Consider the following 55,629-nt stretch of genomic DNA (forward strand, 5'->3'; position numbering starts at 1 on the left):
CCTCGGCGCGGTTCAGGTGGAAGGTGGCGCGGGGATGCGCGAGCAGCGGCCGCAGCCGCGCCGCCTTCTCGGGGCTGGCGGGCACGATGCGCAGCGTGGCGCCGGTCAGGCAGGGGTCGCGGGCGATGCCGGCCAGCAGCTCGGCGGTCAGGTTGCCGTCGATGACCAGCGTGCCCCGCCAGGGTCGGGCGTGGTCGCCCAGCCGGCCGTCGCGCAGCGGCGCCAGGATCGCGCTGCCCGCGGCCTCGAGCGCGCGCGCATCGGCGATGGCGGCGACCAGCTCGTCCGGGCTTTCGATGGCAAGATAGCTGTCGGTCGGCAACCCGCCGTCGCGCCAGAGCCAGCGGGTCTCGACGCCGTGGCGCTGCGCCTCGGCGATCAGCGCCGCGCCCGGCGCGTCGCGGCCGACGGCGGACAGCATGGCCGGCCGCAGCCCGTGCCGGGCCAGGGCCAGCGCGACATTCAGCGCCACGCCGCCGGGCTGCCGGGTGATCCGGCCGGGAACGTCGCCGCCGGGGCCGAGCCGCAGGGCAGAATGGCCGATCATGTCCCAAAGCATCGCGCCAAGGCAGAGGATGCGGGGCGGTTCGGTCATCCGGGCTGGTCTCGGGCCGTTGCTCTTGCGGTCTGCGGGTCGCCGGCGCTTTGCGGGGATGGGGTGAGAGGCTGGACAACGACCCAAGCGGGACTCGTTACGGCTGCTTCCTTCCGGACCTGACCGGGTTGGCGAGGCGCCTGCCCGCGCCAACCTCTCGCCGCCTAGATAGGCGCAGGCGCGGCGGGATGCAAGCGCCTTGCCGGCTAGAGATGCAGGCGCAGGCGCAGGAAGCCGTCCGGGCCGATGCCGGCCGGTTCGACCGGGGTGCCGAGCGCGTCGAGATGGGCTGCGGCCGCCGGCCCGGTCTCGAACAGGACCGAGGTGCCGGGCAGGGGCCGGAAGCTCCAGCCGGTGCGGGCGTCCGGGGCCAGCACGCGGCGGCGCGCCACATAGCGGCGCAGCACCTCGCGGGTGCGCGAGGTGCTGTCCAGCAGCACCGGCCGCCCCGCCGCCACCGGCGCGAACAGCCCGCAATCGGAAAGGCGATAGCTGTTGGTCACCAGGATGAACTGCTGGTCGGCCGCCACCGGCTGGCGGCGATGGGTCATGGCGCCGATCCGGTGCGAATCGGCATGGGCCAACGCGCCGTCCGGGGCGTAGCGCGGCGGCAGGCTCAGGTCGATCTGCCAGTCGAGCCCGTCGATCACGTCGAAATTATAGGTGGGAAACTCGGGGTCGATCAGCGGCTGGTCGGGCTTTCCCGGCTGGACCTGCAGAAACAGGCTGGCCGAGCGTTCCAGCCATTCGCGCAGCTCGGCCCCGGTCAGGCGGATGGCGCAGATCCGGTTCGGGAACAGGTAGAGATCGGCGATATTGCGCAGCGTCAGCCGCCCCGCGGGCACGTCGGTGTAATGCTGCGGCCCGCCGCGGCCGCCGGCGCGGAAGGGCGCGGCGGCCGACAGGATCGGCAGATCCTGCCAGCGCGTGCCGCGCAGCGCCCGCCGCACATGCCAGCGCTGCGCCATGGCCACCAGCCGCAGGCCGGGATCCTCGCCGATCAGCGCGAAATAGCTGCTGAGCGGTCGTTCGGTGCGGCCGATGCGGCGGCGGAAATGCCGCAGGGTCTGGCGATGGGCGGAAAGGGCCGGGCCGCTGACGCTGGCGTGATCCTCCTCGGCCGCGACCGGCTCGGCGCGGCAGGTGAAATCGGCGATGCGCCAGCCGGTGCCGGCGCTTTCCAGCCGCAGGTCGATCAGCCCCAGATGCGAGCCCCAGAAGCCCGGCATCACCGCCGGCTTGCCGGCCAGCGTGCCGCGCCGGGCGTCGATCCCGGGCCCCTGCGGATGGGCGGCCGAGGGGAAGACCCGGTGCGTATGGCCGGCGATCACCAGGTCGATGCCGGGCAGGGCGGCCAGCGCGGTGGCGGCGTTCTCCATCATCGGCGCCGGCTGCAGTGCGCCGATGCCGCTATGCGACAGCGCCACGACCAGATCCGCACCCTGCTGGCGCAGCGCCTCGATGCCGGCCCGGGCCGCCTGCAGGATGTCGGCGACCCGGATCTCGGGGCGCAGGGTCGGCTCCCAATCCACGGTCTGCGGCGGCAGGAAACCCAGCACGCCGATCCGCAGCCGCCGGGCCGTGCCGCGGCTGTCGCGGACCTGCCGTTCCAGCAGCAGGTGTTGGCTGACCGGCAGCGGCCGGACCGGATGCAGGTTGGTGGCGGCAAAGGGGAACTCGGCCTCCTCCAGCGCCCGGCGCAGGAAGCCGGTGCCGAAGCTGAAATCGTGATTGCCCAGCGTTGCCGCGTCGTAGCGCAACGCGTTCATCGCCGCGATGGCCGGATGCGGGCCGATTCCCCCGCTCTCGGCCAGGTAATCGCCCATCGGGCTGCCCTGCAGGAAATCGCCATTGTCGAAAAGCAGGCAGTTCTCTGCCGTGCGGCGGGCTTGGGCGATCAGCGCGGCGGCACGGGACAGGCCGATATGCCCGGCGGGCCGATCCGCCAAATAATCATAGCCCAGCACATGCATGTGCAGATCCGTCGTCGCCATGATGCGAAGTGCAATCGAAACAGGATATTGCGAGGCGTCGGCTTGAAAATCTTTACGGCACATGCCGATTGCATGCTGTCATTAACGACAATATGCAACTATAGATTGCATCGCCCGGCGCGATCCCTCGGGGTATGTGGCGGCCTTGCATGCTGCGCTGCAACATGGGAAGAACCGGGCAGAGCCCTTCAGATCGTTTTTCATCGCCGGATTATCCATGAAATTCTCGACCCGACAGGACACCGACCTTTCCGCCGACGAGCTTTTTCGGGCGATGAGCAACTTCGCCAATATCGAGCGGTTGCTTGTGCGGCGCGGCGCCTCGGTGCGGCGGCTGGACGATCTGGCGCAACCCGGCGTCGGCATGCGCTGGCATGTCGGCTTCGACTGGCGCGGCCGTCAGCGGGAATTGCAGCTTGAACTGGCGCGGCTCGACCGGCCCGAGCTGATGGTGATCGAGGGCAGCTCGGACCAGTTCAACCTGACGCTTCGCATGACCGTGGTGGCGCTGACCCCCAGCAAGTCGCGGCTGATCTTCGAGGCCGAGGTGCAGCCCCGCGGCATGAAGGCGCGGCTGTTGCTGCAGACCGCCAAATTGGGCAAGGCGCAGCTTGACCGCAAGTTCGCCGGACGCATCGGCGATTTCGTCAACCGCATGTCCGCCGAGGCGATGGCCTGAAACTGAAACCGGGCCGCGCCGGTGGCGGCTCAGCCCTCGACCGGTTCCCGGCGGGCTTGCGCGGCGCGCAGCGGATCGGCCGGGTAGACGCCCAGGATGTTCAGGCTCGAGGTGAAATAATCCAGCTCTTCCAGCGCGCGGGCGACATGCGGATCCTCGGGATGGCCCTCGATATCGGCATAGAACTGCGTGGCGGTGAACACGCCGTCCACCATGTAGCTTTCCAGCTTGGTCATGTTGACGCCGTTGGTGGCGAAGCCGCCAAGCGCCTTGTAAAGCGCCGCCGGGATATTGCGGACCCGGAAGACGAAGCTGGTCATCATCGTCGCGCCGCCCTGGGGATTGGTGCGGCGGCTGAAATCGGGCTGCCGGGCCATGACCAGGAAGCGGGTGGTGTTGTTCTGCCGGTCCTCGATCCCCGAGGCGAGTTCCTCGAGCCCGTAGATCTCGCCCGCAAGCGGCGCGGCCAGCGCGGCCAGCGCCTTTTCGCCCCGCCGCGCCACCTCGAGCGCCGAGCCGGCGGTATCGGCGCCGACCAGGCCGTGGATGGCATGGCGGCGCAGGAAGCCGCGGCATTGGCCCAGCAGCACCGGATGGCTCATCGCCTCGCTGACCTCGGACAGCCGGGTGCCGGGCACCGCCAGCAGGCTGATGCGCACCCGCACGAAACCTTCGTCGATAATGTGCAGGCCGGTTTCCGGCAGCAGGTGGTGGATGTCCGCGACCCGGCCATAGGTCGAGTTCTCGACCGGCAGCATCGCCAGTTCCGCCCGGCCGCTGCGCACCGCCTCGATAGTGTCCTCGAAGGTGCGGCAGGGCAGGGCCTCCATCTGCGGGCGATAGGACCGGCAGGCCTGATGGCTATAGGCGCCGGGCTCGCCCTGGAACGCGATCACGTTCTGGACCGGGGATTCGCTCATCTCTCACACCTTCGCTTGCGGGGCGCGGCCGCCCGTGTCGGGGCGGTGACTCCGCCCGTTTTGTGTTATGGGGGCGACAACTATACCTTGAACCATCGGAACAAAAGCGCATAGATACGGCCAAATCCACGGATAGACCCAAGGGACCCGCAGACATGTTCGATACCATGACCGTCACCAAGGCAGCCGGGGCGTTGATCGGCTCGCTTCTGTTCCTTCTGCTGATGAGCTGGGCGGCATCGGGCATTTTTCACGTCGGTCCCGCCGGTCATGGCGCCGAGGGCGAGGAACATGCCCAGGCCTATACCATCCCGGTCGAGGATGCCGGCGGCGCCGAGGAAGAGGCTGCGGATGAGGGCCCCGATTTCGCCACCGTCCTGGCTTCGGCCGATGCCGCCGCGGGCGAGAAGGTCTTCGGCAAGTGCAAGGCCTGCCACAAGCTGGACGGCTCCGACGGCACCGGCCCGCATCTGAACGGCGTGGTCGGCCGCCCGGTGGCCAGCATCGGCGGCTTCAGCTATTCGGACGGCATGGTCGCGCATGGCGGCGACTGGACGCCCGAGGCGCTGCAGGAATTCCTGACCAACCCGAAATCCGTGGTCAAGGGCACCAAGATGGCTTTCGCCGGCCTGCCGAAGGTCGAGGATCGTGCCAACCTGATCGCCTATCTGGAAACCCAGAAGTAAGCCCCTGCCGGGTCGGAAGATGGCGGGCGTCCCCCTGGGGCGCCCTTTTTTCGTTGCGCCGCGCCGCCCGCCGCTCACGCAATTGCATGTTGAACCGTGGCGCGTGGCTGCTAGCCTGCAGGCCAGGCGCGGGTCGGGATGCAATCCGGCCCGGATCGAGACAGAACGAGGATCAGAAAGACCCGATGACGATGCCCTTCCTGCGACATGCCCCGCTGGCCCTGCTGCTTGCGCTGACGCCCGCCGCCGTCCTGGCCCAGCAGCAGCCGACCGGGCAGGCCCCGGAACAGGGCGCGGGCCAGGCGCAGAAGCCCGGCACCATCGTGTCGCACGGTATCGCGGTCTTCGGCGAGCCGGCGCTTCCGGCGGATTTCAAGCACTTGCGCTATGTGAACCCCGAAGCGCCGAAGGGCGGCGAGATCTCGGAATGGTTCAGCGGCGGCTTCGACAGCTACAACCCCTATACCCATCGCGGCCGCGCGGCGCTGCTGTCGAACGTCATGCTGGAGCCGCTGATGGAAAGCGTCGCCGACGAGATCGGCAGCGCCTATTGCCTGCTCTGCGAGACCATCGAATATCCCGAAAGCCGCGACTGGGTGATCTTCCACCTGCGCCCCGAGGCGAAATTCTCGGACGGCACGCCGCTGACCGCGCATGACGTGCTGTTTTCGTTCGAGCTGTTGCGCGACAAGGGGCTGTCCTCCTATCGCACCATCATCTCGAAGGTGGTCGCCAAGGCCGAGGTGATCGACGAGCACACGATCAAGTTCATCTTCCAGCCGCACTATCCGCGTCGCGACGTGATCCAGTCGGTCGGCGGCCAGATCGTCTTCTCGCGCGAGGATTTCCGCAAGAACAAGCGCGACGTCGAACAGTCGAGCGCCATTCCCTTCGTCGGCTCGGGCCCCTACATGTTCGACAAGGCCGAGATGGGCCGCTCGATCACCGTGCGGCGCAACCCGGACTATTGGGGCAACGACCTGCCGATCAACATCGGCCGGCACAATTTCGACCGCATCCGCGTCGAGTATTTCGGCGATTACGACAGCGCCTTCGAGGCTTTCAAGGCCGGGGTCTATACCTTCCGCAACGAGGCCAGCTCGATCCACTGGGCGACGCGCTACGATTTTCCCGCCGTGCAATCCGGCGTGGTGAAAAAGGAGGCGCTGCCGGACGGCACCATCGCCAACGGCCAGGGCTGGGTCTTCAACCTGCGCCGCCCCAAGTTCCAGGACATCCGCGTGCGCGAGGCGATCGGGCTGATGTTCAATTTCGAATGGTCGAACGAGACGCTGTTCTATGGGCTTTACCAGCGCGTGAACTCTGCTTGGGACAACAGCCCGCTGAAGGCCGAGGGCAAACCCAGCGAGGCCGAGCTTGCGCTGTTGAGGCCCCTGGCCGCGGACCTGCCCAAGGAGGTGCTGACCGAGGATGCCGTGGTCCAGCCGGTCTCGGGCAAGAACCAGCTTGATCGCGGTCACATGCGCCGCGCCGCCAAACTTCTGGACGAGGCGGGCTGGAAGCCGGGCGCGGACGGGCTGCGCCGCAATGCCAAGGGCGAGGTGCTGCGGGTCGAGTTCCTGAACGACAGCGCCACCTTCGACCGGGTCATCAACCCCTTCGTGCAGAACCTGCGCGCCATCGGCATCGACGCGGTGAACGCCCGCGTGGACGATGCCGAGATGACCAACCGCACCCGCAGCCATGATTTCGACATCGTGACCGACCATCTGGCGCAGAGCTATTTCATCAGCGGCGATACCGAGCAGACCTTCGGCTCGGAAAATGTCGGCGACGTGTTCAACCCGATGGGCCTGGCCAATCCGGCCATCGACGCGCTGGTCCAGCAGGGCATCGAGGCGACCACCCAGGAGGAGATGACCACCGTCGCCCATGCGCTGGACCGCAGCCTGCGCGCCCTGCGCTTCTGGGTGCCGCAATGGTACAAGGCCGAGCATACCGTTGCCTATTACGACATCTTCGGCCATCCCGAGACCTTGCCGCCCTATGCGCTGGGTGAGCTTGATTTCTGGTGGTATGACGCGGATAAGGCGGCAAAGCTGAAACAATCCGGCGCGCTGCGCTAGGGCCTTCGGGGCCGGTGCGGATCAAGGCGGAGCAAAGGGACGGATGGCAGCCTATATCCTGCGGCGCTTGCTGCTGATCATACCCACGCTGATCGGCATCATGCTGGTCAACTTCACGCTGACGCAATTCGTCCCCGGCGGCCCGATCGAGCAGATCATCGCCCGCGTCCAGGGCGAGGGCGACGCGCTGCGCAACATCACCGGCGGCGGCGGCGAGGCGGCGCAGAACACCGAATATGCCGGGGCACGCGGCATCCCGCCCGAGCTGCTGGACCAGCTGGAAGTCCAGATGGGCTTTGCCAAGATCGTCTGCACGCCCGCGCATGAGGGCGAGCCGGACCTGAAATCCCCCGATTGCGCCAAGGAAAAGATCGGCGCGGTCGAGCGTTTCCTGATCATGCTGGGCAATTACGTCCGCTTCGATTTCGGCACCAGCTTCTTCCGCTCGATCTCGGTGATCGACCTGGTGCTGGAAAAGATGCCGGTCTCGATCACGCTGGGGCTGTGGTCGACGCTGATCGCCTATCTGATCTCGATCCCGCTGGGCATCCGCAAGGCGGTCCGGAACGGCTCGGCCTTTGACACCTGGACCAGCGGCATCATCATCGTCGGCTATGCGATCCCGGCCTTCCTGTTCGCGGTGCTGCTGATGGTGCTGTTCGCCGGCGGCAGCTACTGGCAGATCTTCCCGCTGCGCGGGCTGACCTCGGACAACTGGGCCGATCTGAGCCTGTGGGGCAAGGTCAAGGACTATCTGTGGCACATCACCCTGCCGGTGCTGGCGACGACCATCTCCAGCTTCGCCACCCTGACGCTGCTGACCAAGAACAGCTTCCTGGACGAGATCAACAAGCAATATGTCATGACCGCCCGCGCCAAGGGCCTGACCGAGGGCCGCGTGCTTTACGGGCATGTGTTCCGCAACGCCATGCTGATCGTGATCGCCGGCTTCCCGTCGATGTTCCTGGGCGTGTTCTTCGGCGCCTCGATCCTGATCGAGACCATCTTCTCGCTTGACGGGCTGGGCCGGCTGGGCTTCGAGGCGGCGGTGCAGCGCGACTATCCGGTGATCTTCGGCACGCTTTATGTCTTCGGGCTGCTGGGTCTGCTGGTCGGCATCCTGTCGGACCTGATGTATGTGCTGGTCGATCCGCGCATCGACTTCGAGCGGAGGGCCGGCTGATGGCCATGACCGAGCTGACCCGCCGCCGATTGCGCAATTTCCGGCGCAACAAGCGCGCCTTCTGGTCGCTGATCGTCTTCACGGTGCTGTTCGTCGCCTCGCTGTTCGCGGAACTGATCGCCAACGACAAGCCGATCCTGGTCAGCTACCGGGGCGAGTTGCATGTCCCGGTCTATCGCTTCTATCCCGAGACCGCCTTCGGCGGCGATTTCGGCACCGAGGCGATCTATACCGATCCCGGCGTGCAATGCCTGATCCGCACCGGCGGACGGCCCGAATGCTGGGACGACCCCGAGACGACCGAGCGCGAGGCCCGCGAAACCGGCATGGTCGCCGGCGAGAAGGTCGAGCGCGGCTGGATGCTTTGGCCGCCGATCCCCTATCACTATCGCAGCATCAACAATGTCGGCACCGCCCCCAGCCCGCCGGACGGCGCGCATCTGCTCGGCACCGACGACACCTCGCGCGACGTGCTGGCGCGGGTGATCTACGGCTTCCGCCTGTCGATCCTGTTCACGCTGATCGTCACCGTGGTCGCCTCGCTTCTGGGAATCACCGCGGGCGCCGTGCAGGGCTATTTCGGCGGCCGCACCGATCTGGTGTTTCAGAGATTGCTTGAGATATGGGGCTCAACCCCTTCTCTTTACGTCATCATCATTCTGTTCGCGATTTTGGGGCGCAGCTTCTGGCTGCTGGTCTTCGTCTCGATCCTGTTCGGCTGGCCGGCGCTGGTCGGCGTGGTGCGGGCCGAGTTCCTGCGGGCGCGCAACTTCGAATATGTCCGCGCCGCCCGGGCGCTGGGGGTCAATGACCGCACCATCATGTTCCGCCACATCCTGCCCAATGCCATGGTGGCGACGCTGACCATGCTGCCCTTTGTCGTCACCGGCACCATCTCGTCGCTGGCGGCGCTGGATTATCTGGGCTACGGCCTGCCGACCTCGGCGCCGTCGCTGGGCGAGCTGGCCTTGCAGGCCAAGCAGAACCTGCAGGCGCCCTGGCTGGGCTTCACCGCCTTCTTCAGCTTCGCCATCATGCTGTCGCTGCTGGTGTTCATCTTCGAGGGCGTGCGCGACGCCTTCGACCCAAGAAAGACCTTCCGATGACGCCGGTTCTGGAAGTCAGTGACCTGCGGGTGGGGTTCCGGCAGGACGGGCAGCTTGTCCCCGCCGTCAAGGGCGTCAGCTTCACCGTCGGCAGGGGCGAGACGGTGGCGCTGGTCGGTGAATCCGGCTCGGGAAAATCGGTCACGGCGCTGTCGACCGTGCGGCTGCTGGGCGAGGCGGCCGAGGTCGCGGGCTCGGTCCGCTATGCCGGGCGCGAGTTGCTGGGCGCCTCCGAGCCCGAGCTGCGCCGGGTGCGCGGCAACGACATCAGCTTCATCTTCCAGGAGCCGATGACCTCGCTGAACCCGCTGCACACCCTGGAACGGCAGCTGGCGGAAAGCCTGGCGCTGCACCAGGGGCTGCGCGGCGCGGCGGCGCGGGCGCGGGTCGTCGAACTGCTGACCCGCGTCGGCATCCGCGACCCGGAAACCCGGCTTGCCGATTACCCGCATCAACTCTCGGGCGGCCAGCGCCAGCGGGTGATGATCGCCATGGCATTGGCCAATGGCCCCGAGCTGCTGATCGCCGACGAGCCGACCACGGCGCTGGACGTGACCATCCAGGCGCAGATCATGGAACTTCTGGCCGAGTTGAAGGCCGCCGAGGGCCTGTCGATGCTGTTCATCAGCCACGATCTCGGGCTGGTGCGCCGCATCGCCGACCGGGTCTGCGTGATGAAGGGCGGCGAGATCGTCGAGCAGGGCCCGGTCGAGCAGATCTTCGCCCATCCGCAGCACGACTATACCCGCATGCTGCTGGCGGCCGAGCCCAAGGGCCGGGCCGAGCCGCTGGCCGGCGACCCGCCCGAGGTGGTGGCGACCCGCGATCTCAAGGTCTGGTTTCCGATCCAGCGCGGCTTCCTGCGCCGCACCGTCGGCCACGTCAAGGCGGTGAACGGCGCCACGCTGTCGGTCCGCGCCGGCGAGACGCTGGGCATCGTCGGCGAATCCGGCAGCGGCAAGACCACGCTGGCGCTGGCGATCATGCGGCTGATCGAAAGCGACGGGCCGATCCTCTATATGGGCCGCGATATTTCCAGGGTACCGGGCCGGGCGCTGCGGTCCTTGCGCCGCGATATGCAGATCGTCTTTCAGGATCCCTATGGCAGCCTGTCGCCGCGCATGACGGTCGAGCAGATCATCGCCGAGGGCCTGGGCGTGCATGGCGTCGAGCCGGGCCGCGACCGCCGGCAGATGGTGGATGAAATCATGCGCGAGGTCGGGCTCGACCCGGCCACCATGCACCGCTATCCGCATGAATTCAGCGGCGGCCAGCGCCAGCGCATCGCCATCGCCCGCGCGATGATCCTGAACCCCAGGCTGGTGGTGCTGGACGAACCCACCTCGGCGCTGGACATGACCGTGCAGGTGCAGATCGTCGAGCTGCTGCGCCGGTTGCAGAAGAAGCATGGGCTGGCCTTCCTGTTCATTAGCCACGACCTGCGCGTCGTGCGCGCCATGTCGCACCAGATCATGGTCATGCGCGCCGGCGAGGTGGTCGAGCAGGGTGCGACAGAAGCGGTTTTCGACCGTCCGAAAAGCGACTACACTCGCCGCCTGATCCAGGCGGCCTTCCTGACGGCAGTGCGTGAAGATTCATCGGTAAGCCAATGAAAATCCTGTTTGTCCATCAGAACTTTCCGGGGCAGTTCCTGCATCTGGCGCCGGCGCTGGTGGCGCGCGGCCATGACGTCCTGGCGCTGACCGACGAAAAGAACGAACGTCCCTCGCCGGTCCGGGTGGTGCGCTACAAGGCGCCGGGCGAGCTGAATCTGCCGCCGATGCTGGGCCGGACCTATAGCGAGATGGCCGAGCGCGGCTGGCTGGCGGCGCGCGGCTGCCGGGCGCTGCGCGACCGGCACGGCTACACGCCCGACGTGATCTTCGGCCATAGCGGCTGGGGCGAGACGTTGTTCCTGCACGAGATCTGGCCCCAGGCGAAGCTGCTGGTCTATGCCGAGCTCATGTATCGCACCCGCGGCCATGATGTCGGTTTCGACCCCGAGATCAGCCCGGACAGCGACGAGGGGCGGGTCAGTACCGTCGCGCGCTCGGCGCATCTGATCCAGGGGCTGGTGCAGGCCGATGCCGGGCTGGCGCCGACCGAATACCAGGCCAATTCCTTCCCGCCCGAGCTGCGCGGCAAGCTGACGGTGATCCATGACGGCATCGACACGCTGAAGGTCTGTCCCAATCCGCAGGCCGAATTCCTGCTGCCCGACGGGCGCAGGTTTCGGCCCGGAGACGAGGTGTTGACCTATGTCTCACGCTCGCTGGAGCCGTATCGCGGTTTCCACCGCTTCATGCGCGCGCTGCCCGAGGTGCTGCGCGCGCGGCCGAACGCGCAGGTGGTGCTGATCGGCGGCGACGGGGTCAGCTATGGCAGCGCGCCCAAGGATGCGGCGAACTGGAAGGACAAGCTGCTGGCGGAGCTCGACGGCCGGCTGGACCTGGCGCGGGTGCATTTCATGGGTCGGGTGCCCTATCCGCAATATCTGGCGCTGCTGCAGGTCGCGAAAGTGCATTGCTACCTGACCTATCCCTTCGTGCTGAGCTGGTCGCTGACCGAAGCCATGGCGGCCGGCTGCTACATCGTCGGTTCGGATACCGAGCCGGTGCGCGAACTGGTCCGCGACGGCGAGAACGGTCGGCTGGTGCCGTTCTTCGACCAGCCGGCGCTGGAGACGGCGCTGATCCGCGGCCTGGCCGGCGATCCCGATGCCGCGCGACTGAAGGCGGCGGCGCGCGAAACCATCCTGCACGGCTATGACCTGCACCGGCACAGCCTGCCGCGGCTGATCGACTGGGTGGAAGGCTTCGCGCCCTAAAGCTCGATTTCGCTTGCCGGGTCGCGGTCGGGCAGCGGCTTTGGCGCGTCCGGCAGCGGGTTCAGGCGCGGGTCGTCTTCGGGCGCCGGGCGCAGCATGTCGCGCAGCGCGTCGCCCACCGGCGGGGGCGACGGCGCATCGGCGCGGCGGCGGATCAGGATGTCGCCGTTTTCCAGCCGCTCGGGCGCCTGGTAGTTGCGCACGTCGTCCATCAGCTTGCCGATGTCCTGCAGCACCGGCGCGACCGAGCCCAGCGTGTCGCCCAGGTCGCGGCCCAGCCGGTCCAGATGCGGCTCGGCCTCGTGCAGCAGGTTGCGCATGAAATTCTCGAGCCCGCCTTCCAGCGAGTCGGAATCCGGCGCCGGGATGTCCGATGGCGGCGGTTCGTCGGCAAGCGGCGGCTCGTAATCCTGCGCCATGGCGAGAAAGGCCGTCAGGGCGACACAGAGGGTTGCGGGGACAAGCAGATTGCGCATGGGCTGGTCCTTCGGCTGTTCGCAGGGAAACGGATGCCGGGCGGGCCGGGTTCCCTCAGGCCGGGCGGGCCTGATGCATGGTGCGGAAATTCTCCCAGGCTTCGTTCAGGGCGCGGGTGCGGGCCTCGGCCAGGCGGATGGCCTCGGGCGGCAGGCCGCGGGCGATGGCGCGGTCGGGATGGCTTTCGCGCACCAGATCGCGCCAGCGCCGCCGCGCCTCGGGCAGCGGCGTGTCGGGCGCGACGCCCAGCACCTCGCAGGAGGGGCAGCCCTGCCGGCGGTCGTGGCGGGCGCGGATCGCCGCCACCTGCTCGGCCGGCAGGCCGAAGATGCGCGCCACCTCGTCGATGAAGATGATCTCGGCCTCGTGCAGGTCGGTATCGGCGACGGCGATGATGAACAGCCCCTCGACCACGTCGGCCAGAACCGGGTCGCCCGGCGGGAACATCGCCGCGATGCGCCGCGCCCAGGCGTCGAAGCCCGCGACGTCCTGCCGCGCCAGGTCGAAGACCCGGGCGGCGTTCTTTTCCTCGGAGCGCGGGATGATGAAGACGCGGCGAAAGGCCGCCACCTCGGAGCGGGCCACGGCGCCGTCGGCCTTGGCGAGCTTGGCCCCCAGCGCGATCACGGCGATGGTGAAGGCCACGGACTTCTCGGGCGGGGTGGCCGGGCGGCGTGCGCCGACGATCGCCGCCAGCCGGTCGGCGATGCGTTGCCAGAAACTGCGCGGCTTGGGCAGTTCGGGGCAGGTCTTCTGCGGGTCCTTGATCGCGGCGTCCATGGCAGCAGCCTAGGCGGGGCGGGATGCCAAGTCCACTGACATTCCCGCCAGTTATGCGGCTTTACCTGCGGCTTTCCAGCGCCGCCTTCACGACCAGCACCACCAGCGCGATGACGGTCAGGGTCGAGGCGGCGGCAAAGGCGCCGGTGGTGTTGAGGTCGTTGAACATCAGCTCGATCTGCAGGGGCAGGGTGTTGGTCTGGCCGCGGATCGAGCCGGAAACCACCGACACGCCGCCGAACTCGCCCACGGCCCGCGCCGTGCACAGCACCGCGCCGTAAAGCAGCGCCCAGCGGATATTGGGCAGGGTGACGCGGGAAAACACCTGCCAGCCGCGCGCCCCCAGCGTGACCGCCGCCTGTTCCTGTTCCGAGCCCTGGGCCTGCATCAGCGGCAGCACCTCGCGCACCACGAAGGGGGCGGTGACGAACATGGTCACCAGCAGGATGCCGGGCAGGGCGAACATGACCTTCAGGTCATGCGCAGCCAGCCACGGGCCCAGCAGCCCTTGCCGGCCGTAAAGCAGCAGGTAGCAGATGCCGGCGATGATCGGCGAGATCGAGAACGGGATCTCGATCAGCACCATCAGCAGCTTGCGGCCCGGAAAGCGGAAACGGGCGATGGCCCAGGCGGCCGCGATGCCGAAGGCGATGTTGACCGGCACCACGATCACCGCGACCAGCGTCGTCAGCCAAATCGCATGCAGGACCAGCGGGTCGGTGATGTTGGCCAGATAGACCGCCCCGCCCTCGGCGAAGGCGCGCCAGAAGATGAAGGCCAGCGGCGCCACGACGAACACCGCCGTCAGCACGAAGGCGAGAGCGATCAGCAGCCGCGGCGCGGCGCGGCTTTGGCCGGGGGCGTGGGTCAGGGCGATGCTGCTCATCATCGGGCCTCCAGATGGCGGGCGGCGCGGAACTGGATCAGGTTCGAGACCACCAGCAGGACCAGCGCGAACATCAGCAGAACCAGCGCGATGGCGGCAGCGCCCTGGTAATCGTATTCTTCCAGCCGGATATAGGCCAGCAGCGCCGCGATCTCGGTCTTGAAGGGCAGGTTGCCGGCGATGAACACCACCGCGCCGAACTCGCCCAGGGATCGGGCGAAGGCCACGGTCGAGCCCGCCAGCCAGGCCGGCAGGATCGCCGGCAGCACCACGCGGCGGAAGATGGCGAAGGGCCGGGCGCCCAGCGTCATCGCCGCCTGTTCCAGCGCCGGGTCCAGATCCTCCAGCACCGGCTGGATGGCGCGCACCACGAAGGGGATCGAGGTGAAGGTCATCGCCAGGATCACGCCGCCCAGCGTATAGACCAGCTCGATTCCGGCACCGGTCAGCGGCGCGCCGAACCAGCCGTTCGCCGAATAAAGCGCGGTCAGCGAGATGCCGGCGACGGCGGTCGGCAGGGCGAAGGGAATGTCCATCAGCGCATCCAGGATGCGCTTGCCGGGAAAGTCGTAGCGCGTCAGCACCCAGGCCATCAAGAGCCCGTAGAAGGCGTTGAAGGCCGTGGCCGCGGCGGCGGCGGTCAGCGTCACCCGCAGCGCCGCCAGCGTGCGCGGCGCGGTGACGATGGCCCAGAACCGTGCCGGCCCGATCTCGGCGCCCTTCAGCATCAGCGCGATCACCGGGATCAGGATCACCAGCGCGACGTAAAGCAGCGTGGTGCCGAGGCTCAGCGAGAACCCCGGCAGCACGCGTTTCGCGCGGATCGGCGCTGTGGCGGTCATCGGTTGACGAAGACCGTGTCGAGGATGCCGCCCTCGGCCAGATGCTCGGCCGTGACCTTGTCCCAGCCGCCGAAGACCTCATCGACGGTCAAGAGCTTCACCTTGGGGAACTCGGCGGCGTATTTCGCCGTCACCGCCTCGTCGGTGGTGCGGAAATGGTTCTTGGCCAGCGTCTCCTGCGCTTCGGGCGAATAGAGCCAGGTGAGATACTCGGTCGAGACCTCGGTGGTGCCGTTCTTCTCGGCATTCTCGCTGACCACGGCGACCGGGAAGGCGGCGAACAGACTGGTCGCCGGCGTCACCGCCTCGAAGCCCTGGGCCTCGTACTGCTTGGCGATGGCCTTGGTCTCGGCCTCGAAGGTGATCAGCACGTCGCCGATATTGCGCTCGGCGAAGGTCTGGGTGGCGGCGCGGCCGCCGGTGTCGAAAACCGGCACATTGGCAAAGATCTTGCCGACGAATTCCTGCGCCTTCTCGGGCGTGCCGCCCGCTTGCGTCAGGGCATAGGCATAGGCGGCCAGATAGGTGTACCGGCCGTTGCCGCTGGTCTTGGGGTTCGGGAACACCGCCTGCACGTCGTCGCGGGCCAGGTCCGACCAGTCCTTGATGCCCTTGGGATTGCCCTTGCGCACCAGGAAGGCCGGCAGCGAGTAATAGGGCGAGGCACCGTTCGGCAGCGCTTCGCGCCAATTCTCGGCCACCAGGCCGTTCTGGGCCAGCACGTCCACGTCGGTTTCCTGGTTGAAGGTCACCACATCGGCCGGCAGCCCTTCGAGAATGGCGCGCGCCTGTTTCGACGAACCGGCATGGCTTTGGTCGATGGTCACGTCGCGGCCGGTCTTGTCCTTCCAATAGGTCTGGAATTCGGGATTAAGCGCCTCGAACAGCTCGCGGCCGATATCATAGCTGACATTCAGGATCTTGTCCTGGGCCAGCGCCGGGGTGGACCCCAGCAGAAGCGCCAGAGCGGCGACGTGAAGCTTGCGGATCATCATAGGCTTTTCTCCTTGCGGGGGAATTCGGCGGCGGCGGCCTGCGCGGATGCGGCGCGGGGGCCGGGAAAGATCGTGCCCGCCTCGGGGCGCAGATTGACGCGGGCGCCGGGGACCAGCCCCTGCGCCTCGGGCGCGCGGCGGGGCAGGTCGATGCCGAACTGGCCGGTGCCGTCGGTCAGGTCCAGCCGCAGCAGGGCGCCGTTGCTGGTGCGACGCGCCACCTGCCAGCGCCCGGAGGGATCGGCCAGCGGGGTGACGTCGGCGGGACGCAGGAACAGCGTCGCCGGCCCGTCGGGCAGGGCGCGGCGCGACAGGCGGCTGGGATCCAGCCCCTGCGCCTCGGCCCGGCCGGCCTGCAGCATCACCGGCAGTTCGATGGTCGCGCCCATGAAGCGGGCGACGAAGGGGCTGGCGGGGTGGTCGTGGATCTGGTCGGCATTGCCGATCTGCTCGATCCGCCCCTCGCCCATCACCACGACGCGGTCGGCCAGTTCGAAGGCTTCCTCCTGGTCATGGGTGACGAAGATCGTGGTCGAGCCGGTCTCGTCATGCACCTCGCGCAGCCAGGCGCGCAGGTCGCGGCGCACGGCGGCGTCCAGCGCCCCGAAAGGCTCGTCCAGCAGCAGCACCGTCGGCTCGATGGCCAGCGCGCGTCCCAGCGCGACGCGCTGGCGCTGCCCGCCCGAAAGCTGCGCCGGATAGCGGTCGCCCAGATGCGCGATCTGCAGGAATTCCAGCAATTGCCCGACCCTGGCCGCGATCACCGCCTTGCCGGGCCGCTGGGCGCGCGGGCGCACGGTCAGGCCGAAGGCGATGTTGTCGCGCACGCTCATATGCGGGAACAGCGCGTAATGCTGGAAGACGAAGCCGATGCGGCGGTCCTGCGCCGGCAGATGCAGCCAGTCGGCGCCATGCACCACCAGCCCGCCTGCATTCGGCCATTCCAGCCCGGCGATGATCTTCAGCAGCGTGGTCTTTCCCGAGCCCGAGGGTCCGAGCAGCGCCACCAGCTCGCCCGATTCAATGGTCAGGTCGATGCCGCGCAGCACTGCGGTGCCGTCGAAGCTCTTGGTCATGTGCTCGATGACGATGGACATGGGCGCCTCCGTTTCGGCAGCAGAGGTAACGGGCGGGTCCGGGCTCGGCAAGCCGGGCCCGCCCCGGGCGCCTGGACCGGCGACGAACGATTTCCCAAGGCTGGCCGGGCAGCGGACCGCTATTCGCTGCCCCCGGCCCTGGCGCGGAAAGCGTCCGGGCATGGGCGGGGCGGCGGGCGCATTCTTCCTTATTTTTCATGCCGCCCCGCCGCGCGGGGCTTCGCAATCCCGCAACCCGCTGCTAGGGTCCGGCGCGCAGCAGCAAAGGAATGGCGCGATGGATGGCGGGGATCTGGTGATCGGGCGGGAAAGCCCCCTGGGCGAGGATCTGGCGCTGCTGTTTCGCCGCCACACCGCCGACATGCATGCCGACACGCCGCCGGAATCGATCCACATGCTGCCGCGCGCCGCGCTGGAGGGGCCGGAGATCGCCTTCTTTGTGCTGCGCGAGGGCGGCGTGGCCCTGGGCATGGGCGCGGTCAAACGCATCGCCCCCGCTCATGGCGAGATCAAGTCCATGCATGTGTTGACCGAGGCGCGCGGCCGCGGCCATTCCCGCCGCATGCTTCAGGCGCTGATCGACCATGCCCGCGCCGAGGGCATGGCGCGGCTGAGCCTCGAGACCGGGGTGCAGCCGACCTTCATCGCCGCGCGCGGGCTTTACGCGCGGGCGGGTTTCGTCGAATGCCCGGCCTTTGGCGATTACCGGCCGGACCCGAACAGCGTCTTCATGACGATTGATCTGGGCGGTCCGGATTGAGCGGTTGATTCAGCCGCTGTCCTGCGCCATGACTGCCGCCATGCGGGCCCGTAGCTCAACTGGATAGAGCAGGGACCTTCTAAGTCCAAGGTTGAGGGTTCGAGCCCTTCCGGGCCCGCCAATCATATCAAGATCTTAGACCGAGTCATGGTCTTGTCGCTTAGGTCCGGCGAACCGAAACGGGCTTGCTGAACTCAGGCGAACCTGCTGCGGAACGAACGCGCGACGTGGGCAGCCGGTGCGGCGGGCGATCGGCGGGCTGCTGTGCCCGGGATAGGCGGCGGCTTCCTCAACGGGCGTTTCGATTTCGATGCTGAAACGGCCGGCTGCGCGGTGCAGCTCGTGCGGGGCGCCGGCCCTGCGGGTGACGCCTGCGGGAAAACCGCGCGGCGTCTTACCCGAACCTGGCATGGCCCGATGAAAACGGGGCCGGCAAAGCCGACCCCGGATGCCTTTCCACGATGGTTCCGGCCGCTATTCCACCAGCGGCTTGTGATGCTGGGCGTGGCGGACCGCCAGCTTGCGGCCCATGCGGCCCGAAGCCAGGATGCGTGCCCCGGCGGGCAGGTCTTCCTCGGCCCGGTCGCGCAGTTCGGGGAAGATCGCAAAGATTTCCTCGCGCGCCGCCCGGCCGACCGATTTCAGCGCCTCGGCCCCGGTATAGAGCGACTCGGTCTCGGCGCCTTCCGATAGCACGATCTCGTGCCGGTCGAAAAGGACGTGGAAATACTCCACCGCCTCGACATCCTCGGCGATGTCGATGCCGGGGATCTGCAGCAGCTGCTTGGCGGCAACCAGCACCTCGTCGGCACCGAACATCTTCCGGGCGATCTTCGAGCGCGCCAGGATGCGATGCTGCGGCGAGACCATGAGGTCGCGGTGGGGCAGGCCCCGCCCCAGCGCTCCGGCCGAGATGCGGATCGGACGCAGGTTCGGGCTGACCGCCAGCGACCGGCTGCCGAGCAGGCGCGAGCCGATCCAGCGCACCGGCTGCAGCCCGTGATCGCGGGTCACGACACGGATGCCGGGGGCGAGTTCCTCGACCGGGATGATGCCGTGCTCGGTCTCGATCAGCGTGCCGCGGGCGAAGCAGGGGAAGCAATGACGGTCGGTGAAGATGCCGTCATGGCACAGGTCATAGCAGCGCGGATTGCTGGGAAAGTCGACCGAGGCGATGGGACGCGAGGTCATCGCCGCGACCTCGGCCGCCGAGGCGCTTTCCGGCGGCGGCATCAGGAACGTGTTGCCGGCGGTATCCTGCATGATGCGGACCGGCAGGTTCAGCGTCTCGACGCTGCCATCGGGGTTGCGGAAGGTCACGGCGGTGTTGTGAACGATGAAGGTCGCATCCACCTTGTAGGCGGATTCGTTGCCGTCGCCATCCGCGTCGTGCCGGATGCTTTCCGACCGGAATCCCCAAGGCCCGTCATTGGTGTCGATCACGCCGTCGCGGTTGCGGTCGTCGGCGCTGACCTCGACCAGGCGCTTGGAGAGCGGCTGGTCCGACGAGCCGAAGTCCTGGCCGCCGAGGATCTTGCCCGCCTTCTCGGCGCCGGAAAAGAACTCGTTCGGATCCATATCGGGTAGCTTCCCGAGATAGATCATCTTTTCGCAGTCGGGGCCCGAGGGACCGCAATGGTCGCCTTGCCCGCCATGGTCACCGCCATGCTCGAAGGTCATCGTTAACACTTCCCATCAGATACGCGGCGATGCTGGCCGCGTAGTCGGTTGCCTTGCGGATCTGGCCTTTGGACAAGCGAAACCCTTCGCCAAAACGGCGTTTCCTGCCGAATGCGGCGGGACAGGCTTGTCAGGGGCTGCGACACGCAACATCGGGCCGGATGGCGCCGACACATATTTCTCTAAAATGAATGCTCATTATGACAAGCGCGGAAACTAAACCGATCAGTAGAAAATCACGACAATTCATACATGGTAACGGGATGGATGGGAGAATATCGGTGACTTTCAACGGGTTTTCCCAACCGCCTAGGCTGTCAATATGTCAAATAATATGCAAAATTCCTCAACTGCTCGGCTGGCTTGTGCCGCCAAGTCAACTTGGCTCAGCGTTTCTGAGTGGAATGGGCGGGAAAACCGCTGCCGCAGGGGTTGCCTGGCCGGCTGAGTGATTCCGTCAGAGAGCGCCCATCGCCCGGAGGCGCAGGACCGCCCATTCCCGAGCGTTTTTCACGGGGCGCAAAATTCAAACCCGAGCATTCGCATCGGAAATCCATCGCCGAGAAATTAACTCAAGTATATGTTTTTATTATATTATTCATTGACCACCCTGAAGCCGCCCGCTATAGCGGCCTTAGGGTTGCCAGCCAGCGGAAAGCCAGCCAGCAACCACGGACCCAGCCAGCCAGACAGGAGACATCGAATGGCAAAGACCGCTTGCAACGCCTGCGCGTTCTATGAGGATCACGTCGCCAACTCCGCCAGCACGCTTTCGGATTCCGGTCTGTGCCGCGCCAATCCGCCCGTCACCCAGAAGGATGCGGATACCCGAGGCTATTGGCCTGTGGTCAAGTCGAACGACTGGTGCGGGCAGTTCGCCGTCAGTTTCGCGGCCGAGTGATCCACGGCGACCGGCGTTTCAAGGCAGCCCCCGGGCTGCCTTTCGCATTTTTGCAAGGCTGGCCCGCGCAGCCCGACTGCCCGCGCGGCTTCGCCTTAGGTTTCGGCCTTGGGCAGGTGATGCAGCAGCGATGAGCAGGCGCCCATGATATGGGCGTGGAGCAGGGCGCCGGCCTTTTCGACATCGCCCTCGCGGCAGGCGGCGAGGATCTGGCGATGCTCGCGATCCGCCGTGCCCTGGCCGTGCGACAGCGCCAGCTGGATGCGCAGGTAGCGCTCCAGCCGGTCGTTCACCGCGCGGATGGTGCCGACCAGGAACGGCCGCTGCGCGTCCAGATACAGGCGACTGTGGAACCGCCAGTTCAGCGCCGACCATTGCGCCACATCGGTTTCCCGGGCGAAGGCGTCGCAGAAGGCCTCGGCCTCGGCGAAGGTCTCGGGGGTCATATGCGGCACCGACAGCCTGATGGCGGCCGATTCGAGAATGGCGCGGGTCTCGAAGATCTGGGCGATCTCGGGTTCCGAGACCGCGGTGACGATGGCGCCCTTGTTGCGCTGGAACTCGACCAGACCCTCGGCCTCGAGCCGCTTCAGCGCCTCGCGGACCGGGATCTTGCTGACGTTGAACATCCTGGCGACATCGTCCTGGCGGATCGGCTCGCCCTCGTCCAGCGTGCCGTCGGCGATGGAATCGCGGATGAATTTCAGGATGATGTCAGAGGCGCTGGGGGCCTTGCCGAGATTGGGAACCTCTGCAGGCTTGAATGGCATTCCGTGTTCCCCCGCGCTGTCCGATGTTCAGGATATGGTAGCCGATATGCCGCTGCAAGCGCCGCGCGGCTTGACAGGGCCGGACGGGGGCGGCAGTTTGCAGCCATCGTATACGAAATATAATCTTAATCCAGACGTTCGAGGAGGAGCAATGCGCCGCGCGAAACTCGTGCCTGTCCTGCCCTGCCATACCAAAGCCGAGGCCGGCGGTGTGAGCGTCGGCGGCATCGCCCTGCCGCCGGTCCGTGCGCGGTCGCGCCGGGTCGCGCCAGATCAGCCACAGCGGCATTTCGTGTTGACCGAAGCGCGCGGCGGCAGGCTTCGGCAGGTCGACCTGCTGGTGCCGCCGCGGGGTCCGCGGGCGCAGATGGGCTGGATCGTCATCAAGCCCGCCGACACCCCGGCCATCTCCGGCTCGAATGCGCTCTGCGTGGCAAGGGTGTTGCCGGCGCGGCCGGGCGGGCTGACCAAGGTCAAGGCCGAGTGCCGCGACGGCAGGGCCGGGCAATGATTGGCAACGCTGCCCCGCAGTTCCTGTCCTACGCGGCGGCGATCGGCCGGCTGGACTGGTCGGATGCGGTCGAGGCGCTGCGCCAGGGCCATGCTCTGCCAAGGGCGCAGATCCGCGACGTGTTCCTGGGCCCGCCGACCGGCACGATGATGAGCCGCTCGGCCTGGATCGAGGGGCTGGGCTACGGCGCCAAGACCTTCACCGTCTTCGACGGCAATGCGGCGCGCGGCCTGCCGACGGTGCAGGGCGCCATGCTGGTCTTTGACGAGGATGCCGGCGCGCTGCGCGCCATCGTCGACAGCCCGCTGGTGACCGAGGTCAAGACCGCCGCCGATTCCGTGCTGGGCGCCAGCCTGCTGGCCCGGCCGGACAGCCGGCACCTGCTGGTGGTCGGCGCGGGCACGGTCGCGACCAGCCTGGTCAAGGCCTATACGGCGGTGCTGCCGGGGATCGAGCGGGTCTCGGTCTGGTCGCGTCGTCCCGAACAGGCGCAGGGGCTGGTGGCCGGGCTGGACGACATCGGGGCCGAGCTGGTGGCGGTGCCGGATCTGCGGGCGGCGGTGGGCCAGGCCGACATCGTCTCCTCGGCCACCATGGCGCGGCAGCCGGTGATTCTGGGCGACTGGGTGCGGCCCGGCACCCATGTCGACCTGATCGGCGCCTTCAAGGCCGACATGCGCGAGGCCGACGACGCGCTGATGGCCCGCGCCGCGCTGTTCGTGGACAGCCGCGAAACCACGCTGGGCCATATCGGCGAGCTGATGCTGCCCATCGCCTCGGGCGCGATCACCGCCGAAAGCGTGCTGGGCGATCTCTACGACCTGGTGCGCCCCGACGCGCGCCGGCGGCGGTCCGGGGACGAGATCACCGTCTTCAAGAACGGCGGCGGCGCGCATCTCGACCTGATGATCGCATCCTATATCGCCCGGGCGATGGCGGGCTGAGCCCTCAGCCCAGGCGGAAATTCTGCTCGACCACCGCCTCCATCGAGACATGGCTCGAGGTGTTGCTGACATGTGGCAGCACCGAGATCTTCTCGGCCAGGATGCGCCGGAAATCCGCCATGTCGCGCGAGCGGACCTTCATCAGATAGTCGCAGCCGCCGGCGATCATGTAGCATTCCTCGATCTCGGGGATGGCGCGGATGGCGGCGTTGAACTGCTGCAGCGCGTGTTCGCGGGTGTCGGTCATATTGACCTCGACATAGGTCACATGCGTCAGCCCCAGCTTCAGCGGCGACAGGATGGCGCGGTAGCCGGTGATCAGACCGATTTCTTCCAGGTGCCGGATGCGCTGCGCCACCGGGGTCTTGGACAGACCGACCCGGCGCGCCAGCTCGGCGATGGGGATTCTTGCGTTCTCGGTCAGTTCCGCCAGGATCTTCCTGTCCAGGGCATCAAGATCCAGATTCATTCTGCAAACCGTCCCGAATTTGTTCCATCGGCCTAGCAGATGGGCGAATTTCAGGCGCACCGCCTGACAGCCATCTGGTATTCCTGTCCTATCGAATAAGGAGATCGGCATGACCCCTGTCAACCCCACCCCGCATCCGGACATGTTTTCCGCGCAGGCGAAATTCGCCGACGAGGCGGCGTTGCTGCAGGGGCTGGTCGCGCAGGCGGCGCTGGATCCCGGGGCCCGCGCCGCCATCAGCGCCCGGGCCGCGGACCTGGTGCGCCGCATCCGCGACGAGGCCAGGCCGACGATGATGGAGCATTTCCTGGCCGAATACGGGCTTTCGACGCGCGAGGGCGTGGCGCTGATGTGCCTGGCCGAGGCCATGCTGCGGGTGCCCGACCGCATGACCATCGACGCGCTGATCGAGGACAAGATTGCGCCCTCGGACTGGGGCAAGCATCTGGGCGAGGCGTCGTCCTCGCTGGTCAATGCCTCGACCTGGGCGCTGATGCTGACCGGCAAGGTGCTGGACGACGACCAGTCGGGCATCGCCGGCACCCTGCGCCGCGCCGTGCGCCGGCTGGGCGAGCCGGTGATCCGCACCGCCGTCGGCCGCGCCATGAAGGAGATGGGCCGGCAGTTCGTGCTGGGCCAGACCATCGAAGGCGCGCTGGAACGCGCCAGCAAGCGCGAGGCGCAGGGTTTCACCTATAGCTACGACATGCTGGGCGAGGCGGCGATGACCGGCGCGGACGCGGCGCGCTACGACCGCAGCTATGCCGACGCCATCGCCGCGATCGCCAAGGCCTGCACCAAAGGCTCGGTCGAGGACAATCCCGGCATCTCGATCAAGCTTTCCGCGCTGCATCCGCGCTACGAGGTGGCGCAGGAGGGGCGGGTCATGGCCGAACTGGTGCCGGTGGTGCTGAAGCTGGCGCGCCAGGCCAAGGCCGCCGGCATGGGCATGAACATCGACGCCGAGGAACAGGATCGGCTGGTGATCTCGCTGAAGGTGATCGAGGCGGTGCTGTCGGACCCCTCGCTGGCCGGCTGGGACGGCTTCGGCGTGGTGGTGCAGGCCTATGGCAAGCGCGCCGGGCAGGTGATCGACTGGCTTTACGCGCTGGCCGAGCGGCTGGACCGGCGCATCATGGTGCGGCTGGTCAAGGGCGCCTATTGGGACACCGAGATCAAGCGCGCCCAGGTCGAGGGCTTTCCGGGCTTTCCGCTGTTCACCAGCAAGGTCGCGACCGATGTCAGCTATATCGCCAATGCCCGCAAGCTGATCGGCTATGCCGACCGCATCTATCCGCAATTCGCCACCCATAACGCCCATACCGTCGCCGCGATCCTGGAGATGGTCGGCGACATCCGCTTCGAGTTCCAGCGCCTGCACGGCATGGGCGAGCGGCTGCACGACATCGTGCTGCGCGACCACAACTGCCGCTGCCGCATCTACGCGCCGGTCGGCGCGCATCGCGACCTCTTGGCCTATCTGGTCCGGCGATTGCTGGAGAACGGCGCCAACAGCAGCTTCGTGCACCAGATCGTGGATGAAACCGTCTCGGCCGAGGAGGTCGCCCGCGATCCGTTCGCTGCGCTGCAGACCGCCCAGCCGCCGCGCTCGCTGCTGGCGCCCGATGCACTGTTCGGGGCGGCACGCCGGAACTCGACCGGCTTCGACCTGAGCGACGCGGAAACGCTGGCGCGGATCCATGCCGCCCGCGAGGTGGCGATCCCGGATGCGATGCCGCTGACCGTCTCGGAGCCCACCGGCAAACGCCAGGACGTGATCAATCCCGCGACGGGCGAAAAGATCGCCGAGGTGCTGATGGTCGACGCCGGGACCGCCACCCGCGCCATCGACGACGCCCGGCCTTGGGAAGCCCCGGCGGCGGAACGCGCCGCTGTGCTGCGTCGTGCCGCCGATCTATATGAGGCGCATTACGGCCCGGTCTTCGGCATCCTGGCGCGCGAGGCCGGCAAGGCGCTGCCCGATGCGGTGGCCGAGCTGCGCGAGGCGGTGGATTTCCTGCGCTATTACGCCGCCGAGGGCGAAGCGGATGACGGGCCCCCGCGCGGCATTGTCGGCGCGATCAGCCCGTGGAACTTCCCGCTGGCGATCTTCACCGGCCAGATCGCGGCGGCGCTGATGGCCGGCAATGCCGTCATCGCCAAGCCCGCCGAGCCCACCCCGGTCATCGCCGCCTATGCCATCCGCCTGCTGCATCAGGCCGGGGTGCCGAAGGCGGCGCTGCAATTGCTGCCCGGCCGCGGCAGCGTGGTCGGCGCGGCGCTGACTTCGGATCCGCGCGTTGCCGGGCTGGTCTTCACCGGCTCGACCGAGACGGCACAGACCATCGCCCGCACCATGGCCGCGAACCTGGCGCCCGGCACGCCGCTGATCGCCGAAACCGGCGGGCTGAACGCCATGGTGGTCGATTCGACCGCCCTGCCGGAACAGGCGGTGCGCGACATCGTGAACTCGGCCTTCCGCTCGGCCGGCCAGCGCTGCTCGGCGCTGCGCTGCCTTTATGTGCAGGAGGACGTGGCGCCGCATCTGATCCAGATGATCAAGGGCGCCATGGACGAATTGCGGATGGGCGATCCCTGGGATCTGACCACCGATGTCGGCCCGGTCATCGACCCCGGCGCGCAGCGCGAGATCGGTGATTACATCGCCGCCGATGCGGGCCGCGTGCTGCACAAGCTGGCGGCGCCGTCGCGGGGCTTCTTCATCCCGCCGACCATGCTGAAAGTGTCAGGCATCGCCGATCTGGAGCGCGAGATCTTCGGCCCCGTCCTGCATGTCGCCACCTTCAGGGGCGACCAGCTGGACCAGGTGATCGCCGACATCAACGCCCGCGGCTTCGGCCTGACCTTCGGGCTGCACACCCGCATCGACAGCCGCGTGCAGGAGGTCTCGGACGCCATCCATGTCGGCAATATCTATGTGAACCGCAACCAGATCGGCGCGGTGGTCGGCAGCCAGCCCTTTGGCGGCGAGGGGCTGTCGGGCACCGGGCCCAAGGCCGGGGGGCCGCGCTATGTGCCGCGCTTCTTTGCGCCCGCCGCGCCTGCGGCCCCGGCCGGCGGCTGGCAGGGCCAGGCCGACGAGGCCCGGCTGCGCGGCGCGCTGGCCAGCGCGGCCCCGAAGAAGATCGAGGAGCGGCTGATGCCCGGCCCCACGGGCGAGCTGAACCGCCTGACTGCGCATAGCCGCCCGCCGCTGCTCTGCCTCGGCCCCAGCGCCGATACGGTCGCGGCGCAGGTAGCGGCGGTCGAGGCGCTTGGCGGGCAGGCCGTCGGCGCCGATGGCGCACTGCCCCCCGAGGCCCTGACCCGGCTGCCGCAGCTTTCCGCCGTGCTCTGGTGGGGGGACGAGGCGCGCGGCCGCGCCTATGCCCAGGCCCTGGCCGCGCGCGACGGCGAGATCGTGCAGCTGGTCACCGCCATGCCCGACCTGGCCCATGTCGCGCATGAGCGCCATCTTTGCGTCGACACCACCGCCGCCGGCGGCAATGCCGCGCTGCTGGCCGGCTGAGATTGCGCAGCGGGCCGGCCGCGGCCCCTGCTTCCCGAACCTGCCCCGAGGAGGCGTTTCATGAGCAATCAATCATTCCTGGCCGATGTGAACGAGATGTTCGACGTCGCGGCCGCGCATTGCGACCTGCCCGAGGGGCTGGCCGAGAAGATCAAGTTCTGCAACGCGACCTATGTCACCCGCTTCGGCGTGCGGCTGCGCGGGCGGATGCATACCTTTACCGGCTGGCGCGCCGTGCATTCGACGCATAGCCGCCCGGCCAAGGGCGGCATCCGCTTCGCCCCCAATGCCGACCAGGACGAGGTCGAGGCGCTGGCGGCGTTGATGACCTATAAATGCGCGCTGGTGCGGCTGCCCTTCGGCGGTTCCAAGGGGGCGCTGAAGATCGACCCGGCGGACTGGACCGAGACCGAGTTGGAAAAGATCACCCGCCGCTTCGCCCAAGAGCTGATGGCGCATGAGTTTCTCAGCTCGGCCGCCAATGTGCCGGCGCCGGACATGGGCACGGGCGAGCTGAACATGATGTGGATCGCCGACGAATACCGCCGTGCCCGGCCGCAGGACATCAACGCGCTGGGTTGCGTCACCGGCAAGCCGGTGGGCGGCGGCGGCATCGAGGGGCGCACCGAGGCCACCGGCCGCGGCGTGCAATATGCGATCCGCGAATTCTTCCGCCATCCCGCCGACCGGGCGCGGGCCGGTTTCCAGTCCGAACGCCTCGACGGCCTGACTTGCGTGGTGCAGGGGCTGGGCAATGTCGGTTTCCATGCCGCCAAGTTCCTGTCGCAGGAGGACGGGATGCGCATCGTCACGGTGATCGAGCGCTCGGGCGTGGTGCGCAATCCGCGGGGCATCGACATCGACGCGCTCAAGGCGCATCTGGTCCAGACCGGCTCGGTCGAGGGCTTTGCCGGCGGCGCGGTCAGCCCGGCCGACATGGGCGCGCTGGCCGATGAATGCGACATCCTGATCCCCGCCGCCGCCGAGGGCGCGATCACCGAGGAGAATGCCGCCGCCATCAAGGCGGCGCTGATCGTCGAGGCCGCCAACGGCCCCACCACCAAGGCCGCCGACACCATCCTGCGCCAGGCCGGCAAGATCATCCTGCCCGACCTGTTCGCCAATGCCGGCGGCGTGGTGGTGTCCTATTTCGAATGGGTGAAGAATCTCAGCCACATCCCCTTCGGCCTGATGGAGCGGCGGCTGGAGGAGGACGAGCACCGGCTGCTGGCCCGTTCGCTCGAGCAGATGACCGGCCGCGACTTTCCCAGCGAACATGCCCGCTTCCTGGAAGCCCGCAGCGAGATCGCGCTGGTCCGCTCGGGCCTCGACGACATCATGCGCGCCGCCTATCGCCGGATGAGTGCGCTGTGGAACCGTCCCGACGGCGCCTATCCCGACCTGCGCACCGCCGCCTATGTGCTGGCCATCGACGAGGTGGCGCAGGCCTACAAGGCCATCGGGCTTTAGCGGCCGGGCGGCAAAGGCGGCAATGAAAAGGCCCCGCCGGCGCGTTGCCGGCGGGGCCTGTTTCCGTGGATCGTCGGGCCGCTTATTCGCGGTTGCCCAGGAACTGCAGCAGGAACATGAACAGGTTCAGGAAGTCCAGGTAGAGCTGCAGGGCGCCCATGATCGCCGCCTTGCCCAGGAAATCGCGGTCCGAATTCGCCAGCTGCAGATAGGTGTTCTTGATGTTCTGCGTGTCGAAGGCGGTCAGCCCGGCAAAGATCAGCACACCGATCGCCGAGATGGCGAATTGCATGGCGCCGGATTTCAGGAAGATGTTCACGATCGAGGCGACGATCAGCCCGATCAGACCCATCAGCAGGAAGGTGCCCATGCCGGACAGGTCGCGCTTGGTCGTGTAGCCCCAGAGCGAGAGCCCGGAGAAGGCGATGGCCGTCACCAGGAAGGTCTGGACGATCGAGAACGAGGTATAGGCGGCGAAGATCCAGCTGATCGAGACGCCCATCACCGCGGCGAAGGCATAGAACAGCGTCGTCGCACCCTGCACCGACAGCCGGCGCAGCGCGGCGCCGAAGGCGAAGACCATGACCAGCGGCGCGAACATCACCAGCCATTTCACCGGCGACAGGTAAAGGGTCTTGCCGAACTCGGTCAGGTAATGGCCGTTGCCAAGCGCCCATTGCGTGGGCGTATCGGACAGGGTCAGCCCGGCCATGCCCCAGGCGGTGCCGGCGGTGACCAGCATGCCCACGGCCATCAGGCCATAGACCTTGTTCATATAGGCGCGCAGCCCCTCGTCCACGGCAGCCGAGCGCGTCGCGGTCCCGGCCGTGCGGATCGAATTGTAGTCTTGCATAGGTTCTCCCCGGTCGAAAATCGCGGTGCGGCCCCGAACGGCCGACCATCCACGCAGATATTGGCAAAGCCAGCCGGTTTTTCAATGCAAGCCGCACGATTCACCGGGCCTCTGACGAAAATTTCAGATGCTAACGATCACCTTGCCGGTCGAACGCCGCGATTCCAACAGCGCATAGCCATCGGCCAGCCGGTCGAGCGGCAGGGTGGCCCCGACATGCGGATGCAGCCGGCCCTGCTCGTAAAGTGCGAACAGCGCCGCGATGTCCCGGCGCAGCAGGTCGGGGTCGAGCTTGTGATAGCCGCCCCAGTAGAAGCCGTGGATGGCGATGTTCTTGACCAGCGCATGGTTCAGCGGCAGCGCCGGAGGCTTGCCGCCGGCAAAGCCGATGACCAGGAAGCGACCGCCGGGCCGCAGCGCCCCGAAGGCGGCTTCGCCCGGCGCGTCGCCCACCGGGTCATAGACCACATCGACGCCGCCCAGATCCCGCAGCGCGGCGCGCAGGTCCGGGCAGGTGGCGCTGTCGATGCAGACCGCGGCGCCGGCGGCGCGCGCCACGGCCAGCTTGTCCTCGCCCCGCGCCACGGCGATCACCCGGGCACCCAGGGCGGCGCCGATCTCGACCGCAGTCAGGCCGACGCCCCCGGCGGCGCCCAGCACCGCCAGCGTCTCGCCCGGGCGCAGGCCGGCGCGCAACGTCAGGGCGAAATGGCTGGTGCCATAGGCGATCAGGAAGCCCGCCGCCGCCTCATGGCTCATGGCGTCGGGGATCGGGTGGCAGGCGGCGGCCGGAAACAGGTTGGCCTCGGCCATGGTGCCCTGCGCCTGCACCGCCACGCGCGTGCCGGGCGCCAGCGCCACGTCGGGGCCGGCGGCCAGCACTTCGCCCGCGCCCTCGAGGCCGGGGATGAAGGGCAGGGGCGGCGTCTCCTGATAGCGGCCGGTGGTCATCAGCAGGTCGGCGAAATTCAGCGCCGCAGCGCGCATCCGCACCAGCACCTGTCCGGGCCCCGGCGGCTCCAGCGACATGGTCGCTGACACGGGAAGTCCCGTCATTTCCTTGATTTGCATCAATTTCCAGCTCGCGCTCATGATCCATCCTGTCCGTTGTCAGCCCTTGCGGCGCCGCTTTTTCCAGTCTTTCCGGGGGGTTCGGATAGCGCGCCGCCCCGGTTGCAAACGATTGTCTTTTTGGACAAGTCGACATTATCAAGCTCGAAAATTGCGTCAAACTGGTGTAGCGCCCGTTTAGATTGAGTGAGGTGTTACCATGAAGCATAACGTTGACGTCCACGTCGGAAAGCGAATCCGACACCGTCGTTGGATGATCGGCATGACCCAGCAGCAGCTTGCCGAGAAGGTCGGGATCAAGTTCCAGCAGATCCAGAAATACGAGACCGGGATGAACCGGGTCTCGGCCTCGCGGCTTTGGGACATCGCCCGGGCGGTCGACGTGCCGGTCAGCTTCTTCTTCGAGGGGCTCGAGGACGGGCAGCTGCATGACACGGTCGAGGGCGACATCCTGGCCGACAAGGAGGCGCTGCAGCTGGTCCGCGCCTATTACGCCATGCCCGAGGCGCAGCGCCGCCAGATCTTCGAGCTGGCGCGGGTGCTGTCCGACGCCGCCTGACGCCGGCCGCAGCCCGAGGCTTCCGCTTGCGGGCCGGTGCGGCTAAACCTGCGCCCAGGACATCCTCGGGGGCAGGCCATGACAAGCGCGAACAACCGAATCCCTGTCGAAGGGGCCGACCGGATCATGGCCGTGGCGCACCGTCTGGCGGATGCTGCCCGGGCCGAGACGCTCAGCCTGTTCCGCAGCCCGGCGCTGCGCCCCGACAACAAGGCCGGCACCGGATTCGATCCGGTGACGGAGGCCGACCGGGCCAGCGAGCGCGCCATGCGCGCCATCCTGGCCGCCGAACGCCCCGAGGACGGCATCCTGGGCGAGGAATACGGTGTCCAGAACGGACAGAGCGGCCTGACCTGGATCCTCGACCCCATCGACGGCACGCGCGCCTTCATGGCCGGGGCGCCCAGCTGGGGCGTGCTCATCGGTCTGAGCGATGCGCAGGGCCCGATCTACGGCATCGTCGACCAGCCGCATCTGGACGAGCGGTTCGAGGGCGGCCTGGGCCGCGCCCGGCTGATCTCGCGCGCGGGCGAGGTGCCGCTGCGAAGCCGGCAGGGCGTGGCGCTGGCCGAGGCGACGCTGATGACCACCTATCCCGAGGTCGGCTCGGCCGCAGAGCTGGCGGCGTTTTCCCGGGTCGCGGCGCGGGCGCGGCTGGTGCGCTACGGGCTTGACTGCTACGCCTATGCGCTGCTGGCCGCCGGCCATGTCGATCTGGTGATCGAGGCGGGGCTGCAGCCCTATGACGTGGCCGCACCCATCGCCGTCATTCAGGCGGCGGGCGGCGTGGTGACGGATTGGCGGGGCGGACCCGCCCATCACGGCGGCACCATCATCGCCGCCGGTTCTCCGGAACTGCATGCCGAGGCGCTGGCGCTTCTGAACGGCGATTGAGGCCCGGGCGCAAGCCCCCTATGGTGCCGCCAACCGCAATCCTCGTCCCAGGACCCGAACTCCGAGGAGCCAGCCATGACCGAGCCCCGCGAAGCCGAGACCGACGCCCCCGAGGATGATTTCCAGCCCAGCCGGCAGGAGATGGAGGCCATCAACCGGGCCATCGACGATGGCGACGGGCCGGCGCTGGATGCGGCGCTGGAGCCGATGCACGCCGCCGACATCGCCGACCTGATCGAGCAGCTGAACCCGGCGCGGCGGCGGGTCTTCCTGCAGCTCTATTCCGGCGAGATCGACGGCGAGATCCTGTCCGAGATCGACGAATCGATCCGCGAGGAGGTGGTCGAGCAGCTGCCGCGCGAGGTGCTGGCCGAGGCCGTGCGCGAGATGGACAGTGACGACGTCGTCGACCTGATCGAGGACATGGAGGAGCCCGAGCAGCAGGCCATCCTGGCGGCGCTGGACGAATCGGACCGGGCGGCGGTCGAACGCTCGCTGACCTGGCCGGAATATTCGGCCGGCCGGCTGATGCAATCCGAGGTGGTGACCGCGCCCGAGCATTGGACGGTGGGCGAGACCATCGACTTCCTGCGCGCCGAGGAATGGCTGCCCGACCAGTTCTATCACGTGGTGCTGGTCGATCCGCGCCGCCATCCGACCGGCTATGTCACGCTGGGCAAGCTGCTGGCCTCGCGCCGCGACGTGGCGCTGCGCGACATCACCGAGGACAGCTTCCGCACCATCTCGGCCCGGCAGGCCGAGGGCGACGTGGCCTATGCCTTCAACAAGTACCACCTGATTTCCGCCCCGGTGGTCGATGACGACGACCGGCTGGTGGGCGTCATCACCATCGACGACGCCATGTCGGTGCTGGACGAGGAGCACGAGGAGGACTTCCTGCGCATGGCCCGGGTGTCGGACGACAGCCACGTCTCGGACGGGCCGTTCCAGACCGCGCGCCAGCGCCTGCCTTGGCTGGTGATCAACCTGTGCACCGCCTCGCTTTCGGCGCTGGTGATCTCGCGCTTCGAAACCACGCTGGCGCGGCTGGTGATCCTGGCGGCGCTGATGCCGATCGTCGCCTCGACCGGCGGCATCGCCGGCACGCAGTCGCTGGCCGTGGCGGTGCGGGCGCTGGCGACGCGCGAACTGACCAACGCCAATGCCCGCCGCGTGGTTCTGCGCGAGCTGATGGCGGGGATGCTCAACGGACTCGGCCTGGCGGTGATCCTGACCATGGCCGGCGCCGTCATCCTGGGCAACCTGCAGATCGGGTTGGTGCTGGGCATGGCGATGATCGCCAACCAGGTGGTGGCGGCAATGGGCGGCGTGCTGGTGCCGCTGGGCCTCAGCAAGCTGGGGCTGGACCCGGCGCTGGCCTCGGGCACCTTTGTCACCACCATGACCGACATGATGGGTTTCTTCGCATTTCTGGGACTGGCTTCATGGATACTGATCTGAAGGCCGCATTGCGGCAGCAGGCGCTGGCGGCGCGGGGGCAGGGCGGCGACGCCGGGGCCATGGCGCGGCACCTGATCGCGGCATTGGCCCCGCATCGCGGCAAGGTGCTGGCCGGCTATTGGCCGATGCGGGACGAGGCCGATCCGCGCCCGGCCATGGAAGCGCATGACGGCCCGGTCTGCCTGCCGGTGGTGCCCGGCCCGGCCCGGCCGCTGGTGTTCCGCGCCTGGGACGGGCGGCTGGAGGCCGGCAGTTTCGGCACCAGCCATCCGCCCGCCGATTCGCCGGTGCTGCGGCCCGAGGTGCTGATCGTGCCGCTGGCCGGCTTCGACCGGCAGGGCAACCGGCTGGGCTATGGCGGCGGCTTCTACGACCGCACCCTGGAAAAGCTGCGCGCCGAGGGCGGCGCCGTGGCGATCGGCTTTGCCTTTGCCGTGCAGGAGATTCGTGCGATTCCCGTCGAGCCCACCGACCAGCCGCTGGATCTGATCGTGACCGACAGGGGCGTCATCCTGCCGCAGCGCAAAAATCCCCTGGCGTGAATTTGCGAACGAAGCTGCAACCCTGACGGTTCCGGCCTGGGGATAATCCTGTGGAAAGCGCCTGAACCGATCCGGGGAAGCCCGCCAGATCATTCGGATTTTCGCGCAGGCCGGGAAATTTCCACTTGTTAACGCTGCGGTTGCAGCGAATCTCGTGCTTGGGGAAGCGCAGCGTAACGCCGTAAAAGTCCAGCGAAAAAATGGATTGAATTGCAGGACGTCTCGCGCCAGTTTGTGTTCCAGGCTCGCAAGGCCACCAGATCTAGTGCCCGATACGGCAACGCGATCCGGCCCGGCCCAATGCGGCGATTGGTTCAAGAATAAGGCTTCCCGGCTGCCGTCCGACGGTCGCCTGACCCGTGCCTTGCGGCGGGGGCCGGCGCTCTGCGGCGTACAGCGGGGCCAGGAATGGGGGACAGTCCGGCATGAGGATCGAACGGCGCTTTACCACGGCCGAGAGCGGCGCCTATGGCGCGCTTTCCTTTATCACCACCACCAGCGAGATCCGCAACCCGGACGGCAAGGTCGTGTTCCGCAACGAGGCGGTGGAGGTTCCGCAGGGCTGGAGCCAGGTGGCCTCGGACGTGATCGCCCAGAAATATTTCCGCAAGGCCGGGGTGCCGGCGCGGCTCAAGCGCGTCAAGGAAAAGGGCGTGCCGGAATTCCTGTGGCGCTCGGTCCCCGACGAGGAGGCGCTGGCGCAGCTGCCCGACGAGGCGCGCTTCGGCGGCGAGACCAGCGCCCGGCAGGTCTTTGACCGGCTGGCCGGCGCCTGGGCCTATTGGGGCTGGAAGGGCGGGTATTTTTCCAACGAAGAAGACGCCCGCGCCTATTACGACGAGATGCGCTTCATGCTGGCGGCGCAGATGGGGGCGCCGAACAGCCCGCAATGGTTCAACACCGGGCTGCATTGGGCCTATGGCATCGACGGGCCGTCGCAGGGCCATTTCCATGTCGATTACAGGACCGGCAAGCTGGTCAAGTCGGACAGCGCCTATGAGCATCCGCAGCCGCATGCCTGCTTCATCCAGTCGGTCAGCGACGACCTGGTGAACGAGGGCGGCATCATGGACCTGTGGGTCCGCGAGGCGCGACTTTTCAAATATGGCTCGGGCACGGGCACCAATTTTTCGTCCCTTCGAGGGGAGGGCGAGAAACTGTCGGGCGGCGGCAAATCTTCGGGGCTCATGGGCTTCCTGAAGATCGGAGACCGCGCAGCCGGCGCGATCAAATCGGGCGGAACGACCCGACGCGCGGCAAAGATGGTGATCTGCGACATGGATCACCCCGACATCGAGCAGTTCATCAACTGGAAGGTCATCGAAGAGCAGAAGGTCGCCTCGCTGGTGGCTGGCTCCAAGATGCACGAACGGAAGCTGAACGAGATCTTCGCCGCGATCCGCGGCTGGGACGGCAGCATCGAGGATGCCACCGACCCGGCCCGGAACGCGGCGTTGAAATCGGCGATCCGTTCGGCCAAGCGCAGCATGATCCCGGAGACCTATGTCAACCGGGTTCTGCAATATGCCCGGCAGGGCTTTGATTCGATTGAGTTCCCGACCTATGATACCGATTGGGACTCGGAAGCCTATGTCTCGGTTTCGGGGCAGAACTCCAACAACTCGGTCCGCGTGACGGATACCTTCCTGCGCGCGGTCCGCGACGATCTGCCCTGGGAGCTGCTGCGCCGCACCGACGGCAAGGTGGCCAGGACCGTGTCGGCGCGCGCGCTCTGGGACCAGATCGGCCATGCCGCCTGGGCCTGCGCCGATCCGGGCATCCAGTTCCACGACACGATCAACGCCTGGCATACCTGCCCGGAACACGGGCCGATCCGCGCCAGCAATCCGTGCAGCGAATACATGTTCCTGGACGACACGGCCTGCAACCTGGCGTCGATGAACCTGCTGACCTTCTGGGATGGCAAGGAATTCGACGCCGACGGCTATGTCCATGCCAGCCGGCTGTGGACCGTCACGCTGGAGATCTCGGTGCTGATGGCGCAGTTCCCCAGCAAGGAGATCGCGCAGCGCAGCTACGATTTCCGCACCCTGGGTCTGGGCTATGCCAATATCGGCGGCCTTTTGATGAACATGGGCCTGGGCTATGACAGCGAGCAGGGCCGGGCGCTGTGCGGGGCGCTGACCGCGATCATGACCGGCGTGGCCTATGCCACCTCGGCCGAGATGGCGGCCGAACTGGGGCCGTTCTCCGGCTACAAGAAGAACGCCCGCCACATGCTGCGGGTGATCCGCAACCACCGTGCGGCGGCGCATGGCACCGGCGCCTATGATGGGGTGAACGTGCGCCCGGTCGAGCTGGACGCCGCGAACTGCCCCGATCCGCGGCTGGTGGCGCTGGCGCAGGGCGCCTGGGACGAGGCGCTGAGCCTGGGCGAGGAGCATGGCTTCCGCAATGCCCAGGCGACGGTGATCGCGCCCACCGGCACCATCGGGCTGGTGATGGATTGCGACACCACCGGCATCGAGCCCGATTTCGCGCTGGTGAAGTTCAAGAAGCTGGCCGGCGGCGGCTATTTCAAGATCATCAACCGCTCGGTCCCGGCGGCGCTGGAGACCATGGGCTACGGCTCGGCGCAGATCGAGGAGATCATCGCCTATGCCGTGGGCCACGCCAGCCTTGGCAATTGCCCCGGCATCAACCATGCCGCGCTGATCGGCCATGGTTTCGGCCCGCGCGAGCTGGAAAAGGTCGATGCGGCGCTGGCCTCGGCCTTCGACATCCGCTTCGTCTTCAACCAGTGGACGCTGGGCGAGACCTTCTGCCGCGAGACCCTGGGCATTCCGGCCGACAAGCTGAACGATCCGGGCTTCGACCTGCTGCGGCATCTGGGCTTCACCCGGGCGCAGATCGAGGCGGCCAACGACCATGTCTGCGGCACCATGACGCTGGAGGGGGCGCCGCATCTGGACCCCGCGCATTACCCGGTCTTCGACTGCGCCAATGCCTGCGGCAAGAAGGGCACGCGCTACCTGTCGGTGGACAGCCATATCCGCATGATGGCGGCGGCGCAGAGCTTCATCTCGGGCGCGATCTCCAAGACCATCAACATGCCCAACAGCGCCAGCATCGCCGATGCCTTGGCCGCCTATGAGCTGAGCTGGTCGCTGGGCATCAAGGCCAATGCGCTTTACCGCGACGGCTCCAAGCTGTCGCAGCCGCTGGCCTCGGCGCTGGTCGAGGACGACGAGGAGGCCGAAGAGATCCTGGCCACCGGCAGCGTGCAGGAAAAGGTCGCGGTCATCGCCGAGAAGGTGGTCGAGAAGATCATCGTCAAGGAGGCGGTGCGCAGCCATCGCGAGAAGCTGCCGCAGCGCCGCAAGGGCTATACCCAGAAGGCGATCATCGGCGGCCACAAGGTCTATCTGCGCACCGGCGAATATGACGACGGCAAGCTGGGCGAGATCTTCATCGACATGCACAAGGAAGGCGCGGGCTTCCGGGCGATGATGAACAATTTCGCCATCGCCGTGTCCGTGGGCCTGCAATACGGTGTGCCGCTGGAGGAGTTCGTCGACGCCTTCACCTTCACCCGCTTCGAGCCGGCCGGCATGGTGCAGGGCAATGACAGCATCAAGAACGCCACCTCGATCCTGGATTATGTGTTCCGGGAACTGGCGGTCAGCTATCTGGACCGCACCGACCTTGCGCATGTGAAGCCGCAGGGCGCGCGCTTCGACGACCTGGGCGGCGGCGAGAGCGAAAGCCAGCCCAACATCGCCCCGGTGGGTGAGGGCGCCTCGCGTTCGCTGGAGATGCTGCGGCAGATCAGCTCGACCGGCTATTTGCGCAAGCGGCTGCCGCAGGATCTGGTGGCGCTGCAATCCGGGGTCTCGGTCGCGGCGGTCTCGACCGCCGAGGGCACGGCGACCGCGGTGGGCGTCGTCACCCTGGATGCGCGCGCCAAGGCCCGGATGCAGGGCTATGAGGGCGATCCCTGCGGCGAATGCGGCAATTACACGCTGGTCCGCAACGGCACCTGCATGAAGTGCAACACCTGCGGCGCGACCAGCGGCTGCAGCTGAACCGGACGCGGTCCGGGCGCATGGCGCGGCCGGACCCGTCCCCGAAGGAAAGGGCGAAACCATGGAATTGCTCGTCGGCGTTCGGCGCATCATCCCCGCCGCCATCCACCCGATCCCCGGCGGGGTCGAGGCCGAGTTGCGGGGCGATGCGGTGCTGTCGCTGCTGGATGCGGCCTTTCACGGCGCGGGCCGGGTCGAGCTGCTGGGCGGCGGCCTGGATCGCCGGCCGATGGACGTGGCAGGGATCGAGATGCGCGGCGCCTCGACCCTGGTCACGCTGCTTTGCGCTGGTGAGGCGGCGCGACTGCACTGAAGGATCATCGCTGCGACGAGCCTGTTCCGCGTCCCCCGACGCGGAACTTTTTTTCATCTGCGGCGCCGGAACCGGCATTGCCCGCAAGTCACGATCAGTTCATCCTTTGCGAGCGTGGTTCATTTGCAACGGGCTCGAAAATCCCCTTGAACATGAGCATATTGCCGTGGCGCCTGTAAGAGCCGCCCCGGCATGGAAGGAGAGAATCCACATGAACAAACCCTCTTCCCGTCATCTTCTGACCGCTTCGGGCCTTGCCCTGCTGATGGCCTTCTCGCCCGCCATCGCCCAGCAGGCCGCCAGCCCCGGCACCGAGGCCGCGCAGGCAGCCGCCAACGAGAACCAGCCGCTTGCCGCGCCGGAAAGCCGGGCCCGCAAGGAGCAGGTCATGCCGGAGAGCTTTGCCGACCTGGTCGAACAGGTCAGCCCGGCGGTGGTGAACATCACCACGACCGCGACCGTCGCGACGCCGCTGGTGCGCGGACCGCAACTGCCCGAAGGCAGCCCGTTCAGCGACCTGTTCCGCGAATTCGGCTTTCCCGGCTTTCCGGGCGACGAAGGCAGCCCCTTCGGCCGCGGCCCGATGGCCGAGCAGCGCTCGAACGCGCTGGGGTCCGGTTTCGTCGTCTCGGCCGAGGGGCTGATCGTCACCAACAACCATGTGATCGAGGGGGCCGACGAGATCGAGGTCGAGTTCTTCTCGGGCAAGACGCTGCCGGCCAAGGTGATCGGCAAGGACGACAAGACCGACATCGCCGTGCTGAAGGTCGAAAGCGACAAGCCCTTGCCCTTCGTCAAGTTCGGCGACAGCGACAAGGCGCGGGTCGGCGACTGGGTGCTGGCGCTGGGGAACCCGCTGGGGCAGGGCTTCTCGGCCTCAACCGGCATCGTCTCGGCCCGCAACCGGGCGTTGTCGGGCACCTATGACGATTTCATCCAGACCGACGCGGCGATCAACCGCGGCAACTCGGGCGGGCCGCTGTTCAACATGGATGGCGAGGTCATCGGGGTGAACACCGCGATCCTGTCGCCCAATGGCGGCTCGATCGGCATTGGCTTCTCGATGGCGTCGAACGTCGTCAGCAAGGTGGTCGGGCAGCTCGAGGAATATGGCGAGACCCGGCGCGGCTGGCTGGGCGTGAAGATCCAGCCGGTGACGCAGGACATCGCCGACTCGCTGGGGCTGGTCGATGCCAGCGGCGCCATGGTCACCGACGTGCCCTCGGGGCCTGCGGCCGAGGCGGGAATGAAGTCGGGCGACGTGATCACCAGCTTCGACGGCGGCGAGGTCAAGGATCCGCGCGATCTAGTCCGCCGGGTGGCCGACGCCCCGGTGGGCGAGGCGGTGGACGTGACCGTGCAGCGCGACGGCAAGCCGGTCGAGCTGAAGGTGACGCTGGGCCGGCGCGAACTGGCCGAAGGCACCGGCAGCGGCAAGCTGGACAGCGCCGCAGAGACCGCCAGCGACCTGATGGGCATGGCCCTGGCGCCTCTGACCCCCGAGCTTGCCGCCGAGCTGGGCGTGGCGCGCGAGACGCAGGGCCTGGTGGTGCAATCGGTCGATCCGACCGGTGCCGCTGCCGACAAGGGCCTGGCGCCCGGCGACCTGATCACCGAGGCCGGGCAGCAGCCCGTCGCCACGCTGGCCGATTTGGAGGCGCGGGTGAAGGAAGCCCGCGATGCCGGCCGCAAGTCGATCCTGATCATGGTGCGCCGCGCCGGCGAGCCGCGCTTCGTCGCCCTGCCGGTGGAATGAGCCCATGAAAAAGGGCCGGGAAATCCCGGCCCGCAGCAAGCGGGGCGCCGGTTCGGCGCCCCGTTTCTTATGGGCTTACTGTTTGGGGGCCTCGGCCGGCGCAGCTGCCGCGGGGGCCTCGGCCGGGGCGGCTGCCGCGGGGGCTTCGGCCGGGGCGGCGGGGGCAAGATCCTTGTTCGCCTCGGCCAGCGCGGTCATGCCGGCGGTGAAGCCCTTGAGCGACAGGTCCAGCTTGACCAGCTGCTCTTTCGGCGCACCGAAAGGCAGCACCGAGACCGTGGCCTTGTTGCCCTTTTTCAGCGGGCCGAGCTCGGCATCCGCCAGGCCGATGCGCGAGATGCAGCCGACCTGGGCGCAGAGCATGAAAGGATAGCGCGCTTCCTTGGCGGCATCCACCTGCAGTCCCAGCCCGGCCTGCAGATCGGTTTCCAGCGGCGCGATGAAGGTGATCACCGCCTGCACATTGCCGGTCATCGGGATGACCGAGGCCTCGGCCACCGGCGAATCGTTCTGGTCCTTGAGCAGCTGGTAAAGCTCGCAGGGATCCTTGCCGCTTTCGGTCTTCATGCAGCGCAGGGTCCAGTCGCCATGCGTCGACTTGGCATAAGGCTGGCCCACCTTGGGCTCGCCATCGGCGGCGGGGGCGGCTGCGGCCGCCGGAGCTTGCGCTGCCGGGGTTTCCGTTGCCGGGGTGTCGCTGGCGGGAGCTTCGCTGGCTGGGGCTTCTGCGGCAGGCTGCGCCGGGGTCTGGGCAGCCTCTTGCGCCATCACGCTGCCGGCGGTGCCAGCCAGGGTGAAGAGGGCGGCGATCAATGCCGCGGACGTCCTATTGGCCATGGTTCTCTTCCTTTGGTCCATGCATCGGATCCGCTCCTAGCACGGGCTTGGCGGCTTGTCAGGGCGGATCGCATCGCGCGGCGTCACCTTTGCGTGCCGCGCCGGAATGGGCAGGATCGTGCCGGAAACCGGGTCGACGGCAGGGTCGGAAACCCGGAAATGCAGAGGGACCCGAGGCATAAGACTGCCGCCCCGGATCCCCATGCTTACCTTCCCTGCCGGACTGGCCGGTCATCATTGAGCGGAAAGCTAGAGCCAGGAAATGGGTCCGTCAACTATCCTAATCGACATATTGTGACATCGTGATGACCGGCCTGTGATCGGATTATGAAAGAGGCAGTCCGGCAAAAAAATGCCGCGCCCGGAGGCGCGGCAGTCCAACAGGGAGGAAGTCGGCCGTCCGTGATGGCGGCGGTCCGACAGGAACAGACTGGCACAAAATCGTTACGGTTGTATTCTCCTTTTGTCCGAGACTTGCGCTTTTTTGCCGATCCGTGGAGGGAAAATGACAGAAATCGTCGATCTGGCGGCCGGGACGGTCTTCCTGGGCGGCGGCGGTGCGGATCATGCGCAGCCGCAAAGCCTGCTGCTGAAATACGCCAACCGCCACGGGCTGATCGCGGGCGCCACCGGCACCGGCAAGACGGTGACCCTGCAGACCCTGGCCGAATCGTTCTCGCGCGCCGGCGTCCCGGTCTTCATGGCCGATGTGAAGGGCGACCTGGGCGGCATCGCCAAGCCGGGCCTGGCCGAGGGCAAGCTGCACGAGAGCTTTCGGAAGCGCGCCGAGCAGATCGGCATGGCGCTGGATTACCAGGCCTTTCCCGTCACCTTCTGGGACATCTGGGGCGAGCGCGGCCACCCGGTCCGCACCACCCCGGCCGAGATGGGCCCCTTGCTGCTGTCGCGGCTGATGGGGCTGACCGATGCGCAGGAGGGGGTGATGAACATCGCCTTCCGCGTCGCGGATGAGGAAGGGATGGCGCTGCTGGATCTGAAGGATCTGCAGGCCATGCTGGTCTGGGTCGGGCAGAACGCCAAGGCGCTGTCGCTGAAATACGGCAATGTCTCGACCGCCTCGGTGGGTGCGATCCAGCGCGCGCTGATGGTGCTTGAGAACGAGGGCGGCGGCCTGCTGTTCGGCGAGCCGGCGCTGGAGCTTGCGGACATGATGCGGCTGGATGCCTCGGGGCAGGGCATGATCAACATCCTGTCGGCCGAGAAGCTGATGAACGCGCCGCGGCTTTACGCGACCTTCCTGCTGTGGCTGATGTCCGAGCTTTTCGAGCAATTGCCCGAGGTGGGCGACCCGGACAAGCCGAAGATCGCCTTCTTCTTCGACGAGGCGCATCTGTTGTTCGACGACGCGCCGCCGGCGCTGGTGGACAAGATCGAGCAGGTGGCGCGGCTGATCCGCTCCAAGGGCGTCAGCCTGTGGTTCATCAGCCAGAACCCGGCCGACCTGCCGGAATCGGTGCTGGGCCAGCTGGGCAACCGGGTGCAGCACGCGCTGCGCGCCTTCACCGCCAAGGACCAGAAGGCGCTGAAGCTGGCGGCGCAGAACTATCGGCCGAACCCGGATTTCGACACTGCCGAGGCGATCCAGGCGGTCGGCACCGGCGAGGCGGTGACCTCGCTTCTGGAGGCCAAGGGCGTGCCGGGCATCGTGCAGCGCACGCTGATCCGCCCGCCGCTGTCGCAGCTCGGCCCGATCCCGGATGCCGAGCGCGCCGCGATCAACGCCGCCTCGTCCATGGCGCAGAAATACGGCAAGACGCTGGATCGCGAGTCGGCGGCCGAACTGCTGGCCCGCCGCGCCGAGACCGCCGCCTCGGGCAGCGCCGATGCCGGGGCCAAGGGCGCGGACGAGGATCTGTGGAAGATGGATCGCGAATACACCCGGGCCCGGCGCTACGACCCGGGCGTCCAGATCCCGCGCGAGCCCGCCAGCCGGGCACGCGGCGGCCGCAGTGCGAACAGCGACTCGATCGCCGTGACCTTCGGCAAGAGCCTGGCCCGCCAGCTTGGCACCAAGACCGGCCAGGCGCTGGTGCGCGGTGTCCTGGGGTCGCTGTTCAGGGGCAAGTAAGCGGGCTGGGGACCGGCCGGGGCGCGACCTCGGCCGTCTCGGCCAGGATGGCGATCAGCAGCATGATGTGGCGGTGCACGTCATAGCCGGCGCCACCCGCGCGCCGGATCGCGTCCAGCTGCTCCTCCTCGGCATGCAGCCGCTGCAGGGCGGCGCCGGCCGCCGGCAGTTCTTCGCATTTCAGCACCCGGCGCAGGTCGCGGCGGCGGTTCCAGCCCGGCAGGCCCAGCCGCGCCGCCTGCGCCAGAAGCCGGGGCCGGCGCAGGCGCGGCTGCGCGCAGCGTGGCTGGAAGGCGATCACATTGCCCATCATCGTCATGGCGATTTTCCCGTTCTGCCTCGATTTCGGAAAATTTTGCACAACCGATGCGTGTGTTGCGCCCAGCCGGCGACCAGCGCGCGCCGTGGCAAGGAATCCTTAGGAATTGTTTAGCAATCATTGCTGCATCTCGGCCTGAACCCCTGCCGGTCTGACGAGGCATGAAACAACCCATGGGCGAGCACTGTCCGCTTGTCTGCAGGAAGCGAAGGAATGACCATGACGATTTTGACGGGAGATTTCGCCCCGGAAGCCCCGATCGCCGCTCTGCCCGCCGGCTTCGGGGTCGCGGCCTGCAATCGGCCCGAACCCGCACCGGCCCCGCAGACCGAGGACAGCGATCTGACATTGTACCTGCGCCATGTCGAAAGCGGCGTGTCGATCCGCGCGCTGGCGCGCGAGACCGGCTGCCACGCCTCGACCATCCTGCGCCGCATCCGCCGCTTCGAGTCGCGGCGCGACGATCCGCTGGTCGATCGGGCGATCGAGCGCGCGGCGGGCCATGGATCGGCGACCGGGCCAGGGCGGGTCGGCACGAAGCAGATCGCCCGCATCCTGCGCCGGCTTGCCGAACCCGGCGCGCAGATGGTGGTGGCCGACGGCATGGACAAGGCCATCGTGGTGCGGGACGAGATCCGCACCGCCATCCTGGACCGCGAACTGGCCGAGCACATGGCGATCCGCGGCTGGGTGCAGCTGCTGGGGCAGGGCCGGGTCAGCCGCTACGCGCTTTCGGGTCCGGGGCGCGAGGCGTTGCGCGCCATGCTGGCGGCGCGGCGCGGTCATGCCCTGCCGCAGGGCGAGGATTTCGTCATGGCCGCGCCGGTGATCGCAGAGCCGGCGGCCGAAGCCATGGGCTGCGCCGAGGAAGCCGCCGGCTTCGGCCATGCCGACCGCCACCGGCAATGGGACGAGCGCGAGATCACCGACCCCGAGGACGGCCGCCGCCGTCGCGCCCGGGTCAACATCGCCGAAAGCCCGCTGCTGATGCTGGCGCGGCGGCGGGAACCGGACGGGCGGCCTTTCCTGGCGCCGGAGCTGGTGGCGGCCGGAGAGCGGCTGCGCGAGGATTTCGAGCTGGCGCAGATGGGTCCGCGCATCGCCCAGAACTGGGATCGGTTCCTGACCGCCGGCATTCCTGTCCGGTCATGGTGGCGGTTCGGAAGGGGCGCGCAACCGCGTCGCCGCGGCGCTGCGCGAACTCGGCCCCGGCATGGGCGACATGTGCCTGCGGGTCTGCTGCTTCCTCGAGGGGATCGAGATGACCGAGCGCCGGCTGGGCTGGTCGGCGCGCTCGGGCAAGATCGTGCTGCGGCTGGGGTTGATGCGCCTGGAACAGCACTATCGCCAGATCTACGGCCCGGGCGCGCCGCTGATCGGCTAGACAGGCGCGTCCGCGATCCCGGTCCATGAAAAAAGGGCGCCTGGCAGGCGCCCTTGTCGATGTCCGGCAGTCCGGATCAGGCCGCGGCCTTGGCCGGATTGGCGCGCAGCCATTCCAGCACCGATTCCGGCGAGCTGGCGCCATAGGGATCCTCGGGGCAGTCGTCGCAGCGGCCGGGTTCCTCGAACCAGGCCTCGACGCGGCCGTCGTTGATGACGGCGGCATAGCGCCAGCTGCGGGCGCCGAAGCCCAGATTGTCCTTGCGCACCAACATGCCGACCTTGTCGGTGAACTCGCCCGAACCATCGGGGATCACCTTGACGTTCTGCAGGCTCTGGGCCTTGGCCCACTGGTTCATCACGAAGCTGTCGTTGACCGACATGCAATAGATCGCGCCGATGCCAAGCTCGGCCATCTCGGCTGCGGCCTTCTCGAAGCCCGGCAGCTGGTAGGTCGAGCAGGTGGGCGTGAAGGCGCCCGGCAGCGAAAACAGCACCACGCGCTTGCCCTTGAAATAGTCGGCGGTGGTCACCGGCTGCCAGCGATAGGGGTTCGGCCCGCCGACGGATTCGTCGCGGACGCGGGTCTGGAAGGTCACGTCGGGAAGCAGATCGCCTTGTTTCATGATTGGTCCTTTCGTCATCCGCTCCTCCCTTTCGGTCGATGCTGCGGCGCGGCATCGACGGACCCTAGATGCACATTGCATTGGCGTTGATCAAGCCCCGAAAAACCCTTAAGTTCGGGCGACCCCAGCAAAGGATGCCGATATGGCGGATATGCCCCCGGTTCTGCGCCACCCCGAAAAGGCCCATCGTCCCGACCAGCCCCAGCCGAAAAAGCCGAACTGGATTCGTGTCAAGGCGCCGACCAGCCAGGGCTACAAGGACACGCGCGACCTGCTGCGCGAACACCGCCTTTCGACCGTCTGCGAAGAGGCGGGCTGCCCGAACGTCGGCGAATGCTGGAGCCAGGGCCACGCCACCATGATGATCATGGGCGAGATCTGCACCCGCGGCTGTTCCTTCTGCAACGTGCAGACCGGCCGGCCCGATGCGCTGGACACCTTCGAGCCGGGCCGCGTCGCCCATGCCGTGCAGAAGCTGGGGCTGAACCATGTCGTCATCACCTCGGTCGACCGCGACGACCTGGACGACGGCGGGGCCGAGCATTTCGCCCAGACCATCCGCGCCATCCGCCACCGCTCGCCCAAATCCACCATCGAGGTGCTGACCCCGGACTTCCTGAAGTCGAAGCCCGGCGCGCTGGAGACCGTGGTCGAGGCGCGGCCCGACGTCTTCAACCACAACCTGGAAACCGTGCCCGGGCTTTACCCGACCGTGCGGCCCGGGGCGCGCTATTTCCACTCGCTGCGGCTGTTGCAAAAGGTCAAGGAGCTGGACCCGACCATGTTCACCAAGTCGGGGATCATGGTCGGCCTGGGCGAGGACCGGCAAGGCGTGCTGCAGGTCATGGACGACATGCGCGCCGCCGATATCGACTTCATCACCATCGGCCAGTATCTGCAGCCGACGCCCAAGCATCACCGCGTCGACCGCTTCGTCACCCCCGAGGAGTTCCAGGGCTACGAAAAGGCCGCCTATGGCAAGGGCTTCCTGATGGTGTCTGCGACGCCGCTGACGCGGTCCTCGTATCACGCCGGCGACGATTTCGCCCGGCTGCGCCAGGCGCGGCTGGAAAAGCTGGGCCACGCCTGACGCGATCTAAAAACGGACGGCCGGCGCCTCGCGCCCGGTCTTTCCCCGGAACCACGATCCGCTTCGGCCGCCGGAAACGGCAGCCGGAGCGGATTTCATTTGAAAGCCCAGCCTCCGCAACCCGTGGCACCGGGCCTTCCGCCGGCGCGCATGGCCGATGGCGGGCTGCGCTAGAATTTCTAATGCAACTGAGCAGAATATTCTCGTTTGCCGCAAAGTGGCGATCGGGGAAATAAGCCCGTGTCCGGGTGCCAAGACATCCAGGGCCAACACGACCGGTCATCCGCCCGGCCGATCGGGATCGCACCTGCCGAAACCACGGAGGCACGCGGTCCGGTCGGTGGGTCGGCCAGGTCGATGAGCATTCGGGGGAGGATAGGGGGCGCGTCGCCGGGGTTTCCCGGCAAGCCCGCCGGGGAGCCATGGACCTGCGGAGGAGCCCGTCGGTGGAGGGCCATGGACACCACGACAACGCATTGCGGAGCTTTCGCCAGCCTTCAGCGAACGCCCGATTCTGAACCCAGGAAGGTATGTTTCATGGCGATATCCATCTTGCCCGGCGCAGCCGCGACTCGCGACGCCTCCGGCCGGCTGTTCATCGACGAAGCGCCGCTCAAGCCCATCCATGTCGTCGCGACCGCCGCCGTCCTGGGCGGCGCGGCGCTTGACGGCTATGTCCTCGGCATCGTCGGGCCGGCACTTTCCATCGCCAAGCAGGAACTGCAGCTTTCGGCGATCAGCCAGGGTCTCATCGCCGCAAGCGCGCTGATCGGGGTGTTCATCGGCGGGCTGTTCTTCGGCAATCTGGCGGACCGTTTCGGGCGGCGGCCCGTCTTCGCCTGGAACCTCGCGGCCTTCATCCTGCTGTCGCTGCTGCAGGTCGTCGTGCAGGATGTCTGGCAATTGGTGGCGATCCGGCTGGCGCTGGGGCTGGCCATCGGCGTCGAATATGCCGTGGGCTCCTCGGTTCTGGCGGAATTCTCGCGCCGCAAGGGCCGCGGCGTGCTGCTGGGCTGCTTCTCGATCGGCTGGCAGGTGGGCTTCACCGTCGCCTTCATCGTCGGCGCGTTCTACGACGGCGACAATTGGCGGATGCTGCTGGCTTCGAGCGGGGTGCCGGCGCTGATCACCTTCGCGCTGCGGATGACCCTGCCCGAGACGCCGATGTGGCTGAAGGCACGCGGCCGCGACGCCGAGGCGCAGGCCATTGTCGAGCGGCATTTCGGCGCGGAATACGCCATCCCGGACGTCGATCTGAACGCCAAGCACGCATCGCCACGCGAGCTGTTCACCGCCGAGACCTGGCGGCAGACGCTTTATTCCGGCTTTTTCTGGTTCTGCCAGGTCGGGCCGTTCTTCGGCATCTTCACCTTCATGGCGCCAGTGCTCGAGTCGCTGGGGCTGAAGGATGCCGCGGCGGTGGACATGTCGCTGAACGCCATCCAGATCGCCGGGGCGGTGTTCGGCGTGTTCCTGCTGCATTGGATGAGCCGGCGCGGCTTCGTGATCTGGACCTTCGTCATCGTGCTGCTGACCTTCCTGGCGCTGGGGCTGTTCCCGCAGGCGCCAGGCTGGGCGGTCATCGCGCTTTTCGCGGTCTACATGTTCGTCGCCCCGGCCGCGAACAACATCCAGTTCGTCTATCCGCCCGAGATCTTCGACACGCATGTGCGGGCGACGGGCGTCGGCTTCTCGGCGGCCTTTTCGCGGATCTCGGCCGCTGGGGTGACCTATCTTCTGCCCTGGCTGCTGCAGCAGTTCGGCTTCTCGGCCACGCTGGTGATGATGGCGGGCTTCCCGCTGCTCGGGCTGATACTGTCGATCCTTTGGGCGCCAGAGACGAAGGGCAAGCATTTGCGGTGACGGCGGCTCTCCGTTCGGGCCATGACCGTCGAGGCGGCCCGCAGCGCAGGACGGGCCGCAGATCCTATCGCACCCGACTGCGTTGCCTTGACAGCATCAGACCGCCGCCCATATATTTCAATACATCTTGAAGGGTTGATTTCATGGAAGAGCAGCATGCCCTTGCCGGCTTCGCGGCGCTGTCGCAGGAAACCCGGCTGCGCATCGTCCGGTTGCTGGTCAGGGCAGGGCCGGAGGGCATGGCGGCGGGCGCGATCGGCGAGGCCATCGGCGGCGCGAGCATCTCGGGGTTGTCGTTTCACCTCTCCCATCTCGAACATGCCGGGCTGATCCGGTCCCGGCGCGAGGGGCGCTTCATCATCTACAGCGCCGTCTTCCCGACGCTGACCGGGCTGATCGAGTTTCTCCTGCGCGACTGCTGCGACGGTCACCCGGACATCTGCGCGCCGGTCGCGGCCGGACTGTCCTGTGCCTGCACCCCCCGGAAGGAGGCGCGCCCATGATCCCCGACCTGCCGAACCTGGCACCCGACTGCCTGCGTGCGCCCGCGATCCCCGAACTGCCGCGTGCCAGCCATCCGCCGCGCATCCTGCTGCTTTACGGCTCGTTGCGCGAACGCTCCTACAGCCGCTTCGCCACGCTGGAGGCCGAGCGCCTGTTGCGGCATTTCGGCTGCGAGACCCGGGTATTTCATGCCCACGGCCTGCCGCTGCCCGAGGATACCGGGGCCGATCACCCCAAGGTGCAGGAATTGCGCGATCAGTGCCTGTGGTCCGAAGGCCAGGTCTGGACCAGCCCGGAGCGTCATGGCGCGATGACCGGGGTGATGAAGGCGCAGATCGACTGGATCCCGCTGGCCCTGGGGGCGATCCGGCCGACGCAGGGGCGGACGCTGGCGGTGATGCAGGTTTCGGGCGGCTCGCAAAGTTTCAACGCGGTGAACCAGATGCGCGTGCTGGGCCGCTGGATGCGGATGCTGACCATCCCGAACCAGTCCTCGGTCGCCAAGGCGTATCAGGAGTTCGACGAGACCGGCCGCATGCGGCCGTCCAGCTATTACGACCGCATCGTCGACGTGATGGAGGAACTGGTGAAGTTCACCCTGCTGACCCGCGACCTGTCGGCCTTCCTGACCGACCGCTACAGCGAGCGCAGGGAAGCCGCGGCGAAGCTCGAGGAACGGATGAACCTGAAGGCCGCAACCTGATCCGGAGGTGTCTCTCCGAAGGTCATCCGCCTTGGGCGGGGCGCCGAGTTCGCGTCCCGCGACAGGATCTTTGGCCCTGCCGGCGCCGGATGCCTATTGCGGCCACCCAGAAGGGTGCGGTCGGCCGCGCCAACGGTCAGGGCTGCAAGGATCAGCGCCACGAAAGCGGGAGTCGAGGACACCCCGACCTGCGGCGGCGCGGCCAGCGGCAAGGCCGACCAGGGCGCCACGGCCGCGCCGCCGAAAGCCGCAGCCCGCAGCGCATCCATGCCGAGGATGAGCCTGCGCCGGTCGGCCCTGTCGGTGACGATCCCGGCCGGTATCGCGAACAGGACCCAGGGAAGCCGCAGCCCCACGGCAACCAGGGCGATCAGCACCGGCTCGCGCGTCAGCAGCGACGCCGTCCAGGCCCAGGCGATGCTGACTATCCTGTCCTCCGGATTGGTCAGCCCGCCTGCTGCGACGAACCGCCGGAGCGGCCCCCATTGATCGCTGCGGCGCCCTGCCGGTCATGCTGCGCCATGATCCATTCCTTGCGCTTTCGGCCGGCCCCTCGGATCGCGCATCCTCAACTCTCCTTGGGGTCAAGCCGGATGCGAGGATGATCCGATAAGAAACCGATATGTGGTCCTTCCCGGCCACGGTGCGGCTGATCTGCCGCGCCTGTGATCCTGGAGCATAGGGTAGTCCGGGTCGGGCGGCGAGGCGGCAACGGCTCCTGCAGGGGAAGGGTTAACCGTGCAGCAGGGCGGGCAGGCCCGCGCTGGCCAGAACCACCCGCGCCAGATCCAGCATCGGAGGCAGCGGGTAGATGTCCGAATTGCCGCGCGCCCGGCGGATATGGGACACCGCGCTGTCCAGCGTCGGGAACGTCCCGACGGCGCGCAGATGCAGATAGATCGCCAGCACGATGACCGATCGCGACCGCCCGCCCCGGCAATGCACCAGCACATGGCCGGCGCGATGGGCGGGATAGTGCGGCTTGCCGGGACTGGCCTGCGTGACCAACCCTTCCAGGGCCAGCACGGCGGCGGCGAGATGGGCGGGCGTGTTGCCGGCCCCGTCGATCAGCCCCACCTTGGCACGGCGCATATGGGTGCCGTCGGGCAGTGGCAGGGGGCCGACATCGACGTTCAGCGACACGTTCAGCGAAGAGGTGATGCCGGCGCCCAACAGCGCGGCGCCATCGCTGGCGCCGGCCAGATTGCCGACGTGAAGACGGCAGATCCGGCCGGAAGGCAAGACCAGGTCATGGACCGGAACAAGGATCGCGGTGTCATTCTCGGCTCGCTCGCGGGGGGGTTCCTCGATCAGCATGGATTTGGCTTTCTTCTGTCAGGGGCAGATGCGGTCCGGTCGCCAGATCGGGGCAAGGGCTCGGGCGACTTCAGGGGCCTCGTCCAACGCCCCGAAGGCGGGAACCAGATGTCTGGCGCCGGTGATTTCCGCCAGCCAGAGCTGATCGCGGGCCCGGGGATGCACGTTCCAGGGATGCCGGTTGGCGCGACCCTCGGCGATCAACCGGGTTGCCGGGCTGCCGGGGGCAACATGGCCGGTAAAGAGGAACCGCCAGCCCCGCGGATCGGCGATCAGGCCTGACACCAGATCGCCGGGCCGCTCGGTGTCCGCGGCGATGATCACATCGCCGTCCCGGGCCTCCGACGCGGTGGAAATGCTGCGCAGGCTGGGCAAAGCGCCCTGCAGCTCGGCCCGGACCTGCGGACAGACGACCGGCGACAGGCCGAGTGCGGACAGCCGCAGCGCCATATCCGCGCCACGCCCGAGGATCGGCACCGGCAGCACCATGCCGGGGGCAACGCTGTCCGCCAGCGCCTGCACCTGCTCGGCCAAAACCTGATCGCGGTCACCATAGGAAAGATCGGTGACCACCAGATCTGCCCGGGGCGGAGGATCGAGGGGCAGAAGCCCGGATTCCCGGCTCCAGTCGCCCATGTAAAGCGCGCCGCCCTCCTGCGGCAGATGCAGCCAGATGCCGCCCATGGCATGCCCGTTGCGTCCGACCCGGGCCGGCAGGTCCAGCAGTTGCGCAGGACCCTGCAGCGGCAGGGCGTGGCAGGCGTGGCGCGGCAGATGCAGGCCCAGCAGCGGCAGGGCATCGAAGGTGGCGCGGGTGGCGAAAACCGGAGGACAGCCCAGCCGCGGCCAGAGGTCGATGGCCCCGACATGGTCGATATGCGCGTGGGACAGGAAGATCGCATCGACCCGTCCGATGCCCCGCAGATCCGGCCGCTGGCCCGGCGTCGGCCCCTCGCCCAGGTCCAGCAGGATGCGGCGCCCGGCAATCTCCAGCAGGAAGGCTGCCGGGGACTTGCCGCCCAAGCCGCTGAAGGCCGTCAGAACTGCCATGGCAACACGCCTTTCGGCAGGAAGCGCGACAGCGCCGTCGACAGCAGCATCAGCGCCAGCACGCCCAGGATCATCAGGCACCCCACGGCGGCGGCGAGGGTCGAGGCGCCGCCTTCCTCGAGGAAGATGATCATCGGCCCGATGGTGCGGGTGCCCGAGGAGATCAGCAGGATCGAGGTCTGGATCTCGTTGATCGCGGTCATGAAGACGATCACGGCGGCGGCGATGGCGGTCGGTGCGATCAGCGGCCAGATCACGTCGCGCATCCGGCGCAGAAAACCTGCGCCCGCAACCTGCGCGGCCTCTTCCAGCGCGCGGTCGATCTGGGCATAGCCCGACAGCACCGGGCGCAGCGCCAGCGCGAAGAAGCCCGCGACATAGGCGGCCAGGATGATCCAGGGCGTGCCATAGATCGACACCCCGACCCCCGGCAACGGCCGCAGGAACAGCAGGATCATCGCGACGCCCAGCGTGATGCCCGGCAGGGTATAGGCGGCCTCGGACCCGAAATGCAGCAGCCGCACCAAGGGCCCGCGCCGCCAGGTCAGGAAATAGCCCAGGAAAACCGAGGCCAGCATCAGGAAGCCCATGGTGACCAGCGTCAGCCACAGCGAGGTGACGAAGGCATCGCGCAGCGACACTTGCTGGAACAGCGCCGAGACGTAGTTCTTCAACGTCGCCGTCTCCGCCGTCAGCGGCAGGCCGTAGGCGGGGACCAGCGAGGTCTGAAGCAGCGCCGACAGCGGCAGCAGCAGCGAGACGATGAGATAGCCCCAAAGCTGCGCCGCGACCACAGCCCCGGCCCGGCCCAGCGGCAGCATCAGGGGGCGGCTGCCCAGATCGACGCGGGTATCGCCGCGCTCGCTCGCGCGCGCGGCCAGCAGCACGCCCGCCACGGTCAGGGCGGTCAGCACCAGAGACAGCGCTGCCATGTTCGGCAGGGCGCTTGGCCCCAGCCCATTGATCTGCTGATAGATCTGGGTGATCAGCGTCGGCACGCGCGCGGGGATGCCCAGCATGGCCTGAATGCCGAAGTTTCCGATGGCCGAGACGAAGGCAAGGCTGGCCGCCGCCACCATGCCGCCGCGTGCCAAGGGCAGGATCACCGTCAGCAGCACCCGGAGCGGACCGGCGCCGGCGGCGCGCGCCGCCTCGGCCAGATCCAGCGGAATGCGGCGCAGGCTGGCCTGCATCGCCAGATAGACCAGCGGCGCATTGTAGATGCCCAGAAGCAGGATGATCCCGGCCTTGGAATACAACGGATGCCGCGTGCCTGCCTCCATCGACAGGCCAAGGACGCCCAGCACCGGACCGGAGGGCGAGAAGGCCTGAATCCAGGCCATGGCCGTCACCTGCGGCGGGATCATCAAAGGCAGCACGAAGGCAAACACCAGCGCCGATTTGCCGCCAAGGTCGGTCTGCACCATGATCACCGCGAAGACCGTGCCGACCAGCAGGGAAACAACGGTCGAGGCCAGAGAAATCTGGATGGTGTTCCAGATCGCAGCCCCGGTCTGCGGGCGCGAGAACAGCTTCACCAGCCGCTCGACCGCCAGCCCGCCATCATCGAAAAGCGCCGCCTGCGCCAGCCGCAGCATCGGCGCCACGGAAACCGACAGGATCAGCACGGCCAGCAGCGCCAGCACGATCCTTTCGGAGGAAAGCCGGAAAAGGGGCGCGCGCGGCGCCCCCGTGCTGTTCGGAACCGAGGTCATCCCCGGTCAGCCGCCGAAGATCTCGGTGAACGTGGTGCGGGCCTCGGCATCCTCGGCCACCGCGCGGTCGGCATCCAGCGGCAGCAGCTTGATCTCGGACAGCGCGGGCATCCCCTCGGGCGAGGCGACCTTGGGATCGACCGGCATGTAGCCCTGCTCGGCGGCGAGCTTCTGGCCCTCTTCCGACAGCACGAAGCTGACGAAGATCCGGGCCGCTTCGACCTGATCGGTGCCGGCAAGGATCGCCACCGGCTCGGTGAAGAAGGTGGCGCCTTCGGTCGGGTAGACGAATTCCACCGGCGAGCCCGCCTTTTTGGCGCGCAGCACATCGGCATCGATGTTGACGCCATATTTCACCTGCCCCCCGGCCACGGCCTTGAGCACCGGGCCATTGCCGCCTTCGGGCACCACGCCAAGCGCGTTCAGACGCTGGTAATAGCCCCAGCCCTGGGCGGCGTCCTGCAGCAGCGAATGCATGTGGACCAGCGCCGCGCCGGAATAAAGCGGGCTCGGGGCGACGATCTGGCCGGCATTGGCATCCCGGAACAGATCGGCCCAGCCGGTGACGGGCGCGGCGATCTGGGTGTTGTAGACGATGCCGGTGGAGGAGATCTTGGTGCCGAAGAAGGTCTTGTCGGCATCATACATCAGCGGGTCGATGCCTTCGACCGGCGCTTCGGGCCAGGCCAGCAGCAGGCCCTGGCTTTTCAGCGTGCCCAGGTTGATGCTGTCGGCGACCAGCAGCACGTCGGCCTTGATGCCGCCGGCCTGCTGCTCGGCGGTCAGGATGTTCATCAGTTGCGAGGTGCCGTTGCGCATCCATTCCACGGTGATGTCGGGATGCCTGGCCATGAAGGCGTCGACGGTCTGCTGCGCGATTTCCGGCGATTGCGAGGTATAGAGCGTCAGCGTGGTCTGCGCCGACACCGTGGTCGCGGACAGCATCAGGGCAAGGGTGGTGACAGTCATGCGCATTGGAATTGCTCCGTAGGATGCGTGGTGGTGGTGGAGGAGGAGGAATGGCCCGGCGCGGCGCCGGGACCAGAGGTGCCGGGAAGCGGAATCGCCCAGAGGTCGCGGAATGCCAGATCAAGGCGCGCGCCCGGTTCGGGCGGGGCGGCCGCGTCGGGCAGCACCATGGGCAGCCGAAGGGACGGATCCGTCTCTGGACGCAGTTCATAGGACCAACTGCCGCCGCGATAGCTGCGGGCGATGACACGGGCGGGAATGCCGGCTTCGCCCGGATGGGCAGGCTGGATATCGGCAGGATGGGTGGAGGCCATGGCCAACGGCCGGGCGATTTCCCCGGCATGGCAGCGCAGCCGGACGCGCGTTCCCAAAAGATCGGCCATGGCAAGCCCGCCCGCCATGGGCCGCAGCCCCTCGACCGGCAGCACCAGCCCGCCACCGATGAAACCGGCCACCGTGGCGTCGGCAGGCTCGCGATACAGTTGCCGGGGGCTGGCGCATTGCAGCAGGCGGCCCTTGTCCATCACCGCGATACGGTCGGCCAGGGCCATCGCCTCGGACTGGTCGTGGGTGATATAGACCAGCGTCGCCCCGCTTTCGCGGTGGAAGCGGTGGAACTCCTCTTCCATCGCGGCGCGCAGATGCACATCCAGATTGGCAAGCGGCTCATCCAGCAGCACCAGATCCGAACCGGCAGCCAGGCAGCGCGCCAGCGCCACCCGCTGGCGCTGGCCGCCCGACAGATCCGCCGGGCGACGGCCGGCCAAGGGCGCCAGATCGACCGTATCCAGCGCGCGGGCCACCCGCGCCTCGCATTCGGCCCGGGGCAGCCGCGCCACCTTCAGCGCGTAGCCGACATTTTCCGCCACCGACATGTGCGGCCACAGCGCGTAATTCTGAAACACGATGCCGATGCCGCGCCCTTCGGGCGGCACCATGACATGTCCGCCCGCCACCTGTCGGTCGCCCAAAGCGATGCTGCCTTCATCTGGGCGATCAAAGCCTGCAACCAGCCGCAGCAGTGTGGTCTTTCCGCAGCCCGAGGGGCCAAGCACGGCCACGAATTCGCCTGCCGCGATGTCAAGGTCGATACCCGACAGAACCCTGGTGTCGCCATAGCTCTTGCCGATGTTCGACAGCCGCAAACCCGTCATGCCGCGCGGTCCTTTCCTGTCGGTTCGGCGCGACTGATGCAGCGGCGGCATGACAGCAGCGTAGTCGTTCTGTAAAATCTTGATGAACCGCGGCAATGTCGGGCCGTGTTGACGAAAGGGATTCCCCCCGGTCGGCGGCCTGTGCTTCCAGATCATTCATCCCTGGGTGGAAGAAGATCTTGGCGCGCAACCTGATATTCGGCGATGAGTGGGCCTTCCTGTCAACGAGATCCCTACATTGCTGATGGCGAGGCGCTGGCCTGGTGGTCCGGGGCCTTTCTGGCGCGATGCGAACCTGGTGAAAGAAGCCGCGCATGGCCGCTGGGA

The 55,629-nt window shown here is 67.7% G+C and carries 48 protein-coding genes, 1 tRNA gene, 1 other RNA gene and 1 pseudogene; 27 read left to right on the forward strand and 24 right to left on the reverse strand.

Features of this window, described 5'->3' with window-relative positions; genetic code table 11:
* The 3 genes from ACFOMP_RS04470 to ACFOMP_RS04480 form a co-directional block, all read right to left on the reverse strand.
* Positions 1-595, reverse strand: a 595-nt coding sequence (locus ACFOMP_RS04470; protein WP_379028138.1) for a PfkB family carbohydrate kinase, incomplete at its 3' end; no start/stop codon positions are given.
* A 62-nt stretch (positions 596-657) separates the two neighbouring features.
* Positions 658-754, reverse strand: an RNA gene (gene ffs, locus ACFOMP_RS04475) — signal recognition particle sRNA small type.
* Positions 755-801: 47 nt separating this feature from the next.
* Entirely contained in the window at positions 802-2,652 is a 1,851-nt protein-coding gene (locus tag ACFOMP_RS04480; protein WP_379028140.1) for a bifunctional 2',3'-cyclic-nucleotide 2'-phosphodiesterase/3'-nucleotidase, read from the reverse strand.
* Positions 2,653-2,806: 154 nt separating this feature from the next.
* Between ACFOMP_RS04480 and ACFOMP_RS04485 the strand changes: the two genes are divergently transcribed.
* Positions 2,807-3,268, forward strand: coding sequence for a hypothetical protein (locus ACFOMP_RS04485; protein WP_289893762.1), 462 nt, complete (start codon positions 2,807-2,809; stop codon positions 3,266-3,268).
* Between the two features lie 29 nt (positions 3,269-3,297).
* Here ACFOMP_RS04485 and ACFOMP_RS04490 read toward each other — a convergent pair whose 3' ends face one another.
* Complete coding sequence (locus ACFOMP_RS04490; RefSeq protein ID WP_379028142.1) at positions 3,298-4,188, reverse strand: prephenate dehydratase; 891 nt, start codon at positions 4,186-4,188, stop codon at positions 3,298-3,300.
* 155 nt (positions 4,189-4,343) lie between these two features.
* On the opposite strand from ACFOMP_RS04490, the gene ACFOMP_RS04495 reads away from it, so the two are divergent.
* The 6 genes from ACFOMP_RS04495 (at position 4,344) to ACFOMP_RS04520 (ending at position 12,077) form a co-directional block, all read left to right on the forward strand.
* The gene (locus ACFOMP_RS04495) at positions 4,344-4,874 is read left to right on the forward strand and encodes a c-type cytochrome (protein ID WP_379028144.1); all 531 of its coding nucleotides are present in this window, start codon (positions 4,344-4,346) and stop codon (positions 4,872-4,874) included.
* Positions 4,875-5,059: 185 nt separating this feature from the next.
* A complete protein-coding gene (locus ACFOMP_RS04500) occupies positions 5,060-6,961 on the forward strand; it encodes an extracellular solute-binding protein (RefSeq protein ID WP_379028146.1) in 1,902 nt (633 codons plus the stop codon).
* Positions 6,962-7,004: 43 nt separating this feature from the next.
* A complete protein-coding gene (locus ACFOMP_RS04505) occupies positions 7,005-8,144 on the forward strand; it encodes a microcin C ABC transporter permease YejB (RefSeq protein ID WP_289893758.1) in 1,140 nt (379 codons plus the stop codon).
* A complete protein-coding gene (locus ACFOMP_RS04510; RefSeq protein ID WP_379028148.1) occupies positions 8,144-9,250 on the forward strand; it encodes an ABC transporter permease in 1,107 nt (368 codons plus the stop codon). The genes ACFOMP_RS04505 and ACFOMP_RS04510 overlap by 1 nt, the downstream gene beginning before the upstream one ends.
* On the forward strand, positions 9,247-10,863 hold the full coding sequence (locus tag ACFOMP_RS04515; protein ID WP_379028150.1) for an ABC transporter ATP-binding protein: 1,617 nt from the start codon (positions 9,247-9,249) through the stop codon (positions 10,861-10,863). The genes ACFOMP_RS04510 and ACFOMP_RS04515 overlap by 4 nt, the downstream gene beginning before the upstream one ends.
* On the forward strand, positions 10,860-12,077 hold the full coding sequence (locus tag ACFOMP_RS04520) for a glycosyltransferase (protein WP_379028152.1): 1,218 nt from the start codon (positions 10,860-10,862) through the stop codon (positions 12,075-12,077). Before ACFOMP_RS04515 ends, ACFOMP_RS04520 begins: the two co-directional genes overlap by 4 nt.
* Here ACFOMP_RS04520 and ACFOMP_RS04525 read toward each other — a convergent pair.
* The 6 genes from ACFOMP_RS04525 to ACFOMP_RS04550 form a co-directional block, all read right to left on the reverse strand.
* Positions 12,074-12,553: a hypothetical protein gene (locus ACFOMP_RS04525; RefSeq protein ID WP_289893754.1), complete on the reverse strand. Its 480-nt coding sequence runs from the start codon at positions 12,551-12,553 to the stop codon at positions 12,074-12,076. The two genes, ACFOMP_RS04520 and ACFOMP_RS04525, sit on opposite strands and share 4 nt — an antisense overlap.
* A gap of 55 nt (positions 12,554-12,608) precedes the next feature.
* Entirely contained in the window at positions 12,609-13,334 is a 726-nt protein-coding gene (locus ACFOMP_RS04530) for a molecular chaperone DjiA (RefSeq protein WP_289893753.1), read from the reverse strand.
* Positions 13,335-13,395: 61 nt separating this feature from the next.
* On the reverse strand, positions 13,396-14,220 hold the full coding sequence (gene cysW / locus ACFOMP_RS04535; protein ID WP_289893752.1) for a sulfate ABC transporter permease subunit CysW: 825 nt from the start codon (positions 14,218-14,220) through the stop codon (positions 13,396-13,398).
* Positions 14,220-15,062, reverse strand: a complete 843-nt coding sequence (cysT, locus tag ACFOMP_RS04540) for a sulfate ABC transporter permease subunit CysT (protein WP_379028155.1) — start codon at positions 15,060-15,062, stop codon at positions 14,220-14,222. Before cysT ends, cysW begins: the two co-directional genes overlap by 1 nt.
* A complete protein-coding gene (locus ACFOMP_RS04545) occupies positions 15,059-16,057 on the reverse strand; it encodes a sulfate ABC transporter substrate-binding protein (protein WP_379028157.1) in 999 nt (332 codons plus the stop codon). The genes cysT and ACFOMP_RS04545 overlap by 4 nt, the downstream gene beginning before the upstream one ends.
* Entirely contained in the window at positions 16,054-17,154 is a 1,101-nt protein-coding gene (locus ACFOMP_RS04550) for a sulfate/molybdate ABC transporter ATP-binding protein (protein WP_379028159.1), read from the reverse strand. Before ACFOMP_RS04550 ends, ACFOMP_RS04545 begins: the two co-directional genes overlap by 4 nt.
* Positions 17,155-17,431: 277 nt before the next feature.
* Here ACFOMP_RS04550 and ACFOMP_RS04555 point away from each other — a divergent pair, with 277 nt between their 5' ends.
* Positions 17,432-17,914, forward strand: a complete 483-nt coding sequence (locus ACFOMP_RS04555) for a GNAT family N-acetyltransferase (RefSeq protein WP_289893748.1) — start codon at positions 17,432-17,434, stop codon at positions 17,912-17,914.
* Positions 17,915-17,958: 44 nt separating this feature from the next.
* Positions 17,959-18,035 (forward strand) — tRNA-Arg (locus ACFOMP_RS04560).
* Between the two features lie 353 nt (positions 18,036-18,388).
* Here ACFOMP_RS04560 and ACFOMP_RS04565 read toward each other — a convergent pair.
* Positions 18,389-19,594, reverse strand: a complete 1,206-nt coding sequence (locus ACFOMP_RS04565) for a Hint domain-containing protein (protein ID WP_379028161.1) — start codon at positions 19,592-19,594, stop codon at positions 18,389-18,391.
* Positions 19,595-20,297: 703 nt separating this feature from the next.
* Here ACFOMP_RS04565 and ACFOMP_RS04570 point away from each other — a divergent pair.
* The gene (locus tag ACFOMP_RS04570; RefSeq protein ID WP_019352195.1) at positions 20,298-20,495 is read left to right on the forward strand and encodes a hypothetical protein; all 198 of its coding nucleotides are present in this window, start codon (positions 20,298-20,300) and stop codon (positions 20,493-20,495) included.
* A gap of 95 nt (positions 20,496-20,590) precedes the next feature.
* Here ACFOMP_RS04570 and ACFOMP_RS04575 read toward each other — a convergent pair whose 3' ends face one another.
* Complete coding sequence (locus ACFOMP_RS04575; RefSeq protein WP_289893746.1) at positions 20,591-21,265, reverse strand: GntR family transcriptional regulator; 675 nt, start codon at positions 21,263-21,265, stop codon at positions 20,591-20,593.
* Positions 21,266-21,416: 151 nt separating this feature from the next.
* Between ACFOMP_RS04575 and ACFOMP_RS04580 the strand changes: the two genes are divergently transcribed.
* Both ACFOMP_RS04580 and ACFOMP_RS04585 read left to right on the forward strand, forming a co-directional pair.
* On the forward strand, positions 21,417-21,776 hold the full coding sequence (locus ACFOMP_RS04580) for a proline racemase family protein (RefSeq protein ID WP_379028164.1): 360 nt from the start codon (positions 21,417-21,419) through the stop codon (positions 21,774-21,776).
* Entirely contained in the window at positions 21,773-22,720 is a 948-nt protein-coding gene (locus ACFOMP_RS04585; protein ID WP_379028166.1) for an ornithine cyclodeaminase family protein, read from the forward strand. Before ACFOMP_RS04580 ends, ACFOMP_RS04585 begins: the two co-directional genes overlap by 4 nt.
* 4 nt (positions 22,721-22,724) lie before the next feature.
* Here ACFOMP_RS04585 and ACFOMP_RS04590 read toward each other — a convergent pair whose 3' ends face one another.
* A complete protein-coding gene (locus tag ACFOMP_RS04590; RefSeq protein WP_289893743.1) occupies positions 22,725-23,189 on the reverse strand; it encodes an Lrp/AsnC family transcriptional regulator in 465 nt (154 codons plus the stop codon).
* 109 nt (positions 23,190-23,298) lie between these two features.
* Here ACFOMP_RS04590 and putA point away from each other — a divergent pair, with 109 nt between their 5' ends.
* Positions 23,299-26,718 carry a bifunctional proline dehydrogenase/L-glutamate gamma-semialdehyde dehydrogenase PutA gene (putA, locus tag ACFOMP_RS04595; protein ID WP_379028168.1) on the forward strand — a complete coding sequence of 1,140 codons (3,420 nt, stop codon included), beginning with the start codon at positions 23,299-23,301 and terminating at the stop codon, positions 26,716-26,718.
* A 60-nt stretch (positions 26,719-26,778) separates the two neighbouring features.
* A complete protein-coding gene (locus ACFOMP_RS04600; protein ID WP_379028170.1) occupies positions 26,779-28,188 on the forward strand; it encodes a Glu/Leu/Phe/Val family dehydrogenase in 1,410 nt (469 codons plus the stop codon).
* A gap of 82 nt (positions 28,189-28,270) precedes the next feature.
* Here ACFOMP_RS04600 and ACFOMP_RS04605 read toward each other — a convergent pair whose 3' ends face one another.
* Positions 28,271-29,041 carry a Bax inhibitor-1/YccA family protein gene (locus ACFOMP_RS04605; RefSeq protein ID WP_379028172.1) on the reverse strand — a complete coding sequence of 257 codons (771 nt, stop codon included), beginning with the start codon at positions 29,039-29,041 and terminating at the stop codon, positions 28,271-28,273.
* A gap of 123 nt (positions 29,042-29,164) precedes the next feature.
* Positions 29,165-30,133 carry an NADPH:quinone oxidoreductase family protein gene (locus ACFOMP_RS04610; protein ID WP_379028173.1) on the reverse strand — a complete coding sequence of 323 codons (969 nt, stop codon included), beginning with the start codon at positions 30,131-30,133 and terminating at the stop codon, positions 29,165-29,167.
* Between the two features lie 178 nt (positions 30,134-30,311).
* Here ACFOMP_RS04610 and ACFOMP_RS04615 point away from each other — a divergent pair, with 178 nt between their 5' ends.
* The 7 genes from ACFOMP_RS04615 to ACFOMP_RS04645 all read left to right on the forward strand — a co-directional run bounded on the left by ACFOMP_RS04615 (position 30,312) and on the right by ACFOMP_RS04645 (position 39,683).
* Complete coding sequence (locus ACFOMP_RS04615) at positions 30,312-30,671, forward strand: helix-turn-helix domain-containing protein (RefSeq protein WP_289893738.1); 360 nt, start codon at positions 30,312-30,314, stop codon at positions 30,669-30,671.
* Positions 30,672-30,749: 78 nt separating this feature from the next.
* A complete protein-coding gene (gene hisN, locus ACFOMP_RS04620; RefSeq protein WP_379028175.1) occupies positions 30,750-31,565 on the forward strand; it encodes a histidinol-phosphatase in 816 nt (271 codons plus the stop codon).
* 75 nt (positions 31,566-31,640) lie between these two features.
* Positions 31,641-33,026 carry a magnesium transporter gene (mgtE, locus tag ACFOMP_RS04625; RefSeq protein WP_379028177.1) on the forward strand — a complete coding sequence of 462 codons (1,386 nt, stop codon included), beginning with the start codon at positions 31,641-31,643 and terminating at the stop codon, positions 33,024-33,026.
* A complete protein-coding gene (locus ACFOMP_RS04630) occupies positions 33,011-33,568 on the forward strand; it encodes a 5-formyltetrahydrofolate cyclo-ligase (RefSeq protein WP_289893735.1) in 558 nt (185 codons plus the stop codon). Before mgtE ends, ACFOMP_RS04630 begins: the two co-directional genes overlap by 16 nt.
* A 425-nt stretch (positions 33,569-33,993) precedes the next feature.
* Positions 33,994-37,614 carry a vitamin B12-dependent ribonucleotide reductase gene (locus ACFOMP_RS04635; RefSeq protein WP_379028179.1) on the forward strand — a complete coding sequence of 1,207 codons (3,621 nt, stop codon included), beginning with the start codon at positions 33,994-33,996 and terminating at the stop codon, positions 37,612-37,614.
* A 61-nt stretch (positions 37,615-37,675) separates the two neighbouring features.
* The gene (locus tag ACFOMP_RS04640; protein WP_289893732.1) at positions 37,676-37,927 is read left to right on the forward strand and encodes a hypothetical protein; all 252 of its coding nucleotides are present in this window, start codon (positions 37,676-37,678) and stop codon (positions 37,925-37,927) included.
* 211 nt (positions 37,928-38,138) lie between these two features.
* Positions 38,139-39,683 (forward strand): DegQ family serine endoprotease, encoded by a 1,545-nt coding sequence (locus ACFOMP_RS04645; protein ID WP_379028181.1) that lies wholly within the window; start codon positions 38,139-38,141, stop codon positions 39,681-39,683.
* A gap of 75 nt (positions 39,684-39,758) precedes the next feature.
* Here ACFOMP_RS04645 and ACFOMP_RS04650 read toward each other — a convergent pair whose 3' ends face one another.
* On the reverse strand, positions 39,759-40,520 hold the full coding sequence (locus tag ACFOMP_RS04650; RefSeq protein WP_379028183.1) for an invasion associated locus B family protein: 762 nt from the start codon (positions 40,518-40,520) through the stop codon (positions 39,759-39,761).
* A 505-nt stretch (positions 40,521-41,025) separates the two neighbouring features.
* Between ACFOMP_RS04650 and ACFOMP_RS04655 the strand changes: the two genes are divergently transcribed.
* Complete coding sequence (locus ACFOMP_RS04655) at positions 41,026-42,609, forward strand: helicase HerA-like domain-containing protein (RefSeq protein WP_379028185.1); 1,584 nt, start codon at positions 41,026-41,028, stop codon at positions 42,607-42,609.
* Here ACFOMP_RS04655 and ACFOMP_RS04660 read toward each other — a convergent pair.
* Positions 42,596-42,928 (reverse strand): DUF6477 family protein, encoded by a 333-nt coding sequence (locus ACFOMP_RS04660; protein ID WP_289893728.1) that lies wholly within the window; start codon positions 42,926-42,928, stop codon positions 42,596-42,598. The two genes, ACFOMP_RS04655 and ACFOMP_RS04660, sit on opposite strands and share 14 nt — an antisense overlap.
* 213 nt (positions 42,929-43,141) lie before the next feature.
* On the opposite strand from ACFOMP_RS04660, the pseudogene ACFOMP_RS04665 reads away from it, so the two are divergent.
* Positions 43,142-44,312: pseudogene (locus tag ACFOMP_RS04665) on the forward strand (DUF6456 domain-containing protein).
* Between the two features lie 76 nt (positions 44,313-44,388).
* Here the strand turns inward: ACFOMP_RS04665 and ACFOMP_RS04670 are convergent.
* Positions 44,389-44,937 carry a peroxiredoxin gene (locus ACFOMP_RS04670; RefSeq protein ID WP_379028187.1) on the reverse strand — a complete coding sequence of 183 codons (549 nt, stop codon included), beginning with the start codon at positions 44,935-44,937 and terminating at the stop codon, positions 44,389-44,391.
* Positions 44,938-45,079: 142 nt separating this feature from the next.
* Between ACFOMP_RS04670 and lipA the strand changes: the two genes are divergently transcribed.
* The 4 genes from lipA (at position 45,080) to arsH (ending at position 49,097) form a co-directional block, all read left to right on the forward strand.
* The gene (gene lipA / locus ACFOMP_RS04675) at positions 45,080-46,027 is read left to right on the forward strand and encodes a lipoyl synthase (protein ID WP_019351764.1); all 948 of its coding nucleotides are present in this window, start codon (positions 45,080-45,082) and stop codon (positions 46,025-46,027) included.
* A gap of 537 nt (positions 46,028-46,564) precedes the next feature.
* Positions 46,565-47,890, forward strand: a complete 1,326-nt coding sequence (locus ACFOMP_RS04680) for an MFS transporter (protein ID WP_379028189.1) — start codon at positions 46,565-46,567, stop codon at positions 47,888-47,890.
* 143 nt (positions 47,891-48,033) lie between these two features.
* A complete protein-coding gene (locus ACFOMP_RS04685) occupies positions 48,034-48,393 on the forward strand; it encodes an ArsR/SmtB family transcription factor (RefSeq protein WP_379028191.1) in 360 nt (119 codons plus the stop codon).
* Entirely contained in the window at positions 48,390-49,097 is a 708-nt protein-coding gene (arsH, locus tag ACFOMP_RS04690) for an arsenical resistance protein ArsH (RefSeq protein WP_379028193.1), read from the forward strand. The genes ACFOMP_RS04685 and arsH overlap by 4 nt, the downstream gene beginning before the upstream one ends.
* Here arsH and ACFOMP_RS04695 read toward each other — a convergent pair.
* From ACFOMP_RS04695 to ACFOMP_RS04720, 6 genes are all read right to left on the reverse strand, one after another.
* On the reverse strand, positions 49,031-49,546 hold the full coding sequence (locus tag ACFOMP_RS04695; RefSeq protein ID WP_379028254.1) for an MFS transporter: 516 nt from the start codon (positions 49,544-49,546) through the stop codon (positions 49,031-49,033). The genes arsH and ACFOMP_RS04695 overlap by 67 nt on opposite strands.
* 283 nt (positions 49,547-49,829) lie before the next feature.
* Positions 49,830-50,414, reverse strand: a complete 585-nt coding sequence (locus tag ACFOMP_RS04700; protein WP_379028195.1) for a protein phosphatase — start codon at positions 50,412-50,414, stop codon at positions 49,830-49,832.
* An 18-nt stretch (positions 50,415-50,432) separates the two neighbouring features.
* A complete protein-coding gene (locus ACFOMP_RS04705) occupies positions 50,433-51,464 on the reverse strand; it encodes an MBL fold metallo-hydrolase (RefSeq protein WP_379028197.1) in 1,032 nt (343 codons plus the stop codon).
* Entirely contained in the window at positions 51,452-53,179 is a 1,728-nt protein-coding gene (locus ACFOMP_RS04710) for an ABC transporter permease (protein ID WP_379028199.1), read from the reverse strand. Before ACFOMP_RS04710 ends, ACFOMP_RS04705 begins: the two co-directional genes overlap by 13 nt.
* 6 nt (positions 53,180-53,185) lie before the next feature.
* Positions 53,186-54,154, reverse strand: coding sequence for an ABC transporter substrate-binding protein (locus tag ACFOMP_RS04715; RefSeq protein ID WP_379028201.1), 969 nt, complete (start codon positions 54,152-54,154; stop codon positions 53,186-53,188).
* Positions 54,145-55,302: an ABC transporter ATP-binding protein gene (locus ACFOMP_RS04720; RefSeq protein ID WP_379028203.1), complete on the reverse strand. Its 1,158-nt coding sequence runs from the start codon at positions 55,300-55,302 to the stop codon at positions 54,145-54,147. Before ACFOMP_RS04720 ends, ACFOMP_RS04715 begins: the two co-directional genes overlap by 10 nt.
* Between the last annotated feature and the right edge of the window lie 327 nt (positions 55,303-55,629).

This window comes from Paracoccus simplex (assembly GCF_042648325.1).
In the GTDB taxonomy this organism is placed as follows: domain Bacteria; phylum Pseudomonadota; class Alphaproteobacteria; order Rhodobacterales; family Rhodobacteraceae; genus Paracoccus; species Paracoccus simplex.

Excerpts from the sequence above, each read along its gene's own strand:
- ACFOMP_RS04640 (WP_289893732.1), top strand. The coding sequence starts at position 37,676 with ATGGAATTGCTCGTCGGCGTTCGGCGCATCATCCCCGCCGCCATCCAC.
- ACFOMP_RS04565 (WP_379028161.1), bottom strand. The coding sequence starts at position 19,594 with ATGACCTTCGAGCATGGCGGTGACCATGGCGGGCAAGGCGACCATTGC.
- ACFOMP_RS04545 (WP_379028157.1), bottom strand. The coding sequence starts at position 16,057 with ATGATGATCCGCAAGCTTCACGTCGCCGCTCTGGCGCTTCTGCTGGGG.
- ACFOMP_RS04485 (WP_289893762.1), top strand. The coding sequence starts at position 2,807 with ATGAAATTCTCGACCCGACAGGACACCGACCTTTCCGCCGACGAGCTT.
- ACFOMP_RS04515 (WP_379028150.1), top strand. The coding sequence starts at position 9,247 with ATGACGCCGGTTCTGGAAGTCAGTGACCTGCGGGTGGGGTTCCGGCAG.
- ACFOMP_RS04700 (WP_379028195.1), bottom strand. The coding sequence starts at position 50,414 with ATGCTGATCGAGGAACCCCCCCGCGAGCGAGCCGAGAATGACACCGCG.
- mgtE (WP_379028177.1), top strand. The coding sequence starts at position 31,641 with ATGACCGAGCCCCGCGAAGCCGAGACCGACGCCCCCGAGGATGATTTC.
- ACFOMP_RS04630 (WP_289893735.1), top strand. The coding sequence starts at position 33,011 with ATGGATACTGATCTGAAGGCCGCATTGCGGCAGCAGGCGCTGGCGGCG.
- ACFOMP_RS04655 (WP_379028185.1), top strand. The coding sequence starts at position 41,026 with ATGACAGAAATCGTCGATCTGGCGGCCGGGACGGTCTTCCTGGGCGGC.
- arsH (WP_379028193.1), top strand. The coding sequence starts at position 48,390 with ATGATCCCCGACCTGCCGAACCTGGCACCCGACTGCCTGCGTGCGCCC.
- ACFOMP_RS04605 (WP_379028172.1), bottom strand. The coding sequence starts at position 29,041 with ATGCAAGACTACAATTCGATCCGCACGGCCGGGACCGCGACGCGCTCG.
- hisN (WP_379028175.1), top strand. The coding sequence starts at position 30,750 with ATGACAAGCGCGAACAACCGAATCCCTGTCGAAGGGGCCGACCGGATC.
- ACFOMP_RS04590 (WP_289893743.1), bottom strand. The coding sequence starts at position 23,189 with ATGAATCTGGATCTTGATGCCCTGGACAGGAAGATCCTGGCGGAACTG.
- cysW (WP_289893752.1), bottom strand. The coding sequence starts at position 14,220 with ATGAGCAGCATCGCCCTGACCCACGCCCCCGGCCAAAGCCGCGCCGCG.
- ACFOMP_RS04570 (WP_019352195.1), top strand. The coding sequence starts at position 20,298 with ATGGCAAAGACCGCTTGCAACGCCTGCGCGTTCTATGAGGATCACGTC.
- ACFOMP_RS04520 (WP_379028152.1), top strand. The coding sequence starts at position 10,860 with ATGAAAATCCTGTTTGTCCATCAGAACTTTCCGGGGCAGTTCCTGCAT.
- ACFOMP_RS04660 (WP_289893728.1), bottom strand. The coding sequence starts at position 42,928 with ATGACGATGATGGGCAATGTGATCGCCTTCCAGCCACGCTGCGCGCAG.
- ACFOMP_RS04645 (WP_379028181.1), top strand. The coding sequence starts at position 38,139 with ATGAACAAACCCTCTTCCCGTCATCTTCTGACCGCTTCGGGCCTTGCC.
- ACFOMP_RS04530 (WP_289893753.1), bottom strand. The coding sequence starts at position 13,334 with ATGGACGCCGCGATCAAGGACCCGCAGAAGACCTGCCCCGAACTGCCC.
- ACFOMP_RS04710 (WP_379028199.1), bottom strand. The coding sequence starts at position 53,179 with ATGACCTCGGTTCCGAACAGCACGGGGGCGCCGCGCGCGCCCCTTTTC.
- ACFOMP_RS04600 (WP_379028170.1), top strand. The coding sequence starts at position 26,779 with ATGAGCAATCAATCATTCCTGGCCGATGTGAACGAGATGTTCGACGTC.
- ACFOMP_RS04585 (WP_379028166.1), top strand. The coding sequence starts at position 21,773 with ATGATTGGCAACGCTGCCCCGCAGTTCCTGTCCTACGCGGCGGCGATC.
- lipA (WP_019351764.1), top strand. The coding sequence starts at position 45,080 with ATGGCGGATATGCCCCCGGTTCTGCGCCACCCCGAAAAGGCCCATCGT.
- cysT (WP_379028155.1), bottom strand. The coding sequence starts at position 15,062 with ATGACCGCCACAGCGCCGATCCGCGCGAAACGCGTGCTGCCGGGGTTC.
- ACFOMP_RS04680 (WP_379028189.1), top strand. The coding sequence starts at position 46,565 with ATGGCGATATCCATCTTGCCCGGCGCAGCCGCGACTCGCGACGCCTCC.
- ACFOMP_RS04650 (WP_379028183.1), bottom strand. The coding sequence starts at position 40,520 with ATGGCCAATAGGACGTCCGCGGCATTGATCGCCGCCCTCTTCACCCTG.
- ACFOMP_RS04615 (WP_289893738.1), top strand. The coding sequence starts at position 30,312 with ATGAAGCATAACGTTGACGTCCACGTCGGAAAGCGAATCCGACACCGT.
- ACFOMP_RS04635 (WP_379028179.1), top strand. The coding sequence starts at position 33,994 with ATGAGGATCGAACGGCGCTTTACCACGGCCGAGAGCGGCGCCTATGGC.
- ACFOMP_RS04495 (WP_379028144.1), top strand. The coding sequence starts at position 4,344 with ATGTTCGATACCATGACCGTCACCAAGGCAGCCGGGGCGTTGATCGGC.
- putA (WP_379028168.1), top strand. The coding sequence starts at position 23,299 with ATGACCCCTGTCAACCCCACCCCGCATCCGGACATGTTTTCCGCGCAG.
- ACFOMP_RS04500 (WP_379028146.1), top strand. The coding sequence starts at position 5,060 with ATGACGATGCCCTTCCTGCGACATGCCCCGCTGGCCCTGCTGCTTGCG.
- ACFOMP_RS04705 (WP_379028197.1), bottom strand. The coding sequence starts at position 51,464 with ATGGCAGTTCTGACGGCCTTCAGCGGCTTGGGCGGCAAGTCCCCGGCA.
- ACFOMP_RS04575 (WP_289893746.1), bottom strand. The coding sequence starts at position 21,265 with ATGCCATTCAAGCCTGCAGAGGTTCCCAATCTCGGCAAGGCCCCCAGC.
- ACFOMP_RS04580 (WP_379028164.1), top strand. The coding sequence starts at position 21,417 with ATGCGCCGCGCGAAACTCGTGCCTGTCCTGCCCTGCCATACCAAAGCC.
- ACFOMP_RS04550 (WP_379028159.1), bottom strand. The coding sequence starts at position 17,154 with ATGTCCATCGTCATCGAGCACATGACCAAGAGCTTCGACGGCACCGCA.
- ACFOMP_RS04685 (WP_379028191.1), top strand. The coding sequence starts at position 48,034 with ATGGAAGAGCAGCATGCCCTTGCCGGCTTCGCGGCGCTGTCGCAGGAA.
- ACFOMP_RS04525 (WP_289893754.1), bottom strand. The coding sequence starts at position 12,553 with ATGCGCAATCTGCTTGTCCCCGCAACCCTCTGTGTCGCCCTGACGGCC.
- ACFOMP_RS04555 (WP_289893748.1), top strand. The coding sequence starts at position 17,432 with ATGGATGGCGGGGATCTGGTGATCGGGCGGGAAAGCCCCCTGGGCGAG.
- ACFOMP_RS04490 (WP_379028142.1), bottom strand. The coding sequence starts at position 4,188 with ATGAGCGAATCCCCGGTCCAGAACGTGATCGCGTTCCAGGGCGAGCCC.
- ACFOMP_RS04715 (WP_379028201.1), bottom strand. The coding sequence starts at position 54,154 with ATGCGCATGACTGTCACCACCCTTGCCCTGATGCTGTCCGCGACCACG.
- ACFOMP_RS04720 (WP_379028203.1), bottom strand. The coding sequence starts at position 55,302 with ATGACGGGTTTGCGGCTGTCGAACATCGGCAAGAGCTATGGCGACACC.
- ACFOMP_RS04510 (WP_379028148.1), top strand. The coding sequence starts at position 8,144 with ATGGCCATGACCGAGCTGACCCGCCGCCGATTGCGCAATTTCCGGCGC.
- ACFOMP_RS04610 (WP_379028173.1), bottom strand. The coding sequence starts at position 30,133 with ATGAGCGCGAGCTGGAAATTGATGCAAATCAAGGAAATGACGGGACTT.
- ACFOMP_RS04480 (WP_379028140.1), bottom strand. The coding sequence starts at position 2,652 with ATGTGCCGTAAAGATTTTCAAGCCGACGCCTCGCAATATCCTGTTTCG.
- ACFOMP_RS04670 (WP_379028187.1), bottom strand. The coding sequence starts at position 44,937 with ATGAAACAAGGCGATCTGCTTCCCGACGTGACCTTCCAGACCCGCGTC.
- ACFOMP_RS04505 (WP_289893758.1), top strand. The coding sequence starts at position 7,005 with ATGGCAGCCTATATCCTGCGGCGCTTGCTGCTGATCATACCCACGCTG.